The following is a 57671-nucleotide window of genomic DNA, read 5'->3' as shown; positions in this document are numbered from 1 at the left end:
GCGCGCTCGCCCAGCAGTCGGGCACGTTGTCGCAGCAACTGCGCATGCTGAACGACGAAGGCTGGCGCGTGAAGGTTGGCCGCGAAGGCCGCGGCAGCCGGATCGACACGAAGAAAAAACGCGTGACGCTCGACGGTGGCCTGCGTGAGCCGGGCAGCATGACCTATGCGCTCGCGCACGAAGCAAAACATGCGGTCGAGGCGATCGATGGCAGTGGCGGCCTCGACTACAGCGGCCGCAGCCGCTTTACGCGCAAAGCACTCGAAGCTGAAGCGCGCGCGCAGATCAATGCATTCGAAGCGCGCTACGAAATCGACATGGCGGGCGGCGGCGATATCGCCGCGCACGTGCGTCTGCCCGAGGCGATCCAGCGCGAAGCGGATGCATGGACCCCAACGGACGACTACGCGGGCACGGTCGAGCGTTTGACGCAAGCGTTCGCCGAAGCGCCCGTCTCAGGCACGTCCGGCAAGACGTATGCGCAGTTCTACAACGAAGCGTATGACCGCGCGCGTCCAGACCCAGCAGCCTTCCCGACGCGCGCCGCGCGGCATATGCCCGCGCCGCAGTCTCACGAACCCGGCGAAGGCCCCGCCGTGCCTGAGCCCTTGCCGACGACGCGCGAAGGCTTGCAAGCATACGGCCCTGCGCTTGACGCGGGTCTTGACCGGGCGCTCGCGCGCTCGCCGTTCGAGAGCGTCACGCGCCTGAGTTTCGCCGAGGAATTGCTGAACACCGAACCGCACCGGCTTGTGCTCGACGACCGCTTCTTCTCCAGCCGCCTCGAGAGCGGCGGCGACCCCATCGCGTTGCCGTTCTCGCGCCCGAGCGACGTGACGCGCGCGCGTGCCCAGCAGATCGCCGATATCACCGGCGTGCACGTGTTCACGCCGCGCACCGATGCGCCGACCGAGTGGGAAATGTTGACGCCCGGGCCGATCCGTTCGGGCCTCGACGGGCCTGTCGAGTTCGATGCGCAAAGCGGCACGTTTCATGTGACCGGTACGGATGGCACGCGTAGTCAGATCGACCCCGAAGCGCATCTCGGGCAGTTGCGCGGCATCGGCGCGTACAAGACCGCGCTGCAGCTCGGCGACAAGACGGTGGTCGTGTATCGCGAGCTCAACCCGATCGAGCGGCTCGAAGACGATATCGACGAGCCCGAGGTGGTCGACGATCCGCGCGACATGGTCGCGAAGACACAGCAGCTCCAGGCGCTGGGCGCGCCCTACGTGGCACGGGTCGACGGCGTCGCGCGCATCCATGGGCACGATGCGCTGGTGATGGATTCGTATCGTGCCGCCGACCGGCCGCTGACACGGGAGACCGAGATGCATGGGGAGCGTGCGCCGAGCATACCCGTGTACGACACGAGCCTCTTTAATGCGAAGTCGATCGAAAGCCTGACCGCGACGCGCGACTGGATGGTCGAGCGCAATGTCGCGATCGGCGATTTACAGTTTCTGATCAGCCGCGACGGGACGTTTTATCTGGCGGACTTCGAATCGGTCACTGAGGGCGCGCAGCCTCGTGCGACCAGCCTGCAGATGATCGACGATTACATCGAGCTGGCGAAAGCGCGACTCGCACGCGTCGGCACGCCGGATGCCGCCGGAAGGCCGGCCGCACCTGTTACGCCCGCGGTCACGGCGCAGGCCCGCACCAGCTATCACGCCGACGTCAGCGATACCAGCGATACCAGCGATACCGCCAATGCGCGTGGCACAGCCGACACAAGCGGCCACACCGCCTCGTTCCCCGACCGCGTCGAGTGGACACGTGCCCGTGCCTATCATGCATCGCCGTTCGGCCCGGACGTGCCGGACCTGAGTACGCTGCAGCGGGAGCCATCGGGCCGCGCTTCGAAGAACGAAGAACGCGATCTGGTCGTCGTGCATGCGGACACCGCGCCCGACGGCACATTATTGCTCGACGGCGTACCTGTCGACGCGCGCGGCTTCGCACTCGATCTCGGCCGCACGTTTGCCGGCGACGACGTGCGTGTGATCCTCGCTGCCCGCCACGCGAGTCCGCAGCACGCGGCGGAACTCGCGAATCTGTGGCAACAGCCGATCTACGTGCCACCGGCCGAAGCGATCGCGGCCGACGGCACGCTGCTCGACGCCAGCGCGCTGACCCGCTATGACCCGGCGCCGTTCGGCGCGCCCAACCTGGGCGAGCTCGCCGCCGACGGGCGCGGTGTCTACCGTGACGGTGATCCGGCACAGCGGCTCGATGCCGAACAGCACGCCGGTGCCGTGCTCGGCTACGGCGCCGAAAAGATGGTGTTCGAGCTTGGTCACGATGCGGCACTCGGCGTCCTGGAACGCGGGCCGCGCTACGATGCCGACTTCCATCGGCAGGCGGCCGAGGCCGAGTTGAACGCGCTCGCGGTGCTGCGCCGTTTCGGCTTGCGCACGCTGTCGATGAGCGGTCCGTTTTCCGCGTTCAATCGCGTCGCCGTGCTGTACCGGCCGCTCGGCATCATGCATACCCATGCAATCGAGGACGGCGAATTGCCGGCGCGTATCTCGCGCCAGGGGCTTGCCCATCTGCAGCAGATTCGCGACGTGGTCGAGCGGCACGAGATCGATATCGACTTTCAGGCGATGATCACGCGCGACGGCGACGTGCTGGTCAGTGACCCGGGCGAGGTCGGTTTTAACGACCGGCTGCGCAATCTGAGCACGCTCGACGATATCGACGCGGTGCGCCAGAGTGTGCAGGACGGCGTCGATAGCGGCGAGATCGAACTCGCGCACCCCGACGCCGAGGAGATCGCGCAGCCCGGTGCGTTTTCGCAAAAGCCATCGCTCATCACGCGCATCCGCATGCGCTTCGGCGGTGCGCCGCTGCCGCGCGCGGCGCTCGATCTGATCGGCCATTCGGAACTGCTCACGCAACAGATGCGGCTCTGGAAACAGGAAGGCTGGAAGGTCGTGCGCGGACGCGCAGGCGAGGGCAGCAAGGTCGATGCGCATAACCGGCGCATCGTCATCGACGGCAAATTCCAGCAGGCCGGCGCGATGGTTTATGTGCTCGCGCACGAGGCGGGCCACGCGGTCGAGGCCATTGAAGGCAAGCTCGCACTTGACTACAGCAGCGCACCGGCCTTCGCTCAGAGCGCGCTGCGCGCGGAAGCGCGCGCACAGATGAACGCTTTTTCCGTGCGCGACGAGATCAAGACCGCGACCGATGGGCGTGTCGATATCGGTGCGCAGATCAGCCTGCCCGACGCGATCGAACGCGAATACGGCCGCGCCCGCGCGGACGACCCCGCGTCGGTGGAACGGCTTGCGAATGTGTTCGGCGACGCGCGCACATCCTTGCCTGGCCATCCGAGCTATCGGGTCTTCTATGAGCAGCAGGCTGGCGAAATCGCCAATGGCGCCGCGCCCCGCGCGATGCCGGCACCCGATCCGAATGCCGGCACGCCGAATGCGCCGGCGACCACTGCCGCAGCCCAGCCGCCCGCACTGACGCCCGAAGCGCGCGCGGCGGCATGGCTCGACGAACACGGCCTGCGGACGCTGAGCCGGATCGACGGCGCGCATGTGCCGAAACTCGAGGACCTTGCCCGGCAAGCGGGGCGCGGTGCACACATTCTGGTCGCGAAGCACGGCGCATGGCCGGCTGTGGACGCGGCGCATCCGCAGCCGCGGTTCGTGGCCGAGCTTGCAACCGACGAGCATGGCAAGCTCACCAGGCCGCAGCCATTGGCGCACAAAAACGTGCCACGCGCACTGACCAGAGCGTTGAACCAGTCCGCCGCCGACACTGTTGCCGAGCGCGCGAAGTACGACTTTTACGTATCGCCGGTCGCCGCGGACGAACTCGCGCGCTTTGGCGGCGCGGCAAAGATCGAGGCGTCGAACGACAAGCAGGCCTGGGAGGTGGCCGCATCCGGCAAGCCGATCGATTCGCAGCTGACGCAGGACGTTGCCGCGCTGGCCGACGCGCCCCGTTTCAAGCGTCCAAAGCTCGCCGCACAGGCGGTCGACGCGCAACAGAAGATCTACGCGGTCGAGGATAAAACCGGCAAGGTGCTCGGCTATGCCGAGCGCAATACGCTCCACCAGTGGATCTATCACGAGACAACGCCGGTTGCTGACACGGTGATCCCCGAACACGAACTGAGCTCGGCGTTCCGGCGCCGGGCGGGCCGCATGCCGGTGGGACGTGCGGGCCGGCGCGGCGTGAGCTTTATCGTCAGCGACCGCGAGCCGGCGGCGGTCGCGCGGGTCGGCGGCTTCGAGCCGACCGAGAAGAAGGATTCCGCCGAGCCGGAAAAGAAGCCGCGCCGCAAGGCGGGCGACGTCGGGCAGTTGAGGCTTGCGCAAGGCAGCGAAGGGGCGCGCAACGGCGCGTCGCGGGTCTCCACGGCGGCCCGCAAGGCCGTGACCCTGCTGCGTCGCCAGCAGGCGCTCGCGCGGCCCACGCAACAGGCTGGCGAAAGCAATCCGCTGGTCGACCTGAATCTGCTGCCGTCGCCGGACAAGCCGGTGAGCGTAGTCGACTTCAGCGGCCAGAACGCGCTGCATTTGCTGCGCGCGATCGAGCAGAAAAGCATCGGCGCCGGGCACTATATTTATGTGTACGACGTCGAAGGCCCGATCGCCGAAACGCTCGAGGCGCCGCATGGAATCATCGCCACACGCAACAGCGAACTGCGCTGGTTCGACAACAAGGAACGAGCCAGCAATGTCAACGAGCCGGGTGTCAGTCTCGACGAAATGCCGTTGGGCCGGGGTCCGTATGGCGCAAACGTGCACTTTCTGTTGACGCGTCTGAAGCCCGACGAGTTTCTGGCGCGTACGGCGCCGACGCGTCTTGCCACATTGGACAAGCGGGTAGCCGTGCTGAAGCAGCAATGGAAGCAGGCGGACACGCTCGGCAAGCAGTCGCCGGAATTCAAGGCGCTGTCCACTCGCATCTTTGACACCTATGAGGGTGTCAAGCGTGAAATCAATGCGCTCACCCAGGAATTGCAGGCGGGGAGTAAGGGCGGCAAGGCGGGCAACGGCGCCAGGAAGCGCACGGTGCGTGCCGCCGCGGCGGCGTCACTGCAGATCGAGCCGTATCAGCCAGGTCTGTCGACCACCACGGTGGTGGAGTCGAACCTGCGCTATGGCGCGGCGAAACTGGAACGCTGGTTCCCTGAACTCGGCCGCATCAAGGCGTTCAACGAGCGCAGCCACGGGCCGGCCGACCAGCGGCTCCAGCTGAACGCTGCCGGGCGGCAGACCGTGATGGCCGATCCTAAGATGTGGAAGTCGCTCGGCAACAGGCATTACGTCGCGCGCGACGTCCCGACCACGCCGTCGCGTTTTGCGCCCATACCGGTCAAGACGTGGGCGCGCCGCTTCGGCGTCGCCAACGTGGCGGACCTGCGCATGATCCAGATGTTCGTGCGTTCGGACCCGGCCATTCAGGACCGCATCGCGCCGATGTCGCGCGCTTTTGCGCTGCGTGACGATCCCGCATTGATGACGGCGCAGATCAGGCGTTATGGCGGGGCGATGCCGATGGTCTCGCTCGTGGTCGATCCGCATTCGCTCGCGGCCGCGCTTGGCCAGCAGCATGACCCGGCATTCCTGCGAGAGGTGCGAGCGCTCGGCGATCAGGCAAGCGCGAGCTTCGATGGTGAAAATGGCGTGATCGAACCGGCTGCGGGGTCCGGCGGCGAGGCGCTCGCGCTCGACGATCTGCATCATCTGCATCGCTGGCTCGACGCGGCGTCGGAAGCGGGCTTTGCGATCCGTCTCGAAACCGCGCCGTCGCGCGCGCTCGTGTCGGGCAGAGACCAGCGCTTCCAGGCGGGCACCAACGACACGTACCACGACTTCGTGCGGACCTTCAGCGCGCTCGACAAGTGGGCGAAAGACAATCCGAACAGCCGCGCGCCGACGGTGATGGTCACGTTCCACGGCTGGGACTCGGTGCCCGAATCGGTGCCGGGCGCGGGTCATGTGGCGTTGCTAAGGGCCGTGCTCGACCGGCCGAGCCTGCAATGGGTTCACATGGGCCTGTCGTACGGCACGCACGGCGCCGACTTTATCTCCAATCAGGACCTCACCACGGCGCTCGCGCAGACGATCGTCGACTACCACGGCGAACCCGGCAAACTCGCGCGGGTGCATGGCGCCGATGCGCTCACGCGCGTATTCGAGCGCGTCAGTCCGCAGACGCTTGCGGACCAGCATCAGTTGCTGTTCGCCGAAGTCGAACGGCTCGGCCGTGCTCAGGGCATGACGCCGGAGCAACTGGATACGCTGCATCGGCAGCTTTACGAGGGCAACACAACCGCGTTGTTGAACCGTGCTCGCCTCGCGACGATCGACTATGCCGAGAAGGGCTGGACGGCCAGCGACAATCCTCCGCGCGGCCGCACCGAAAAACTCGCACGCGCGTTCTCGACGCGCTGGAAGAATGAAATCGGCGCGCATGTGAGCGCACCGAAGGTGAAGACGTTGTCCGCGAAAAAAGCGGGCACGGCGGACCCGACCGAGCATTGGCGTGCGGTGGTCGCCGACCCGGCACTACGCAATGACGGCACCAAGCCGATCAGCGCAAGCCACAAAGCGGTGGCGCAACTCAGCTCGCAGCCCATTGCGCCGGGACAGCGCGCCGAGGCTGAACTGCATGCGCTGCGCGTGCACTCGCGCGCGCGCGGCTGGCGCAACCGGCTGCGCTCCGGCGGTCTGATTGCAGTGGGTACGCCATCCGCGCTGCTGCTCGGTGGCAATTCGCTCAATCTGCTGCATACGTTCGGTAGCGAAGGGCTGCACCATACCGCGACTTCGCTGTTCGTCGGCACGCGGGCAGGCCGGGTGTTTCAGGCGCTGCATCAGGGTGCGGTCGCCAGTTTGAAAAACGGTGACCCGCGCGTGTTCGACGCAGTGGTCGGCCGGCTCGAACGCGGTTTGCGCTCGCAGCTGGGCGCGAATCGCCTCGACGAGGCGCGCGTCGATCAGTTGTCGCTAATCGCGAAGGAAGGCCGGCTGAAAGCCGGGCAACTGCGGGCGATGAACGACGCCGGCCAGCTTTCGTTCGACGACACGGTCACGCACACGAAAGCCGTCGCGGCGGACATGCTCGCGCAGATGCAGGGCGTGGTGGGCGGCACGTCGTTAAAGCGTTTGCATCACGGCAGCCCGCGTCATGCGGTCGGCCTGATTGGACGGGGCGCTGCGATCGTCGGCTACTCGGCGACGATTGCGACCAACATCGCGACCATCACCGCGCATCACGGCGTGCTCGCCCCCGTGCTGACGACGCTCGGGGCGTCGCTCGGCATGACCTACACGAGTCTCGTTTATCTCAGCAACGCGCATGAGATCAACGCCGACAAACGCAGCCGCGTGACCCGTTTTGTCGATGCGGCCGGCGACTACGTGACCTCGGCGGCGGGCTTTGCGAGCGCCATCGTGCAGATCGGCGAGGGGCATCCGGTGCTGGGCGGCCTCGCGATCACCTCCGCGACGATTCTCGGCGCGGGGCGGTTGCATACCCAGTTCCCCAACGCGACGCCGGGCATGGAGCGTTTTCCGACTGTACTGGCGCTCGCGCCGGTGGGCATTTTCGCGGGCACGCTGATTCAGAGCTTCTTGTCCGGTGGCTCGAGTCAGAACACGAAGAATCCGGGCAATGCGCAGCATCTGCAGCAGCCGGGGGCGTCGGCCAGTCCGGCGCCGGGTTCGCTGCCGTCGGGCGTGCCCACGGCGCCGTCGGTCAGTCCGACTCCGGGAGCTGGCGTGACGTCGACATCGCCGTCGACGCCGTCGACCAGGTCTTCGCCCGCGCCCGGTTCGACGTCCTCAACGCAACCAGCGCCGACCGGCAGCCCGTCCACGACTCCGCCATCAAACCAGCCGAAGCAGTACTTCGTCGTCGAAGGTGATTCGCTGTGGGTGATTGCCGATCGCAACCGGCGTTCGCTGCTGGATGCCGCGCATGTTTCGGCGGCCGAGCAGCAGACAATGTCGCGTAACCGGCAGGATGCAATGGCATTCGCCGAGGTGCTGCAGCTCAATCCGTCAGTGGCGAAACAGCCGTCGTCGATCGATCCGGGGCAGGCGATTATTGTAGGTTAGGAGCCAGGAGCCAGGAGCCAGGAGAGAGTGGCGAGCAGCGGACAGCGGACAGCGGACAGAGCAGTCTCCGTCTGTTTGCCGGCCGGGTCTAGCCTGAGCCTTTCGCCCACTTCAGCAAGCGCGCCACTTCCTCGAAGTGGTGCGCCTCGATCGTGCCGTTCTCACGCGTGGTTTCGTACAGCGCTTCAGCGAGCCCGACGTTCGCGAGTGTCGGCCGCAACTCGGTCTGCGCGAGCTTGACGATCCGCTCGGCAACTTCGCCTTCGCCGCGCGCGAGCACCCACGGCAGCGTGCCGAGTCCGCCGTAATAGAGGGCCACCGCCACGCGCGACGAATACACCACCACCGACGCGTAGCCGATCTTGTCGTTCAGCGACGCGAGCTGCATTTCCATCGCGATCATGCGGCGTCGCGACTGGATATGCGGGTCGCCTTCGTCTTCCTTGCGCTCGCGCCGCACGTCCTCGATCGACATCTTCATCTTCTGACTGAACTCGAAACGCTGATGCACGATATCGATCAACGCCATCACGATGAAGATGAGCGCGGCCCAGCCGAACAGCATGACCAGCAGATGCGCGAGCAGCGCGAGAATCGACAGCGGCTGCGTGAAGCCGGACTGCACCGACGGATCAAGCGACGCGTAGATCAGCGAGCCGAGCACGGCGATCAGCAGTGTGGTCTTCAGCAGCATCTTCGCGAGATTGACGAGGTTGCGCACTGACCATAGGTTCTTCAACCCTTCAGCGGGATTGATGCGCCCGAGCGACGGCACGAGCCGGCTCCACGCCATCACACCGCCTACCTGCACGAAACCCGCGAGCACACCGGCCGCAAAACCGACGCCGACAAAGACGAGCGACGCCTGCAGCCACGCGTGCGCGGCGCCGTCGAGCAGCACCGCGATCCGCGCACCGGGATCGGGCGCGCCGCTTGCCTCGAACACGAGTCGGAACAGTGCTTGCACGTACGCAAGAATTTGCGCACCGCCGGTCGTCACCGCAATACAGACGCCGACAAACACCGCGGTCGAAATCGTCTCCGCGCTTTTCGGAACGTCACCTTTCTCGCGGGCTTCGCGCAGCCGTTTGGCGGTGGGTTGCTGACTCTTTTCGGCCATGGTGTGTGCGTCTTTTGTGTCTGTCCTGACGGAAGTGGCTTCAGGGCGCGCTTCGCAGCAGGTTCCGCAGCAGCGCGATCATGCCGCTGTCGGGGCTCAACTGCGCGTGCAGGGACGCATAGACGAGCGGCATGAACATCACCATCATCAGCATCGCCAGCGCGCTCTTGACCGGCTGCGAGAACGTGAAGATATTCAGTTGCGGCACCGCTCGGCCCACCAGCCCGATGCCCGCTTCGACCAGCACGAGCACGATCACGACGGGTGCGGCGAGCTTGACCATCCACACGAACACCGCATCGGTCTGGCGCAGGATGAAAGTGGAGAGCACCGCGGACAGGTTCGGCGTCAGCGCGCCGATCGGCCACCACGTGTAGGACTGCGCGAACAGTTGCACGATCATCTGCAGGCCACCCGCTGTGACGAACAGGGTAATCGCGACGTAGTTCAGGAAGCCCGAGGTCGGCCCGCCGTCGTGGCCGCCCATCGGATCGAAGAAGGCCGCATTGCCGCTGCCGGTCTGGAAGTCGATCAGATAGCCCACACCCTGGATCGCGAATAGCACCGCGCTCATCGCGCCGGCCAGCAGGATGCCGATCAACGCCTCTTTCGCGGCGAGCAGGCACCAGATCAGAAATGGCAGATCGGCGATCTGCGCGGGGTCGATGGCCGGCGCGACGAACGCGGCGATCACCACCGCGAGACCGTTGCGCACGAGGCCCGTCACGATCTGCTCGTTGAAGACCGGCACGATCAGCATGATCGGCAGGAGGCGCGGCATCACGAAGAGGATCGGCCTCGCGCCCGCGGCGATGTCGCTGAAATTCAGCGCCTGGTCTAGCATCGGCTGTCGGGGTGGGGGAAGGGCGGAGCGTCGGACTGTGACGGAACTTCTTCTTCGGCGGCGGGCCCGGCTGCCTGCGCAGCCGTCGCATGATCCGCGCCGATCGGGAATGGCGCCGCGGATGAAAAACCGCGGATCGCGTGACTGTCCGCGACCTCTTCGGCGGCGCGTTCGATGCGCGCGGCGACCGTGCGTTGCGCTTTTTCGCCGGCTTTCTCGAGCTTGTCTTCCGCCGCTTTTGCGCGCCTTGCGGCACGTTGCAGTTGCGCGAGTTCGGCTTCGTGGCCGTCGTGGGTCGCGTTGGCCTGCTCGACTGATTGCGTCGCCGTGCCGATCTGCAGATTCGCGGTGCGCGTGTCGGCGGCCGCTTCCTGCAGCGCGCGCGCCGAGCCGGCAGGGACATGTCCGTCCGCGCCGTCCACGAGGCGTTGCTGGATCGCCGCCTTGAGCGCCATCTGTCGGGTCAGTCGTTGTTGCGCGTCGTTGAGCGCGCGCCGGCTTTGCGCGGCGATGCCTTGCTGACGCGCGGCCGCGACGCGCGCCAGTTGCGAGCGCATCTCGCGTACCCGGCGCAGACGGGCGAGGGTGGCCAGCACGGCCGCGTCGTCGGCTTCAGACATGGTCGTTGGCGAGGCGGGTGAGACGCGCGAGCAGGGCATCGAACGGGGCGTTCTCGGTGGCGGGTTGCGCGCAGAAGGCGCTCAACGCATCGCGGGCGCGCAACGCGAGGTCGCCGAGCCGGTCGCTGCCCTCGCGGTATTCGCCGATCTGCACCAGCAGTTCGATCTCCTGATACTTCGCGAGCAGTTCGCGTAACCGACCCGCCGCACGCTGATGCGCCGCGGTGGTCACGAGCGGCATCACGCGCGACAGGCTCGCGAGCACGTCGATCGCCGGATAGCGATTGGCGAGCGCGATCTTGCGCGACAGCACGATATGGCCGTCGAGAATCGAGCGCACTTCTTCGGCGATCGGGTCCGACTCTTCGTCGCCTTCCACCAGCACCGTGTAAAGCGCGGTGATGGAGCCGTTAGCGCCTTGTCCCGCGCGTTCGAGCAGACGCGGCAACACCGCGAAGGTCGACGGCGGAAAGCTGCGCCGCGTCGGCGGCTCACCGCTCGCGAGGCCGACCTCGCGCTGCGCGCGCGCAAAACGCGTCAGCGAATCCACGAGCAGCAGCACGCGCTTGCCGGCATCGCGAAAGTGCTCGGCGATCGCGGTCGCGACGAGCGCGGACTTGACGCGTTCCATCGCCGGCCGGTCCGAGGTCGAGACGACGAGGATCGAACGTGCGCGCACCTCGGGCGACAACGCGTGTTCGATGAACTCGCGCACCTCGCGGCCGCGTTCGCCGACGAGTGCAATCACGTTGACGTCGGCCTTCGCGCCGCGCGCGATCATGCCGAGCAACGTGCTCTTGCCGACGCCCGACGGCGCGAAGATGCCCACACGCTGTCCTTCGCCGAGCGTCATCAGGCCGTCGATCACCCGTACGCCGGTCGCGAACGGCGTGTCGATCATCCGGCGCGCCAGCGGATTGGGCGGCGACTGCTGGGTCGATACCCATGCGGCGCCGGTCACCGGACCGCGGTCGTCGAGCGGCTGGCCGAGGCCGTCGAGCACGCGGCCGAAGAGAGCCGCACCGACCGGAAACATATGCTCGCGCCCGGACGGCACGACGATCGTTTCCGGCGACAGACCGGCGACCTCGCCCAGCGGCGTGAGCAGCGTGGTCTGCCGCGAAAAGCCGACCACCTCGGCGAGCAGCGTCGGTTGATTGGGCGTGCGCAATTCGCAGATTTCGCCGAGCCGCGCGCGGATGCCGGTGGCGTTCAGAATCTGGCCGACTGCATGATTCACGCGTCCCTGCACCGACACCGGCGAGAAGAACGCGAGTCCCGCATCCAGATCGCCGACCAGTCTTCCGCTGTCGAGCGATAGCGCGTCGTCGTCCTCGGGGTGCGCGGCGGCGTCGCTGTAGGCGTTCATCGCACGGCACCTTTGAGCGGTTCGCGGCGGATCGCCTGACGCAGCGCGTCGATTTGCAAATCGAGGCTCGCGTCGATGCGCCCGGATGGTGTTTCGACCATGCAGGCGCGACTCGCGAGTTGCGCGTCTTCGACGACGCGAATCTTCTGCGACAGTCCCTGTCCGGCGAATGCACCGGCGAGCGCCTCTTTCATCTCGTCGCTGCGGCCCGGCGCGACATGCACGATCAGAAAGGGTTCGTCGCGCACGAGCGGCATGATGCGGGTGAGCGCCGCTTCGTAAAGCTGCTGCGGTTTCATTTCGCCGACGATCGCGCGCACGGCCTTGACGACGATTTCCGCCATCGAATCTTTCATCGACTCCATCGTTTTCGCCGCGGACAACGCCTGGCTGTAGGTCTGCGCCGCGTATTCCTTTTGCGCGCGGCGCAATCCTTCTTCATAGCCGGCTGCCTGACGTGCTTCGAACTCGCGCTGCGCGGCGGCGACGATCCGCTCGGCTTCCTCGCGCGCCGTTGCGATTACCGCCGACGCATCGAGCAGTGCCGCATATTCGCGTTCCTTGAGCACCTTGCGTTCGGACAGCAATTGCAGGTTGTCGCTGGTAATCAGAAAAGCCAATCCCATGTCGCTAACCTCTCGGGAATCAGAAACAGGAACAGCAGCTCGCCGAACTGGTCGCGCTGTGCGTGATTGAGCAGATAGGGCGCTTCGTCGTCGATCGCGCGATTGAATTTCAGGCGCACGCGGCGCTCGACCGGCACGCCCGCCGCGGCAATGAAATCGGCGACCAGACGCCCGCCGCGCGCGCGAATCAATGCCGGCAGGACGGCGGGATCGGCGGCCCATGGTTCGAGCGTGTCGCCCAGCGTGGCGAATTCGGGCGCGCGTTCGAGTGTTAGCGCCAAGGCATCCGCGCCGACTTTCGCGACGATTTCGGCACGCACGCGGCGCACCTGCAACGCGTCGCGCAGCCAGTGCCGGTGCAACAGCAAACCTGCGTACGTCGCGAGTTGTTCGAGCGCGGCGCCCGGCAAGAGTGCAAGCCGTGCGAGCGGGGTGGCGGCGTCGAAGTCGGTGAGCCGCGCGACGGCCTGCGCGTCGAGCAGATGACGTGCGATCAGGCGCCGGCCCGCGTCGCCGAAGCGCGACAGTTGCCGGTAGGCGGCGGGCCACTCCGGCGGCACGCGGGTGACGTGCAGATACAGGTCAGGGCGCAGATTGAACTCGCACACCATCCGGTAGAACGGCACGCGCCGCGGCGGTGCGGGCGTGTCGAGTGCGTGCAGCCACGGTGTGCTCATCGCGCGCTCCGCGGCGTTGTCGGCCGCACGGGCGGGGGGCGACACGCGGCACGCATACGGCGGTGGCGGGGACTAGGCACTGTCCCGCGCGCCGCTCGCGCGCACGCTGCGCGTGCCCGCTTCGCCGCCGCGGCCGCTGCTGCTGCTGCCGAGCAGCCCGGCGAGACGGCCACCGAACATCCCGCGGCGCGCGGCCGACAGAGCAATCACCGCGAGCGTCAGCAGGATCAGCGCGCCGACCAGCCAGCCGAGCGGCGAGCGCAGGCGCACGACGTCGTTCACGGCATTGCTAATGCCGTTGGGAGGCGGTGCCTTTTCCGCCGCGGGCTGCAGAAACAGCGAGACGTTGTCGTACTGCAATCCTTCGATGCTGTGCGCGACGAGATCCTTCACCATCGGCGCCATCGCGCGCAGATCGACACCTGGCTTGTAGCGGATATACACCGCTGCTGAAGACGGCTTGATCTTGTCGGCGAGCGGATCGTTTTCCGGAATCACCACCTGCACGCGTGCAACAACGACACCCTGAATGTCCTGCAACGTGCGCGACAGATCCTGCGATACGCCATAGAGATAGCGCATGCGCTCTTCGGCGGGCGTCGAGACCAGCCCCTGCTTCTGGAACAGTTCACCGATGCTCGCGAAATGCGGCTTCGGCAAGCCGTTGGTGCGCAGCACGGACAATGCGGAATGGATGTCGTTCTCGGATACTTCGACCTGCCATGCCTGCTGGTCGGATCCGTCGCGCGCGTCGTTGTCTTTCGATGCCGAAATGCCGGCGTCGCCCAGTACGTCGATCATCTGGTTGGCTTCGGATTCGGACAGACCCGAGTACAACTCCTTCTGGCAGCCCGCCAGCAGCACGAGCGCGCTGGCGAGCGCGACGCGCGCCACGCAACGACGGAATGACGCACGCGAGGTGTGCTCGCGCGCGGAACGCGCCGACCGTCGGGAACCTTGAGTGAAACGGTGAGCCGTCATTCCTGGTTCTTCAGAATCGAGTGAGTCAAACCATTGGTCGCTTGCGCGACCGCGAGGCTCAACTGATATTCGGAGATCGTGGTGGTCGCGCTCCACTGGAAGTCCATCGCCTGGGCCATCGCCATCATCGGATCGTTGGCGTTCTGCGTCATCGACGTGAGCATCTGAACCTGATGTTTTTGCAGGCTGGAATAGCGTGTGTCGAGGTCGGTCGTGAAATCGCGCAAACGCTCGACGAGCGACGAGGGCGCCGTCTGCGGCGTCATCTGTACCGCCGTGGTGGGCGCCTGGAGGGCCATGGCCTGCGCAGCCTGAGCAGGGGCTTGGGGTGCGCCCGGCGCGGCGGCCTGCCCGGCTGCCGCCGCCGTATTGGCTGCATGTGCATCGGACGGCTGCATCAAACCGTCGAACTGCCGGACCTGCGCTCCGTCCTGGGCCTTGTTCTGCGCGCCGGCCTGAGCCGTCTGCGCAGCGTTTGCGAGCGCTGCCGTGGCGGGCGGCGCGACACCTGAAACATTCATGATCTGCTCTCCTCGTGGATAGCATGGAACAGCGCGGGCAACCGGCCGCTCTGCACGTGCGCGACCCCGCCGCCGATGACGGTCATCGGCGAGTGCGGTCCCGCGACGCGCGGGCGGCCAGCGCCCGGGCTCAGGAGCGGCCTGCCGAACCGATATGCTCCGCTGCCTGCGACGCGGCCGTCCCGGCTGCCGACGTCACCGCGCCGGTGGTCTGGAAGGTGCTCGTCGAGCTTTGTACCTGGAACTGGATTTCGGTCAGCTTCGTCTGTGCCTCGATCAACTGGTTGGCCTGGTCCTGCACGGCGCCGGTATCGGTGACGGGGCCGGTGGGTTGAGTTGTGCTCATGTGTAGCTCCTTGGTGCGTGAACAACGACTTCGGCAGCACGGCCTTATGCCGTACGCCGCTTTCGCCTGCCGCCGCGCTGCGGGTGCGCGCGCCGGCCTGCGTCGGGTGACGTGGGCGCCGCTTGTGGCGCGCCGCACGCGAATAAGTGATCCCTGTGTTGCTGCTCCTACGGGGCTTCAGCCGCGCGCGAGGGCGCGGCTGAAGCGGGTGTGCCTGAGGCATTCGGCGCCAGCGGGGCGGCTGCTGCCGCGCTGGCCTGAAGCGCGCCCGAGCCGGGCGCCGGCAACGCCACGCCGGCCGCCGCGCCGCCCGTCACGAGCGCGGTCGAGGCGCCGTCCGGTGTCGCCGTCGGCGTGCCGGCGCGACTGCCGCCGAGCGGCATCGTGATCTGGCGGCCTTCGCTTTCGAACACCACGTCGTCCGGGCCGATCGATACGACGGTCGGCCCCTGTTTCATCTTTGCGCCCTCGAAATAGCGGCTGCCGTCGGCGGTCTCGATGTAGCGCTGATCGCCGTCGCCCGCAAAAACGGTGACGATCTCCGGGATGCCGCCGGCGCCGCCCAGCATGCCGGTGTGCGTCGGCGCAGCCGGGTCGTCGTAATGCACGTGATCGACGACCTCGAGCGCGGGGCGCGCGTCCTTCATGTAGTTCTGGATGCGCTGTGCGACCTGCGTGCGCGGCGCGTCGCCGCTGAGTTCGATCTTGCCGCGGCCGAGATACGACACCGTCAGCGGCGTATCGCTGAAATAGGTTTGCGCGGTCGCGAGCAGGTCGCTCACCACATACAGATTGCCGAGCGCGGCGTTATCGACACCGGCGACGATCTGTGCGACCTTGTCGCGCTCGGCACCGTCTTTCACGTAGCCGGTGACGAGCGCCCCGTCGTCACGCGGCGCCACGCTCAATTCCGGATAGACACGCAGCGCCTGCTGCAGCCGGTGCACGCGTGCGAGCGCCGATTCCTGCTGCCAGGGCAGACTGCCTGACCACGCGACCAGGCCGTAGCCGAGCGCACCCAGCGCCACGCCGAGCCACAGTGCGGCCAGCACCAGCACGAAGCGGCGGCTGCCGACGCGACGCATTGCGCCGGCAAGCCAGCCGGGCCACACCGTGTCGTGTTCAGCAGACGGTTTCTCGCTTTCGGCGGGCAGCGCGGCGGCAGCCTGCGCATTGCGGGCAATACCGAGTCGAATCGAGCCGACCGTCACGACGTCGCCGGGCGTCAGCGAACGGCGGCCCGCGGCGAGCGCTTCGTCGTTGAAGAGCACCGGCGCGCTATTTTCCGTGCCGATGTTTTGCACGGTCACGGCCAGCGCGCCGACCTGCAGGCACACCTGCTTCGCGCCGATCTCGCGATCGGGCAGGATGACTTCGCAGTCGGCCGAGGTGCCGATCCAGTTCGCGCCGCGCGCGAGCGACATCGTGCGGCCGTACATCGGTCCGCTCAGAAAGCACAGGTTCCACGGCGACGCCGCGGCATCCTGCGTCGGCGCGGGTGGCGCGTTCAACGCGGTGCGGTGCGGATCAAGGATGGTTGAAGACATGATCCTGCGATCCTGTTGGCGTGCTGGTTGGCGCACCGGCTTGCGTCACGGCCGGCGCGCTGCTTTGCGTCGCCGCCGGCTGTGACGCCGGGTCTTGCGGCGGCGGGGGCAGGGGCGGTCCGAAACGCGAGCCGGGCAGCGGTTTGGGCGTGAGCGGCACGGCGATATCGTTGTCGGGCGGCCGGTACATCGACATCCCGTTCGCGTCCGGCACATTGCCGGCGCCCGGGTTGATGGGCGCGCCGTCCGGCGCATACATCGACGCGTTGCTGACCACGCGCGGCGTGAGCAGATAGAAACGCTCCATGTGGTCGCCAGTCTTGTCGGTGTACTTGAACAGGTTGCCGATCCACGGAATATTCGACAGCCACGGCACGCCGCTCTTGTTGATCTGTACCTGGTCGTTGTTGAAGCCGGCGATCAGGAGACTCTTGCCTTCATCGATCATCGTCTTGGTGACGATGTTGCGTTGCTGGATGACCGGGATGTTCGATACCGACTGGCCGGGTACGACGTTGCCGTCCTGAATGTCGATCGACATCATCACGCTTTGCGGGCTTGCGCCCGGCGCTGCACTCGCGTTCGCGGGCGGCGCCGCGCCGTCGTCGACGATCATCGGCGTGACCTTGATGCTCGTGCCGGTCGTCACGCTATATAGCGACGAATCCTGGTAGCCCTGCACCTGCACGTAGAACTGCGTGAGGTTTTCGAGAATGGCCTCGGTGTTGTCGAGTGCGAGCACCTTCGGCTTCGAATGCAGCTCCGCGTTGCCGTTCTGCGCGAGTGCGTTGACGCGGGTCAGCAGATAGTCGCGCAACGAGCCGCCGATCGATGCGGTGAGCGCGATGCCGGTCGGCAGGAAGGTGCCCGTCTGGCCCTGTTCGCTCGTGCCGACGCCGAACGTGAGCGGTGGGTTGCCGCCGCCGTTGTATTGCGTGTTGCCGTTCAGCGGGCTCGAACCGTTGCCGATCTGCACGTCGCCGTGCGAGGTATGCAGGCGCCAGTCGATGCCCAGGCTGTCGAGCGAGTTCTCGTCGATATCGATGATCGTCACGTTGATCTCGACAATCCGCGGCCGTACGTCGAGGTCGTTGATGAGCGACTGGTAGCGGTACATGTTCTCCGGCAGGTCGCGCACGAGTACCGCGTTGATCGCCGGATCGGCTTCGATCTGCGGCAGCGTATCGGCGTTGTTCGCGAACGGGCTCACGCCGTCCGCCGACAGCCCCGAGGCGCCATAGCCGCTGTTGGCGGACGGGCCGCCCGCGATATCGGGAAACTCGATACGCGGCACCGCGATCGTCACGCCGGAGCCGAGCTTCATTTGCCGTGCGGCCGCGCCGAGCGTCGCATTCACCGGTGTCGTGTTGCTGTGGTTGCCGCCTTTGCCGTACAGGCGCTTCAACATCGTCGCGACGCCGGGGATCACGACTTCCTTGCCCGAGCGGTTCACGGTGAAGTCGGAGGCCCAGCCGTAGTGCAGCCGGAATGCGCGCACGTCCGCGAGCTGGCCGTTCGACGACGGATTGCCGACCGAGCCGACCGCCTGCCGCACCAGTTCGATATAGCGGCGCGGACCGGATACATAGATGCTGTTCGCACGGTCGTTGATGACGAGCGCGAAGCGCTTGTCGGTGATCTGCATGGTCTCGAGCGCACGGCCGATTTCGCCGGCCGAATTCGGCGGGATCGGAATCACCTGGCTCTGTGACTGATCCGCCGGATCGATGTACAGGAACGAGCCGTCGTAATACCACGTGAGGCCGTAGGTCGAGCAGATCGTGTCGAGCGTCTGCTGCGGCGTGCCTGAAAAGCGGCCGCTGATCACGCCGTCCACCTTCGGATCGACAACCGCGGTCACGCCTTGCGACGACGCGAGCTCGCGGATGAAGTCGGCGATCTTGCGGCCGTTCGCGACGATCGTAAAGGGCCGGTTGCGCCAGCGCAGTTCGGCCGCGCGAGCGGGCTGCGACAGCGCCGTGAGCAGCGACACGGAGAGGAGGGCCGTTGCGAACAGCAGCATCGCGGCGGCTTGTGCACGCCGCCTGTCGAAGGAGAACGGAACTGCACGTTGGCGCATCAGAAAACACCTGTTGTGGAAACAAACAATCGCGTCAGCGCTTGCTGCGCAAAGCGCAGCACCTCGCCCCCCAGCCATCCCGACAGCACCACCAGCGCAACCATCACGGCGACCAGCCTGACGGCGATGCCGAGATTTGCGTCCTGCACCTGCGTGACGGCTTGCAGCACCGCGACCGCGAGACCCGTGACGGTGGCGACCAGCACGATCGGCAGCGACAGCAGCAGCACCAGCATCAGCGCCTGCTGCGTCAGGTCGAGGATCGTCGAGCTCGTCATGGCGTCGCGCCCGTTGCCGTCCGCACGTCGGCGCCCGCGCCTGGCGTGCCGTCGTCGGCTGGATTTTTCACCCAGCCCACCGTATGCAACTGCACGTCCTCTTCGATCTCCTGATACGACAGCACCGGCAGATCGGGCAGTACGGGCTGCAGAATCGACTTCGCGTAGCGGCGCGCGCCGAGCGCGATCATCACCGCGAGCCGTGCATTGCCGTGCGCGCCCGGCGCCGCGCTCGACGCATTGACGATCGCGCGGACCTGCTCGCAGATGTCCTGCTTGACGCCGCTCGGCAGCGCCAGAAAATTGCCCTGCCGGGTACGCATCACCGCTTTCTCGATGCGTTCCTGCAGGTTCTGTTCGAACAGCACGACGCGCAGCTGGCGCGCCGCGCCCGCGTGCCGGTCGGTGATCATCCGGCGTAGGTCGATGCGGACCAGCTCGACTAGCGCGATCACGTCGTCGGGTTCATTCGGCGCCCACGTGATCAGGCTTTCGAAGATCACACGCAGATTGCGGATCGGTACCTGTTCGGCGAGCAGGCGGCGCAGCACTTCGGTGACGCGCTGCAGCGGCACGAGCCGGGTCAGTTCGCCGACCAGCTCCGGATGGTCGCGCCGCGCCAGATGCACGAGCGCCTGGGTTTCCTGGATGCCGAGCAATTCGTCGGCATGCTGCCGCACGATCTGTTCGACATGCGCGCCGAGCGCCGCTTCGCTCGAGAGCGGTTTGCCTTCGGCTTGCGCCGCGTCGCCCTTGATCCACAACGCTGTCGCATACGGCCCGAATGCCTCGGCGGGCTGCCGCTCGGCCTGTTCCGGTAGCGGCGACACGCCGTCCCACAGAAACCAGCCGGGTTTGAGCGCACCGTGCGCGGCAAGCACGTCTTGCAGATAGATCCGGTAGGTGCCGTCTGGCGCCGTTTCGTCGTCGTTCAGCGAGATACGTGGAAACACTGTGCCGATGTCCGCGTCGACCCGCGCCTTCGCGCTCGACAGCGAGGCCTGCAACTGCGCGAGGTTCAGCGCGCCGCGCAGGTCCGCTGCGAGCGTCACCGCGATCAGCGACGTGACGCCGGCTGCATGGGTCACGCGCGCGGATTGTCCTTCGCCTTGCGCATCGCCGACGCGGCCCGTGATACTGATCAGGTTGAAGGTCGGCGCCGTTGTGCGCCGCTTCATCTGAACGACCGCGAAGGTGCCGAGCGCCCCCGAGATCAGCGCGAACGACCACTTCGGAAAACCCGGCACGATCAGGAAACCGGCGAGCACCAGCGCGGCGATCAGCAGCGCACGCGGATGCGCGCCGAGTTGTTCGCCAAGCTGCTCGCCCAACTGACGCTGACGGGCGTCGCGCGTCGCGACGCGGGTCGTCACGATGCCGGCGGCGATCGATACCAGCAACGACGGAATCTGCGACGCCATGCCGTCGCCCACCGTCAGGATCGCGTAACGCTGCAGCGCCTCGCCGATGCTCATGTCGTGCATCAGCGTGCCGACCGCGATGCCCGCGACGATATTGATGAACGCGATGACGAGCCCGGCGATGGCGTCGCCCTTGACGAACTTCATCGCGCCGTCCATCGCGCCGTGCAATTGCGATTCCTGCTCGAGCTTTTCGCGCCGCTCGCGTGCCTCGTCGGCACTGATGATGCCGGCGCGCAGATCGGCGTCGATGCTCATCTGCTTGCCCGGCATGGCATCGAGCGAAAAACGCGCGCCGACTTCCGCGACGCGCTCCGAACCTTTGGCGATGACGATGAACTGCACGACCGCGATCACCAGAAAGACCACGCCACCCACGACAACGTTGTTGCCGACGACGAGCCGGCCGAACGCGTCGATCACATGGCCCGCGTTCGCGTGCAGCAGGATGAGCTTGCATGACGCGATGTTCAGCGCGAGACGAAACAGCGTTGTAAACAGCAGCAGTGCCGGGAATGACGAAAAGCTCACTGCCGAAGGCACATAGGTCGACACCGTCAGCAACACGACGCTGATCGCGAGGTTCAGCGAAATCATCCCGTCGAGCGCGGCTTGCGGCAGCGGCAGGATGAACAACGCGATCACGGCGACGATGAACGCCGCGAGGAACAGATCGGCGCGTGGCGACCCGGCGCGGCGAATGCCGGATGCATTTGCGCCAGCCGGAAATAGCCGCAGCCAGTCGCGCGGAAGCGCCTTCAGATCTGCCATCGTCGAGTATCGACTCCCTTGTTTATAGCCCGACCGTGTATCCGGTTCGGCACCACCTAGCGCTTTGTGTCGGCGTTGCGTTGGCGTTGCGCGGATGCGAGTGCATCGCCCGGCACGCAGCGGGACGGCTTGCGTGGAGCACGCGCAAGCCGACGCCCTCAGGTATCCGGTTGCGATCGAGTTTAGCGGGGACAGTCAGGAGAGAATCGGGGGCGCCTCGTAGCGTTCGGGACACTTTGGCAGCTGGCGGCGCGCCCGACTACGAAACGCCCAAACGGCGCAGCGGCGCCGTCACAAAGGGGCCTACACCACGACGCGCCGCGCGGCCAGATAGGCGAGTTGCGCGCGGTTCTGCACGTTGAAGATGCGTTCGAGCATCTGGATGTGATAGCTGACCTTGTGCAGCGAAGTCCGCAGCGCGTCGGCGATCTCCTGATCGGACAGGCCTTGCACGAGCCGTCGGAGTACCGCTTCCTGTTCGGGCTCGAGCGCGATGACGCGCGTGGCACGTACCCGGTCCTCGAGAAACGGCTGCGCGAAGCGATGCACGGCGAGGCTGACAGCGAGCGCCGTGCCGATCACGCGATCGTTGATCCAGTCGGAGTCGTGCAGTTCGGACGTGAGTCCAACACTGACGCTCAGACCGAGTTGCGGGGCCGACAGGCTGAAGATCACGCCGCTATTCATCGCATGCGCGCGCAGTGCCGCGACGAGCGCGAGCTTGCGCCGGTCGCCGCTGCGTTGCGCGTCTTCTTCGATGCGGGCGAGCCGCCACGCGACGGGGAAACCGCTTTGCTGCACTTCGGCGAAGCGTGGATCGACTTCGTACCACATGCCCTCGAAGTAAGGCTGCGCGAACGAGACCGGCGCGAGGTCGCGCAACAGATGCGCATGCAACACACGGCGGCCGATCATTTCGAAGGCGCCGTAGCTCAAGGTGCTGAAGCCTGCATCGCGCAACTGTGTGCGGTATTCGCTGAAGTCGGCGAGAGATGGGTCGAATTTTCCGGGTGGTGCGGAGAGGTCGGTAAAAACGAAATGATCAGGCGTGCGATTTTTCGTAGTGTCCTGGATAACGCCTGCATGGTGATGCGGCTGGAGGTAGGCAAGCACATCGGCTTGCGAGAACCATTCGACCACGGGAGAGCCGTCTGACGGTGTCATTGGGGTGGGATTCCTCTTTTTCTAGTGGACTACGAATCAAACCCCGGCACATCTGTGGTCTTTTTTATTGCTTCTTCCACAGGCGCTTTGCTTGCGCTATCGTTCGGCATTGATATTACGATATGTTTCGAGAACGATCAGCGGCAATTTAAAAACCCTGCGCGCCGCAACGTTTTTCTTCCATTCATCTCGTCGCTATTTTTCGCGCCGTAGTTCGTACTGAGCGAAATCTGCGTCGCTGCGTTGAGGAACCGATGTCCGGCATTGCGCTAAGCGAAGATCATCCTGTAGACATGCTGCCGGCGGAGAACGTTGTGGGCGCAGGGAGCGTTGCGGGCGACGCGATGCAGCGCGCGCATTCGATTCCGGTGGTCTGGTACAACGACTCGAAACCGGCGGCGGTCGAACAGAAAGACGCGCCGCGCCTTGGCGTGGCCGACATGCTGGCCAGTGCGCAGAGCGAGGCGGAGCGCACGCGCATCGTCACGAGTCTGCTGCATCTGACGGGGTTCTCGACCTTCGCTTATTTCGCGCTCGAATATTCCCGCGAAGGCGTGCAGCGACTCTTTTTGCATGAGGCGTTCACGCCCGCGACCTATCGTGGCGAGTATGTGGATCGCCACCACGTGGATGTCGATCCACGCACCTTCGGCGCGCGCCGCTGCAACATGGCGATTGTGTGGGATCTACGCAACTTGCGCCGGCATGGCGGTCACGATGTGCCGGCGCCGCCCGAGGCACTCGACGACTTCCTGCACACCATGCGTGACGACGGCATGTGCAGTGGGATCATGTATTCGATGGCGATGCCGGGCACGCGGCTGCATGCTTTCATGAGCTTTACGGCGCCGCGCCGCAGTCGCGAATGGATTACCCGGGCCACGGTGGAGCAGGCGTTGTCGATCGGCTTGTCGGTGCACAAGTTCGGCTCGCCGAAGTTGATCTCGGCAGCGCGCGAACACTCGGCGCACGGGCTCACCGTGTTCGAGCAGAAGCTGCTGACCGGAATCGCCGAAGGCGCATCCGATAAGGAAATCGGCAGAAGACTCGATACAAGCGCGCATAACGTCGATTACCACCTGCGCAAACTGCGCAAGCGCTTTGGGGTGGCGAACCGGATCGAGCTGACTTATCTGACGTCGAAGATGGAGTTGATTTGAGAGTTTGCCGGGCGAGGTGATGCGCGACGCCTGTCGCTGCCCCATTCAGTTGCTACAGCGCGAACCACAGATACCACGCCGCGATCGCGCAACCGCCTTTCACTTCGAATGGCGCGTCAACATAATCCATGGACTGACCTTCTCACTCGACAACAGCGTGTTGAGCGTCGTGGTGCCCGAGGCGTTCCGACCGTCGCGACTGTACCGTCTGCAAATCCCACGTTGCCGACACTACTGTATGAATGTACAGTAGTGGACGTGTGCGTGTGCGTGTGCGCATGCGTGCAACGTTTTGGGCGTGGACGGACGTGGGTGAACCTCGCGCCGTCAAACGGTGAAAGTTTTCCGATGCGCGGGCAAGCCGGCATCGATGAGAGGAGATTCTTCCAAATGTCTGTGTCACCCATTCAGGCGCGCCATGCCTGAGCAACTCTGGCTGCCCGGACTCGAGGCGCCGCCTGTGCCGACAGACGGCCTGTTCTTCGCCGTCTTTCCAGATACGCATACGGCGGCGAGCATCTCGAAGCTGGCGCAACAGCTCTGCGGGGAGACACGGTCGAAGAGCAAGCCGCTTGCTGCCAACCGTTTGCACGTCACGTTGCTGCATCTCGGGAATTTCGCGGGCGGATTGCCGCCGGCGCGGGTGGACGCGGCCATGAGCGCGGCCGCGTCGATCAGGATGGAGCCTTTTAGCGTCGAGTTCGACAGTGCCCTCAGCTTCGCGCTGAAGCCGCGGCCGGGGCCGCTGGTGTTGGGGGGCGGCGAGGGTGTCGTCGGGTTCCACGCGCTCCACGAGGCACTTCAAGTGGCGTTGCAAGACGCTGGATTTGGCGACCGCGCGGTCTCGTCAAATACGTCGTATACCCCGCACGTGACGCTTGCTTATGGCATGCCCTGGATCGCGACACGTCCGGTCGAGGCCGTCAGTTGGAACGTGCGTGAGTTTGCGCTGGTGCACAGCCTGCTCGGGCGTACCCGGCATGTCGTTCTGGCGCGCTGGCGGTTGGCGGCCGGATGACTGTAATAGTGGCTCGCGGCGGCCGTCGTGAAGCCAATGCGTTGTGGCGCGCCGGACTAGAACCGCACGCCGGTCGCGCAACCGCCGGCGAAGGCGCCGCCGCTTCCGCCTGCCCCTCCGCAGAACACGCCGCAGCCTGATAACGCCGCTGACATCGCAATGGCCGCCAATGTCGCGCGTAGGGTTCGCCTGAAAGCGGGCTTTTGAAGTTGTGTACCCAATACCGTGAGGCACGGATCGACGCGTGCGACGTAAGCGGGAAGTGCAGTGTAGAAGGGGTGGTCGGTGGTTCGGGATTGCATGGCGTAAGTGGAATTCAATGAGTAGGGCAGGTGCGGCGGCCGTTTTTGCGTCGCTCGGTGAAAGATGGTTGTAAGTTTTTGCGGGCACGAAGCGGCGGCGCCGGCAACCCTCCACCCTAATCCACGTCAGGTGTCCCTCAAATACGCAAAATCTGAAAACCAGGGGGATTCGTCGGTCAGACAGTCAGAACCGTCGCGCGCTCCCTGATAGAATGCTTGGGCCGCAACGTAGTGGACTGCAGATGAAATTGCTTGATGCGTTAGTCGAACAGCGTATTGCCGCCGCAGCCGCGCGCGGTGAGTTCGACGATTTGCCGGGCGCGGGCGCGGGCGCGCCGCTGCCCCTTGAGGACGATGCACTGGTCCCTGAGGAAGTGCGCGTCGCCAACCGGATTTTGAAGAATGCGGGTTTCGTGCCGCCGGCTGTCGAGCAGCTGCGTGCCTTGTGCGACCTGCAAGCGGATCTGAATGCCGTGAGCGACCAGGCCACCCGTTGCCGTCTCCAGGCGCGCATGCTGGCGCTCGATATGGCGCTTGAATCGCTGCGCGGCGGCCCGCTGGTCCTGCCGCGCGAATACTGCCGTCGCATTGCCGAGCGACTGTCGGAACGCGTCGGCAACCTCAATATGGCCGATGCGGGTTCGCAGTGAGCGAGCCGCTTGCCCGTTCCGCCGTGCCGGGTCCGGAGTCGGCCGACTCGGGTGAATCGGCCGAGGTGGTCGTATTCCCGGCTGCCCAGACCGGATCTATCGGTTCCAACGCTTCAGCACCCGTGGCGAGTGACCTGCCGCCAACGGCTGCCGTCACTACGTTGATCGACACATCCATACCAGATGCATCGCCCGCACCGCCTGTCTCGGAGCGCGATCGTCGTTTCATGGCGCTCGCCCAGGCTGCCGCCGAAGAGGCCCGCGCCGCAGGCGAAGTGCCGGTTGGCGCGGTGCTCGTGCGGGGTGACGAAGTCATCGCTAAAGGGTTCAACCATCCGATCGGTGCGCACGACCCGTCGGCGCATGCGGAAATGATCGCATTGCGCGCAGCTGCGCAAGCCGTCGAAAACTACCGTCTGCCGGGCTGCGAGCTCTACGTGACGCTGGAACCTTGCCTGATGTGCGCCGGTGCGATCATGCACGCACGGATCGCCCGCGTCGTGTTCGGGGCGCGCGATTCGAAAACCGGCGCGTGCGGCAGTGTCGTCGACGCATTCGCGAATCCGCAGTTGAATCACCACACCACGGTGACTGGCGGTGTGCTCGAAACTGAATGCGGCGATGCCCTCAAATCGTTCTTTGCCGAGCGGCGGCGCGCAAGCCGTGAGGCGCGCGCGGCGGCACGGGGCGAAGCACAACCCGAAGCGCATGTCGAAGTGCGTGGTGAAGGACGCCCTGACGACGTCGAAGCACGCACCGCAGCACGCAGCGAACCGGGGTCGGCTGAGTCGCTCTAAAACAACAACGTCCAACAGGTCTTGCCAATGACCGTCCATCGCACCATTGAGTTGATCGCGCCGTCCGGATATCCGCATGATGCCGAAGTGCTGCATCGCGCGTTGCATCGACTGCATGCGCAGGGGCATCGCGTTGAGGGTGTAGAAGCGACAAGGCGTCGCTACCAGCGCTTCGCCGGCACGGACGGCGAGCGTGCAGCCGACCTGAACCGGCTGGCCGACCCCTCGCGTGAGTTGCCCGACGTCGTGCTAGCCGTGCGCGGTGGCTACGGCGCGGTGCGTATCCTGCACGGGCTCGACTACGAAGGGCTGCAACGCCGGCTGACCGATCAACCCGTGGCGCTAGTGGGCCATAGCGATTTCACTGCGGTACAGCTTGCTTTGCTGGCACGTGCCGGGGTGAAAACTTTTGGCGGCCCGATGTTGATGAGCGACTTCGGCGCGGAAGAGCTGAGCGAATTCACCATGCAGCACTTCTGGTCCGCGCTGACCAGGCCGACCATGACGGTGACGAGCAATGCGCCGCAAACGCAGACTGCCGACGTGACGGGCATGTTGTGGGGCGGCAATCTGGCCGTGCTGACTTCGCTGATCGGCACGCCGTACATGCCGCCGGTGCAGGGCGGCATTCTGTTCCTCGAAGATGTCAACGAGCAACCGTTCCGGCTCGAGCGGATGCTTTATCAGTTGCACCTGTCGGGCATCCTCGCGCAGCAGCAGGCGCTTGTGCTTGGGGATTTCTCAGGTGGCAAACCGTACGAGTACGACAATGGCTACGACCTGCACACGATGATTGAGCAGGTGAGGTCGGTGATTGGGATTCCGGTCATCACCGGTCTGCAATTCGGCCACATTCCCAACATGCTGACGCTGCCGGTCGGCGCGGACGCGCACCTCGTCGCCAACGCACACGGGTTCAAACTGACGTTATCGGGCTATCCGACTCTTGCCTGAACCGGCGCGGGCAGCGAAGCGGGCGTTTGCCCGCTTTCTTTTTGAGTCAATAACGCAACTAACGGTCACTCTGTTAAGGTAACCCCAAACAGATCTGTCCCGTGAAGGCCTCTCACTTTGTTGACAAAAACCGTCTTCAATAGACGGCCATCCTATAGATTAATTAAACTGGTGGTGAAGCTGAGCAAGGCCTGTATAGCGTGTTCACGGACTCGCAGCTCAGGCCGGTCATGTGGATTGTCGAAATTTAAAGCAAAAATTGTTGACAATCTTTATGTCCATCCTATGATGACCAACATACCGAGACGAACATCATGTCCGACACAGATTCCGCCAGCACGAATGGTTCGAAACCCGAAGCGATCGCCGAGCGTATCCGCGCCGCGATCCTCGAGCATCGGCTGGCGCCTGGCGCCAAACTGACAGAAGCACAGTTGTGCGAAGTATTCGGTGTGAAACGTGGCCCGATCCGGCAGGCGCTCGCACAACTGGCGACCGACCACCTCGTCGATCTCGAACCGAATCGTGGCGCGTTCGTCGCCAGTCCGTCGCTGCAGGAAGTGCATGAAGTGTTCGAAATGCGTCGGATCATTGAACTGGCTGTGGTTGAAAAGATTTGCGGCGGTCATGGCCTGCGCCGTTTGAAGAGCATCGGCAGCATGATCGGTCGCGAACGCAAAGCGTTCGAAACACGTGATTTCCCGGCGTGGATTCGCCTGTCGGGTGAGTTCCATACCGAGTTGGCCGGGCTCACCGGCAACACCGTGCTGTGCGATTGCCTGAATGGACTGGTGGCGCGCTCCACGCTGATTTCGGCACTGTACGAGTCACTCGGACGCAGCCCTTGCTCGTTCGAAGACCACGAAGCGATTCTCGCCGCGCTCGACGCCGGCGATGCAAAAGAGGCGGCGGCACTCATGTCGCGCCATTTGCAAAGCGTCGAGTTGAAGATGCTGGACCGCCCCGCACGTGGCGCGGCCGATCTGCATGAAGTGTTTGGCGCCCTTGGCGGCGCGTCGAAGGAAGCAGCTAGACCCAAGTCCGCGCCAGGCTGAGGCAAGCGGCCGGTGCGCGCCGCACTGAATTGAACTGAACCGAATCAGGCGTTGCAAGGCGGCTCTGCGCGAGCGCTGCCGGCTTGCGCACGCGTGGCCGTCACGGGATGACGGCCCTGGAGTAGTAATGCATCGCCGGGAATTCGCGGCTACGGGCGGTGCGATAACCACAAGTACATCAAGTACGGAGACATCCGCGGCACGGTCAATCGGCCGGTTCGACCCTCCTGTTTCCAGATCGCGGAGAGGAGCGGCAACTGGCATGGCCGATGCAACGTCCTTCGATTTGCTATCGAGGGTCCCTATCCCAAGGAGGAAACATGGCTCAGTTCAGTGCAGCGCCCGGCAATCCCGCAATTCCCACATACGGAGACGGCGGCGTGCCCAGCGATCCGTCGATGCCCGCAGGCTACAGCGAGAGGTTGTACAACGAAGATCTGGCGCCGCTGCGCCATCAAACCTGGGGCGCCTACAACATCTTCGCGTTCTGGATGTCGGACGTGCACAGCGTCGGCGGTTATGTATTCGCGGGCAGTCTGTTCGCGCTTGGGCTGACGAGCTGGCAGGTGCTGATCGCGCTGCTGGTCGGCATTGCAATCGTCAACGTGCTCTGCAATCTGATTGCCAAGCCGAGCCAGGCAAACGGCGTGCCTTATCCGGTAGCCTGCCGCGCGACGTTCGGTGTGCTCGGCGCGAATATCCCTGCCGTGATTCGCGGTTTGATTGCGGTAGCATGGTATGGAATCCAAACTTATCTGGCTTCTAGCGCGCTGGTGATCGTAGTGCTGAAGTTCGTCCCGCAACTGTTGCCGTACGCGGATGTGCATCACCATGGTTTCATGGGTCTCTCCACCTTGGGCTGGGGCGGTTTCATGTTGCTGTGGGTCTTGCAGGCACTCGTGTTCTGGCACGGCATGGAGACCATCAAGAAGTTCATCGACTTCGCCGGTCCGGCTGTCTATGTGGTGATGTTCATTCTCGCGGGCTACATGGTGTATCGCGCAGGATGGCGAAACATCGGCATCAACCTGGGCGGCGTCAAATACCACGGTATGCAAGTGGTGCCGGTAATGATCACAGCAATCTCACTGGTGGTCTCGTACTTCTCCGGACCGATGCTGAATTTTGGCGACTTTTCCCGCTACGGCAAGAGCTTTCGCAGTGTGCAGCGCGGTAACTTCTGGGGGCTGCCGGTCAACTTTCTCGCCTTTTCGCTGGTGACGGTGATCACGACCGCGGCGACGCTGCCGGTATTCGGCGAACTGATCACGGACCCGGTCGAAACGGTGGGCCATATCGACTACCCGACTGCGGTAATTCTCGGCGCATTGACTTTTACGATCGCCACCATCGGTATCAATATCGTCGCCAACTTCGTCTCGCCGGCATTCGACTTCTCGAACGTCGCGCCGCGTCTGATCAGCTGGCGCGCGGGCGGCATGCTCGCGGCGGTGGCGTCGATTTTCATCACGCCGTGGAACCTGTTCAATAACCCGGCGGTGATTCACTACACACTCGACGTGCTCGGCAGCTTCATCGGACCTTTGTACGGGGTACTGATCGTCGATTACTACCTCGTGAAGCGTCAGAAGATCGTGCTGAATGATCTGTACACGGTTTCCCCAACGGGTTCCTACTGGTATCGCAATGGCGTCAATTACCGGGCTGTGGGCGCGTTGCTGCCGGCTGCAGTTATCGCCGTGATCTGCGTGATGGTGCCGACGCTCGATGGACTTGCGAACTTCTCGTGGTTCATCGGTGCGGCGTTGGGTGCGTTGTTCTACCGCGTTCTTGCGCGTTGAGTTTTAGAGTTGCAACAGGAGTCGATATGCGCATCAAACTGATCAATCCGAATACGACGCAACGCATGACGGACGCGATGGGCCGCTGCGCGCGCGAAGTCGCAGCACCCGGCACGGAGGTGATCGCGGTGAATCCCACAATGGGGCCACCGTCGATTGAAGGCTATTACGACGAAGCGCTCGCCACGCCCGGCTTACTGGCCGAGGTCATCGCCGGCGAGCGCGAGGGTTGCGATGGCTACGTGATCGCCTGTTTTGGCGACCCCGGTTTGTACGCGGCACGGGAGTTGGCGCGTGGTCCGGTGATCGGCATCGCCGAAGCGGCAATGCATGCAGCAAGCGTGCTGGCGCCGGGATTTTCCGTGGTGACCACGCTGGCGCGCACGTGCGGCATGGCGTGGCATCTCGCGGAGCGCTACGGCATGAAACGTTTCTGCCGTAACGTGCGCGCCACCGACGTCGCCGTGCTCGATCTGGACAAGCCCGGCTCGGCGGCGCGCCGCATCATCCTTGATGAATGCCGGCGCGCGCTGGAGGAGGACGGGTCGGACGCGATCGTGCTCGGTTGCGCGGGTATGGCCGAGTTGTGCGCGGAAATCGAAGATGCCTTGGGCGCGCCGGTGATCGAGGGCGTGACGGCGGCGGTCAAATGGACCGAGGCGCTGGTCGCGCTACGGCTGTCGACGGCCAAGCGGGGCGACTATGCCCGGCCACTGGCCAAGCGCTACGACGGCGCGCTGGAAGCCTTCGGTCCGACCGATGCGGACCCAAATCCCCAGCCGCCTCGCGATTCGGCCGCAAGCGCCGTGGAAAGTGCAAATCCGACCGGTTTACTGCGGGTAAACACCACGGAACGCCCGGTGGGGCCGGCTCCGCACATACATCCGGTCTGACACGCACTATCTGCCCGGGTGTATGGGCGCACCCGGGTGTTTTCGCTACACTGGTCCCACTCGGCGCTGGTACCCGAACGCTATTTTCTGCCGCTTCTGGTGCCGCTGTTCTGGGCTGCTTTCGGGCTGGTTTTGCCCGCGCCGGCATGCGTAATATGCAAACGCACGCAAACGCCACGCAAACCCCACGTGCATGTCACGTGAGTTCCACGCGAATTTTACGTACCGTCATCACGCTTTCGTCAAACCATGCCACTCGACTCGAACTATCCACGCGATCTGATCGGCTACGGCCGCCACCCGGTGCAGGCGAACTGGCCGGGTCGAGCGCGTGTCGCGGTGCAATTCGTCCTGAACTACGAAGAAGGCGGTGAAAACTGCGTGCTGCACGGCGATCCGGGCTCGGAGCAGTTTCTGTCGGAAATCGTTGGCGCGGCGTCTTATCCGGCCCGTCACATGAGCATGGAGTCGATCTACGAATACGGCTCGCGCGCGGGCGTGTGGCGTATTCTGCGCGAATTCGAAAAGCGCGACCTGCCCCTCACGGTGTTCGGCGTCGGCATGGCGATCGAACGGCATCCTGATCTGGGGCGCGCCTTCGTCGAGCTCGGTCATGAGATCGCTTGCCACGGCCATCGCTGGATTCACTACCAGGACGTGTCACCGGAGAAAGAGGCGGAGCACATGCGCCTTGGCATGGAAGCGATCGAGCGCATCACGGGCGAGCGGCCGCTCGGCTGGTATACCGGCCGCGACAGTCCCAATACACATCGTCTGGTCGCCGAACACGGCGGCTTCCTGTACGACTCGGATTACTACGGCGACGATCTGCCGTTCTGGATGGATGTCGAAGTGACGGGCGGTACAAAGAGCCCGCAACTGATCGTGCCGTACACGCTAGACACCAACGATATGCGCTTTGCGAGCCCGCAAGGCTTCAACACCGCGGACCATTTCTTCACGTACCTGCGCGACGCATTCGACGTGCTCTACGAAGAAGGCGACGAAGCACCGAAGATGCTGTCGATCGGCATGCACTGCCGTCTGCTCGGCCGCCCTGGGCGCTTCCGCGCGCTGCAACGTTTTCTCGACCATATCGAACAGCACGATCGCGTGTGGGTGACGCGGCGCGTCGATATCGCGCGGCACTGGCGCGAACATCACCCTTACCAACAAAACAACCGCGGGGCAGCGGCATGAAGGCGATGCAATACACTCTGGACCAACTCAACAGCACCTCGATCGACGCGTTCGTCGCAGCGCTGTCAGGCATTTTCGAGCACTCGCCGTGGGTCGCGGAAATCGCCGCGCAGCAACGGCCGTTTGCCAGCATCGACGAATTGCATCGCAAGATGTCGAGCATCGTCGAGACCGCCGGCGAAGAGAAGCAGCTTGTGTTGATCAACGCCCACCCGGAGCTCGCCGGCAAGGCTGCGGTGCGCGGCGAATTGACGGCCGAGTCGACGCGTGAGCAAAGCGGCGCGGGCCTCGCCCAGTGCACGCAGGAAGAATTCGACAGACTGGTGGCGTTGAACAGCGCCTATCGCGAGAAGTTCGGCTTTCCGTTTATCCTCGCGGTGCGCGGTTACGACCGCCACGGCATCATCGCGAATTTCGAGGCGCGCGTGAACAATGGCCGCGCGGATGAATTGCGCGCCAGTCTCGATCAGATCTACCGCATCGCACGTTTCCGGCTCGACGACCTGATCGACGCGTAAGGCATTAACTACGCGTCGCGGACCTCGCACCGAAACGTTTTTTCAGCACTAGCAAACATAAAGGAAGATAAAGATGGCACTCCCGATTCTCGATCCCAACGCACCGGAATTCACGCGCCGCTATGTGAATCTGGCGGACCCGCGTCTGGGCGCACAGGCGCTCGAGGCCAGCGACGATTTCTTCGCACCGAAGGATCGCATGCTGAATCCGGAGCCGGCCGTCTTCATTCCGGGTAAGTACGACGACAATGGCAAGTGGATGGACGGCTGGGAAACGCGCCGCAAGCGCGCGAACGGCTACGACTGGTGCGTCGTGAAGCTCGCGCGTCCGGGCGTGATCAAGGGTCTTGACCTCGACACCAGTCACTTCACCGGCAACTTCCCGCCGGCGGCTTCGGTTGAGGGTGCGCGAGTTGTGGACGGCGTACCGAACCAGTCGACGCAATGGACCGAAATCGTTCCGTCGACCACGCTGCAAGGCAACAGTCATCACTATCACGAAGTCAGCGACGCGAACGCTTACACGCACCTGCGCGTGAACATCTACCCGGACGGCGGTATCGCGCGTCTGCGTGTGTATGGCCAGCCGCAAGTCGACTGGGCAGGCGCAAGCCGCACCGAGCAGTTCGATCTGGCCGCGATGGAAAACGGCGCGTATCTGGTCGCGGCGAACAACCAGCACTTCGGCGCAGCGTCGACGATTCTGATGCCGGGCCGCGGCGTGAACATGGGTGACGGCTGGGAAACGCGTCGTCGCCGTGAGCCGGGCAATGACTGGGCGATCGTCGCGCTGGCACAGCCGGGCGTGATCAAGAAGATCGAAGTCGATACGGCTCACTTCAAGGGCAACTATCCGGACCGTTGCTCGATTCAGGCCGCGTATGTAACGGGCGGCACGGATAGCTCGCTGATCACGCAAGCCATGTTCTGGCCGGTGCTGCTGGGTGAACAGAAACTGAAGATGGACAACCAGCACTATTTCGAAAGCGAAATCGCTGCACTGGGTCCGGTCACGCACGTGCGTTTCAACATCATTCCAGACGGCGGCGTGTCGCGTCTGCGTCTGTGGGGCACGCTCGCATAATGAAAACGCTGGCTATCGAACCGCTGACGAAGGAAACGTTCGCCCCGTTCGGCGACGTGGTCGAACTCGAAGGCGCGAAGCAGATTCCGATCAATCTCGGCACCACGATCCGTTATCACGATCTCGCGAAAGTGGACGTGACCGACGAGAACGGCCGCACGCTCGTGAACCTGTTTCGCGGTCAGCCGCGCACATTGCCGTTCGAAGTGAAGATGCTTGAACGGCATCCGCTGGGTAGCCAGGCCTTTGTGCCGCTGAACGACAAGCCGTATCTGGTGGTCGTGGCGCCGGCGGGCGAACTGGACCCGACTCAGATCCGTGCGTTTGTGACGAGCGGCTGGCAAGGTGTGAACTATGCGAAGGGTGTCTGGCACCATCCGCTGATTGCATTGGGCGACGTGAGCGACTTTATCGTCGTCGATCGTGGCGGCGATGGCTTGAACCTGAACGAGCAGGATCTGGCCGAGTCGCTTTGGCTGACAGAAGATGCGTTGAGCGCGGTGAGCGTTTGAGGTCGTTGCCGCAGGTTGCCTTTAGCGTAGTACGTTGAGCCGGTTGGTTGTAAAAAAGCCCACAGTGCATGCTGTGGGCTTTTTTCATTTGCGGACTATCGCACTGCGGGGCGCAATCTCGTACGTCGAGCCTCATGAGTCCGTGTCCGGCATGCGTTGTTCAGCCAGGATGTCTTCGAGCGTGCGCCCGTGACCGTGCGCGACAAACTTGAGGTCGTAGCCGGCAGCTTCGAGCAGACGCACGAGCACGGACACACTCATATCGTTTTTGGCTAGCGTTTCCATACGTGCGACGGTAGTGCGAGCCGCGCCCGCGCGGTGGGCCAATTCCTCTTGCGACAGGCGGCTTTCGCGCCGAACGGCCCTCAGCATGTCCGATACGTCAGCGAGATTAGTCATTTGTAGCCCCAGAGCATCAAATTTTCAAATGTAAGCCCTTGTTGTAGCCCATGAGGCACAAATTGTTTTTTCGTTTTGTATCTCATGGGCTACATTTTTCTCAAATTTACTTAACCCCGACTGACAAACAAAAAAGCGGGCTTCCCGCTTACGCGACAAGCCCGCTTCATGCTGCTTTGCCAAGCCGGGCAACACACCCGGCCAGCGCATTACTTCACTGCACCGCCTTGGAACCACGCGGCGATCTTCATCCGCTCGTCGTCGGTCATGTGCGTGACGTTGCCCAGCGGCATCGCCTTCAACGTCACCGCTTGCTGATAGATCCGCTGCGCATTCTGCGAGATCTCGTCCGGCGTATCCAGCAACACGCCGGCCGGAGCACTGCCCATCAGCGTCGGATGGGCGGAGTGACATGCCGCACAGCGCTGTTGCAGCACGGGCGCGATATCGGCCACCTTGATGCTCGGCGCATTCGCAGCCTGTGCTTGCGGCACGACCGGCTTCGGCATCGTCGAGAAGAGGGCGGCGAACATCAGCACAATACCCACCAGCGGCAAGTACCACAGCACCTGGCCACGGTGACGCATCACGAAGAACTGGCGAATCAGCGCGCCGGCCAGCATGATCATCAGGAGCACGACCCAGTTGTACTGATTCGTGTACGTCATCGCGTAGTGGTTCGACAGCATCGCGAACACCACCGGCAGCGTGAAATACGTGTTGTGCACCGAGCGTTGCTTACCGCGCTTGCCGTAGATCGGGTTCGGCGTTTCGCCCTTGAGCATCGCGGCAACCATTTTGCGCTGGCCCGGGATGATCACGAAGAACACGTTCGCCGACATGATCGTTGCCAGCATCGCGCCCATGATCAGGTAAGCCGCGCGGCCGGCGAAGATATGGCACGCGAGGTACGCCGCGATCACCACATAAATGCCGACGCAGATGCCGAGTACCTTGTCTTTGTTGCCGAGCAGACGGCACAGCGAGTCGTAGACGATCCAGCCTGCCGCGAGGAAGCCGAGCGCCGAAGCAACCGCGACCACCGGACCCATGTCGAGCACGTTCTTGTCGATCAGGTATGTGGACGGCGCGAGCAGATACAGCACCGTGAAGAGGCTCGCGCCCGACAGCCACGTGGTGTACGACGGCCACTTGGACCAGTGCAGATCGTCCGGCATTTCCGGCGGCGCGACGGTGTACTTCTGCATATTGTAGAAGCCGCCGCCGTGCACGTGCCACAACTCGCCGAACACGCCACGCTTGCGCTGGTTCGGGTCCGTAGGCGGCTTCAGGCTGTTGTCGAGTGCGACGAAATAGAACGATTCGCCGATCCAGGCGATGGCGACGATGACGTGAAACCAGCGCAATGCCAGGTTCAGCCAGTCAGTGATAAAGCCTTCCATGAAACTCCTCCACTTCTGATTCGTTGTACGCGCAACGACGCTGGTGCCTTGATCGCGCCTTCGGGGACCCGCCTGACGGGTCGTCGGCATGCATGGCGTCGCTGCACAGACTGCGGGGTGAAAGACGCGGTGCGTTCAGTTCGCACGCGTCGTTTTTTCTTGGAACGTCAGGTCGAGTCGCTCGCGTTCGATTGCGCTTCGCGGGTGTCTCCAAGGATCCGCACAGTGCAATCGGGCGCGCTCGGAACTACAACGCGACTTCAACCTCGTCTTCCTCCAACGCCTATCGATAAACGCTCCGTGCGCTCAGTTGCCCACTTAACTGCCCCGATAGGTGCTGTACGACCACGGCGATACCAGCAGCGGCACGTGATAGTGCGCACTGGCGTCGGCCACGCCGAAGCGCAACACGACTCGATCGACAAAACGCGGCTCCGGCACTTTCGTACCGATCGATGCAAAGTAATCGCCGGCGCCGAACACGAGTTCGTATTCGCCGGCGACCAATGCGTCGCCTTCGAGCAGCGGCTGGTCGCAGCGGCCGTCGTCATTGGTGGTGGTGGTTTTGAGCGCGCGGCGGGTGTCGCCGGAGAGCGCAAAGAGTTCGACTTTGATGCCCGCGCCGGGACGGCCGTTCGCGGTGTCGAGCACGTGGGTAGTGAGCTTTCCCATTCGCAATTTTCCTTATGTGAATGCGAGGTTTCGGCGGCGGCCCGATCCAGAATACGTTGCGGCGGATCGAGGCTCCACGTCAGTGGCTACATACCCGTCGGCGAATTGAAGCGAGCGCCGTGGCAGCCATTGTAAAAAGGATGTTCATGTCAGCGCGCGCGAGATAGGAAAGATAATACCTGGCGCATGACAGACAGCCTGCTGAAAGCCGTAATGAGTCGATTCGTTCGACTATTGCCGTGCAATTCGATCGTACCGGCGCCAAAAAAGGCCCACTATATCGGCAGCGTGAGGTTGGGTATCGCATTGGCGCGAGTTGTCAGCATTATTTTGGCCATCGAAGGTTACACCTGTGCGCTGCAGCAAACATGAGTGAAGCGCGGCACACCCCGAAGACGGCGGAAACACGCTGGGTAACCGGGCCAACGGCGTTCGACGGGACGCGGCGGCACGGTTGGCGTGCCGTCACATCGCGTTCGAACGGCTTTGCACGGAAGCAATGAAGCGGAGAAACGAATGACGATGGAGCAGGCGGCTATCAAGCCGAAGAAAACGATGTTGGTGAAGCACGCTGACGTGCTGGTCACGATGGACGGCGCCCGGCGCGAACTGCGCGACGGCGGTCTGTATATCGAGGACAACCGCATTGTCGCGGTCGGACCGACCGCCGAATTGCCGCAAACGGCCGACGAAGTGCTGGACATGCGCGGCCATCTGGTGATTCCAGGGCTGGTGAACACGCACCACCACATGTATCAGAGCCTGACGCGCGCGATTCCGGCTGCGCAGAACGCCGAACTGTTCGGCTGGCTGACCAGCCTCTACAAGGTGTGGGCGAACCTCACACCGGAGATGATCGAAGTCTCTACCTTGACGGCGATGGCCGAGCTGTTGCTGTCCGGTTGCACGACTTCGAGCGACCATTTGTATATCTACCCGAACGGCAGCCGCCTCGACGACAGCATCGTCGCCGCGCAGCGGATCGGCTTGCGGTTTCACGCAGCGCGCGGCAGCATGAGCGTGGGGCAGAAAGATGGCGGTTTGCCGCCGGATTCAGTGGTCGAGCGTGAATCGGACATCCTGAAGGACACGCAGCGCCTGATCGAGACGTACAACGACGAAGCGCGTTACGCCATGTTGCGCGTGGTGGTGGCGCCGTGCTCGCCGTTCTCGGTGAGCCGTGACCTGATGCGTGAATCGGCGGTGATGGCGCGGCATTACGGCGTGTCGATGCACACGCACCTCGCGGAGAACGTCAACGACATCGCATACAGCCGCGAGAAGTTCGGCATGACGCCGGCCGAGTATGCGGAAGACCTCGGCTGGGTCGGTCACGATGTATGGCACGCGCACTGTGTGCAACTCGACGACGCGGGCATCGAGCTGTTCGCCCGCACCGGCACCGGCGTCGCGCATTGCCCGTGTTCGAACATGCGGCTCGCCTCGGGGATTGCGCCGGTCAAGCGGATGCGACTGGCCGGCGTGCCGGTGGGCCTGGGCGTCGACGGTTCGGCGTCGAACGACGGCGCGCAGATGGTCGCGGAGGTGCGCCAGGCGCTGTTGTTGCAGCGGGTCGGCTTCGGGCCGGACGCGATGACCGCGCGCGAAGCGCTGGAGATTGCGACGCTGGGTGGCGCGAAGGTGCTCAATCGCGACGACATCGGCGCATTGGCGCCGGGCATGGCGGCGGACTTCGTATCGTTCGATCTGCGTCAGCCGCTGTTTGCGGGCGCATTGCACGATCCGGTCGCGGCATTGGTGTTCTGCGCGCCGTCGCAGGTGAGCCATAGCGTGATCGGCGGCAAGGTGGTGGTGAAGAATGGTCAGTTGACGACGCTGGAACTCGGACCGGTCATTGAGCAGCACAATCGCCTCGCCAGGACGCTTTACGAAGCGGCGGCGTAGCGTTGCCGTAACGACGGAATAGGGACGGAATAAGGACAGAGCAGAAGAAGCCGGTCTGCCGGCATCCACAAAGACTGGATGCCGGCAGACCGCAGCACAAAGATCAAGGCTTTTCGATCAACGTCTTGGTTGCTTCGGCAACCAGACTGCGCAGCCAGCGCACTTCGTCAGAGTAATGCACGCGTTCGTGCCACAGCTGGTAGTACTGCATCGGCGGGAAGTCGAGCGGTGCGGGCACCACGGTCAGCGGCAGGAACTTGGCGTAGTAGTCGGCAAACAGGCGCGTGGTCGTGAAGATCAGATCGGACTTGATCAGGACGTAGGGCGCCAGATTGAAGTACGGCAACGTAACGACCACATGACGTTTTAACCGCTCGCGCGCGAGATGCACGTCGATCGCGCCGCGTTGGCCCACCGAGTAAGGAGTAGGCGCAAGATGCGGGGCATTCAGATATTGGTCGAGCGTCAACCCGCCGCGTTTGGCGAACGGATGCGCGTTACTCATCAGGCAGACGATCTGATCGACGAACAGATTCGACAGGTGCAACTGCTCCGGCGGCTCGGGCCAGTTGCCGACCACGGTGTCGAGCTTACCGTCCTCGAGCGCGAGTTCGTAGTCGAACGCCGGCCCGAGCGAGTGAAATTCGAGTGTCGCGTTCGGCGCGGCCTGACGAAAGCGTTCGACAACCGTTGGCACGAACAGCACGTTCAGGTAGTCCGGGCAGCCGATCCGATAGCAGCGGATCGAGGTCGCCGGGTCGAAGTTGTGCTGCTGGAACTTGATGCGTTCGATCTCGCGCAGCGCGTTTTGTACCGGTTCGAGCAGGCGCAGGCCGTACTCGGTCGGCACCATGCCGGATTTGCCACGCACCAGCAGCGGGTCGCCGGTGATGTCGCGCAAACGGCGCAGGGCCGCGCTAATGGCGGGTTGCGATTGATTCAGTTTGACGGCCGCGCGCGTCACGCTGCGTTCCATCAATAGGGTGTGCAAGACGCGTAATAGGTACGTATCGATCGCCTCGCGTTGCTGGCTCATGACTTCTCCGAAATATATGTTCTGGCTGATCGAACGGGCGTGGGTATATATGACTTTTAATATGAACACAAAGCCACGTCAAGAGTGGGATACCCGCAGAGCACGCTGCGGCGGGGGTTTGCGGGAATTTTGACGGCTCGACTGAGCGAGTCGAATTAGGTATTGTCATCCGGTTGTGGTGACGGATCGTCGGCTGACAGGGCGGACGAACGCGCTGTAACCGGCAGTCTCTGACGTACTACGGAATCACATGAGCGACTCTTCTTATAGCGACGGCGCCGCCGCGCAGCCGGCAAACAGGCCGGAACAGGCGGCGCCCCGGTTGATGCTTCAGGGCATCACCAAACAATATCCGGCCGTGCGTGCCAACGACGACGTCACGTTGATCGTCGCGCCGGGTGAAATCCATGCCGTGCTCGGCGAAAACGGCGCCGGCAAAAGCACGCTGATGAAAATCATCTACGGTGCGGTACGGCCGGACGCCGGTGAGATTCGCTGGGAAGGCCAACCCGTGGAGATTGGTAGCCCGGCGGCCGCGCGCAAGCTTGGCATCGGCATGGTGTTCCAGCATTTTTCGCTGTTCGAGACGCTCACGGTCGGCGAAAACATCGCGCTCGCGCTCGACGAACCGTTCGATCTGAAGACGCTTGCGAAGCGTATCCGCGAGGTTTCCGCCGACTACGGCCTCGACATCGACCCGCAACGTCACGTGCATAGCCTGACGGTGGGCGAGCGGCAACGCGTCGAAATCGTACGCTGCCTGCTGCAGAACCCGCGTCTGCTAATCATGGACGAACCGACTTCGGTGCTCACGCCGCAAGCGGTCCGCAAGCTCTTCGCGACGCTGCGGCGTCTCGCGGCAGAAGGTTGCAGCATCCTCTACATTAGCCACAAGCTCGACGAAATCCAGGAGCTGTGCGACACCGCCACGGTGATGCGCGGTGGCCGCGTGACCGGTCACGTGACGCCGAAAGAAGAAACGCATGCGTCGCTCGCGCAGTTGATGGTCGGCCATTCGCTGCCGGATTACACCCGCCGTGAACACAAGCCGGGGGACGTGCTGCTCGACGTGAAGCAGTTGTCGGTGGAGAGCGACGACCCGTTCGGCACCTCGCTCGACAATGTGTCGTTCGGCGTGCATGCCGGTGAGATCTTTGGCATCGCGGGCGTGTCGGGCAACGGGCAGGCCGAATTGCTCTCTGCACTCTCGGGCGAAAAGCGCGGCACGCGCGCCGACGCCGTCGCGATCTGCGGCAAGGCGGCGGGCCGTCTCGGTGCTGGCGGCCGGCGCGCGCTCGGTTTCGGTTTTGTGCCGGAAGAGCGCCTGGGCCGCGGCGCGGTGCCCGCAATGACGCTGTCGGAAAACGCGCTGCTCACGGCACATCGTCAGCAGATGGTGAATTCCGGCTGGATCAAGGCGGGCGTGATGCGTGCCTTCGCCAAGCGGTGTATCGAAGCCTTCGACGTCCGTTGCGGTGGCGCTGAAGCATTGGCGCAAAGTCTCTCCGGCGGCAATCTGCAGAAATACATCATGGGTCGCGAGATTTTGCAGGCACCCAAGGTGCTGGTGGTCGCGCAGCCGACCTGGGGCGTCGACGTCGGCGCGGCGGCTTTCATTCGTCAGCAGTTGCTCGACCTGTCCGCAAGCGGCGTGGCGATTCTGGTGATCTCAGAAGAGCTGGAAGAATTGTTCGACATCTGCGATCGCATCGCGGTGCTCGCAGGTGGCAGACTCTCGCCGGTGCGCGCCACGGGGGCGACCAACGCCGAGGAAATCGGCCGCTGGATGGCGGGCCTGTTCGGCGACCGCGAGGGTGCGGCGCCGTCGGCGGAACAGCCGGCGCATGCCTGATCAGATCGAGGCGCGATCGGTTAGCTGATCGACGCTAAAGCACCATAAACACCAGAACCAGACATAAGCACCCACATAAGCACACGCTCCCATGATTCTTCCGTATCGACTCGAAGCACGCACGACGCCCTCGCGCACGATGCAGCTTGCCGTGCCGCTGATCGCCGCGTTGCTCACGCTCGCGATCGGCTTCCTGATCTTCAGCCTGGTCGGCCGTGATCCGCTCGAAGCCATGCACGCGTTTTTTATCGAACCGCTTGCCAGCGTGAACGGCTGGTCCGAACTGCTGCTGAAGGCTTCGCCGTTGTGCCTGATCGGCCTTGGCCTCGCGATCGGCTATCGCGCCAACGTCTGGAACATCGGCGCTGAAGGGCAGATGCTGCTCGGCGGCATCGCCGCCAGCGGTGTCGCGATCTACTTCGATCAGGCGACCGGCTGGTGGATTCTGCCGACCATGATGATCGCCGGCGTGCTCGGCGGCATGGCGTGGGCTGCGATTCCCGCGCTGCTGAAAAGCCGCTTCAACACCAACGAGATTCTCGTCAGCCTGATGCTCACGTATGTGGCCACGCAGTTGCTGATCTATCTGGTGAGCGGCCCGTGGCGCGATCCGCAGGGCATGAACTTTCCGCTCTCGGAGATGTTCAGCGGCGACGCGCTGTACCCGACATTTTCCGGCGACTGGCACTGGAAATGGCTGCGCGGTACACGGCTGAACGCATCGGTATTCGTGACCTTGATCGCGATTCCGTGCGTGTGGCTCTTCATGCGCAAGAGCTTCGCGGGCTACCGGATGAACGTCGGCGGTCTCGCGCCGCTCGCCGCGCGCTACGCCGGTTTCTCCGACAAGAAAACCATCTGGACGTCGCTCCTGATCAGCGGCGGCCTTGCGGGCCTCGCCGGCATGGGCGAGATCGCCGGTCCGGTCGGCCAGTTGCAGGCGACATGGTCGCCGGGCTACGGCTTCACCGCGATCATCGTCGTGTTCGTGGGACGGCTGCATCCGGTCGGTATCGTGCTCGCGAGCCTGCTGATGGCGCTGCTGTACCTCGGCGGCGAAGCGGTGCAGACCTCGATGCAATTGCCACAGGCGCTCTCCGGCGTGTTCCAGGGGCTGTTGCTGTTCTGCCTGCTGGGTGCCGACCTCTTCGTGAACTATCGCGTGCGCCGGCGCTCAGTCGCCGCGCAAGCCCACTGATTTTCCCGCCGGATCTCCATGGATATTCAACAAGCCAGCGCGCTCACCTCGAGCGCCGTCTCCGCCGCGATCCCGCTGATGTTCGCGGGCGCGGGCGAACTCGTCACCGAGAAGTCGGGGGTGCTCAACCTCGGCGTCGAAGGCATGATGCTGATGGGCGCCGTGACCGGCTATGCGGTCACCGCCATTACCGGCAACCCGTGGCTCGGCGTGGTCGCCGCGATCGGCGCGGGCCTCGCGATGTCGATGCTGTTCGCGTTCCTCACGCTGACCATGCTCGCCAACCAGGTCGCCACCGGTCTCTCGCTGACGATCTTCGGCATCGGCTTGTCGGCCTATGTCGGCAAGCCGTACACGTCGGCGGCAGTGCGCGCCACGATCGACACGTGGACCATTCCGGGGCTCTCGAAGATTCCGGTGCTCGGCCCCGCGTTTTTCAGCCTCACGCCGCTCGATTACCTCGCGTTCCTGATGTTCGCGGTGATCTGGTGGTTCCTGTACCGCACGCGTGCGGGCCTCGTGCTGCGCTCGGTCGGTGAATCGCCGCAAGTGGCGCACTCGGTCGGCTTTCCAGTGGTCGGCGTGCGTTACGGCGCGGTGGCCTTCGGCGGCGGCATGGCGGGGCTCGCCGGCGGTTATTACTCGATCGTCAACCTGCACTTGTGGCAGGAGCAACTCACTTCGGGCCGCGGCTGGATCGCGCTCGCGCTGGTGGTGTTCGCGACATGGCGCCCGGGCCGTCTCCTGATCGGCGCGCTGCTGTTCGGCGCCGTGACCGGCCTGCAGTTTTACGCGCAGGCCATCGGCGTGCCGGTGCCGACGCAATTTCTCGCGATGCTGCCGTATGTCGCGACCATCGTCGTGCTCGTACTGATTTCGCGCAACCCGAACACAATTCGTCTGAATGCACCCGCATCGCTTGGCAAGCCGTTTTTCTCGGCGGGCTGACGCGGTTGTATCGAGCAGAGTATTCGCACGTGACCGACCACACGTTTCAAATCTTTCGATAAACACGACAGGAGAAAACATGAAGAGAAGAAATCTGCTGACCGCTTTCGCTTGGGGCGCCGCCTCACTGGCGCTTGCCGCGCCGCTCGCGCAAACCGCGCAGGCGGCCGACGCACCGGGCGTTGCGTTTGTCTACCTCGGCAATCCTGGCGATGCCGGCTGGACCTTCGCGCACGATCAGGGCTCGAAGGAAGCCGAAGCGAAGTTCGGCAACAAGATCAAGATCACCCGCATCGAGAACGTGCCGGAATCGGCCGACTCGGAACGTGTGTTCCGCGATCTGGCGAACAAGGGCAACAAGATCATCATCGGTTCGAGCTTCGGCTATCAGGACTTCGAGCTGAAGGTCGCGAAAGACTTCCCCGATACGGTGTTCCTGCATGCAACCGGCTACAAGAAGGCGCCGAACTTCGGCACCTATGACGTGCGCATGTACCAGGGCGCGTATCTGGCCGGCGTCGCCGCGGGCTATGTGACGAAGACCAACACGCTCGGCTTTGTCGCGTCGGTGCCGATTCCTGAAGTGATCCGCAACATCAACGCGTACACGCTCGGCGCGCGTTCGGTGAACCCGAAGATTCACACCAAAGTCATCTGGATCAACAGCTGGTTCGATCCGGGCAAGGAAAAGCAGGCTGCTGAAACGCTGATCGGGCAGGGCGCTGACGTGCTGCTGCAAAACACCGATTCGAGCGCGACGCTCGCGACCGCGTCGGAAAAGCACGTGCATGCGTTCGGCTGGGACTCGGACATGAAGAAGTTTGGTCCTGAGGCGCATCTCGGGTCGGTGGTCGCGCACTGGGGTGTGTATTACAACGCGGCTATCCAGCAGGTGCTGGACGGCAAGTGGAAAAACGATCCGGTGTGGTGGGGCATTCCGCAGAAGGCCGTCAATCTTGAAGACCTGAACACGTCGGCGATTTCGGCCGATGCGCAAAAGCAGGTGGCGGCGAAGCGCGACGAGCTGGCAGGCGGCAAGTGGGACGTGTTCACCGGTCCGATCAAGGATCAGTCCGGCGCGGTGAAGGTGCCGGCAGGCAAGACGCTGACCGATCCGGAACTGCAACGCCTGAACTGGTATGTGGAAGGCGTGGACGGTTCGCTGCCGAAGTAATCCGGCTTTTCGCGGTTATCGCGAGCGAGTCGTGTAGCGATTGGCGCGGTTACGAATGACCGGGTCGCGAATGACCGGGTCACGAATGATCGGGTCGCGAATGACCGGTCGCGAATGACCGGGTCACGAATGACCGGGTCACGAATGATCGAGTAATGATCGGCGGGGTTGCCGTCGACCAGACGGCGATCCCAGCAACCGCTGCATAAAAAAGCTGCGTCCGTACTGGACGCGGCTTTTTTTGCTTCAGATGATGTGTTGAATATGTTTCGGGCGAAGCCTTAGTCGATGCGCAGGCCGACCTTGATGGTCACCTGCCAGTAGGCGACCTTGTCGTTTTCGATCTGGCCCCGTGTTTCAGTCACTTCGAACCAGTGCAAATTGCGCAGCGTCTTCGACGCTTTTTTAATCGCGGTGCTGATTGCATCGTCGATCGATTTGGTCGATGAGCCGGTCAGTTCGATCTGCTTATAGACGTGTTCTGACATGGACTTCCTCCTTTGATCTTCGTTGGTGTGCGAAAAGTATAGGCAATGGAATGCGGCCGGCATCGCCGGATGAGTGAGCCATCCCGCACATCGCGTGCCCGATATGCCGCGGTGAGGCGAGGCCGTTATGATGTCCGCGCAACTCAATCTGAAACCTGACGAGGCTTGAAAGTGGAAATTGGTTTTTGCGGTCCCGGTCTGATGGGCGCGCCGATGATCCGGCATCTGCTGCGCGCGGGGCATACCGTGCATGTCTGGAATCGCACACGGGCCAAGGCAGAAGCGTTGTTGGCGGACGGGGCCAAGGTGGTCGACACACCGGGCGAACTGGCTTCGCGATGCGAGGCGGTGCTGCTGTGCGTCGCGGATGCTGCGGCGGTTGAAGAAACGGTGTTCGGTGCAGAGGGACTGCTGAGTGTGGATGCCGCTACATCGGGACGCGTACGCTGGATCGTCGATCACTCGAGCATTCCGCCGGCTGCGACGCGCGCGTTCGCGCGGCGTGCGGCGGCAGTGGCTACCGTTGCGGCGGACGGTACGATTGCGGCGACGGGCGAGGGTGGGCGAGAGCGGCGGCCTGAGGGCACAGGCACAGGCACAGGCACAGGCACAGGCACAGGCACAGGCACAGGCACAGGCACAGGCACAGGCACAGGCACAGGCACAGGCACAGGCACAGGCACCACAAACGTCGGCTGGATCGACGCCCCCGTATCCGGTGGCGTAGCGGGCGCGACCGCAGGGACGCTCGCGATCATGGCAGGCGGCGCGGCAGCGGACGTCGAGGCAGTCGCGCCGCTCCTCGGCGCGTATTCAGCGCGCGTCACGCATATGGGCGAGGTCGGTGCGGGGCAGACCACCAAGCTCTGCAATCAGACCATCGTCACTGCGACCGTGGCGGCGATCGCCGAGGCAGTGAGTCTTGCGCAACGCAGCGGCATCGACGCCTCCAAACTGACAGAAGGCCTTGCCGGCGGCTGGGCGGATTCCGTCCTGCTGCAGATTTTCGTGCCACGCATGACGCAAAGCGGCCTCGCGCCGATCGGCGCATTCCGCACATTTCAGAAGGACGTCGATACGATCGCCGCGACGGCGTACGAAACCGGCACGCCGATGCCGGTTTCATCCACAGTCCAGCAGTTGCTGCGACTTGGTGCGGCGATGGGGCTGGCCGAGGCCGATCTGTCGGCCTTTATCGACGTTTTGCAGACGCCGCGCGACGGCTGGAAGGCGCCCGGAGCATGTTAGCCACAGATGGGAACGGCGTGTGACCCAGCATGAAGGCGGCGTCAAAACGCCGGAGCACGGCGCGTGCGTGGGTTGAATTCACGATAACCTGCTAAAATATTAGGTTGTTCGCCGATATCACATTCAAAGGACGTGTCGTGCTGTCTACCGCCAATATCACCATGCAATTCGGGCCAAAGCCCCTCTTCGAGAATATCTCGGTCAAATTCGGGGGAGGGAACCGCTATGGCCTGATTGGTGCGAACGGCTGCGGCAAGTCCACCTTCATGAAGATCCTGGGTAGCGATCTGGAACCGAGCTCCGGCAACGTGATGCTCGAACCGAATGTCCGCCTCGGCAAGCTGCGCCAGGATCAGTTCGCGTACGAAGACGTGCGCGTGCTTGACGTCGTGATGATGGGCCACGCCGAAATGTGGGCCGCGATGACCGAGCGCGACGCGATCTACGCGAACCCCGACGCGACTGACGACGACTACATGCACGCCGCCGAACTCGAAGCGAAGTTCGCCGAGTACGACGGCTACACCGCCGAAGCGCGCGCGGGCGAGCTGCTGCTCGGCATCGGCATCGCGATCGAAGACCACAATGGCCCGATGAGCAACGTTGCACCGGGCTGGAAACTGCGCGTGCTGCTCGCGCAGGCGCTGTTCTCGAAGCCGGACGTGCTGCTGCTGGACGAGCCGACCAACAATCTGGACATCAACTCGATCCGTTGGCTGGAAGACGTGCTCAACCAGTACAACTCGACGATGATCATCATCTCGCACGATCGTCACTTTTTGAACCAGGTCTGCACGCACATGGCCGACATGGACTTCGGCACGCTGAAGGTCTATCCGGGCAATTACGACGACTATATGCTGGCCAGCACGCAGGCGCGCGAGCGTCAGCAGAACGCCAACGCCAAGGCGAAGGAACGCGTCGCCGACCTGCAGGACTTCGTGCGCCGCTTCTCGGCGAACAAGTCGAAGGCGCGTCAAGCTACCAGCCGTATGAAGATGATCGACAAGATCAAGATCGAGGAATTCAAGCCGTCGTCGCGGCAGAATCCGTTCATCCGCTTCGAATACGAGAAGAAGCTGCATAACATCGCCGTGGTGGCGGACAAGATCTCGAAGAAGTACGAGCGCTCGATCTTCAACGATTTCAGCATCAGCGTGCAGCCAGGCGAGCGTATCGCGATCATCGGCGAGAACGGCGCGGGCAAGACCACGCTGCTGCGCTCGCTGCTCGGCAAGCTTGCGCTCGATCACGGCACGGTGAAGTGGGCCGAAAACGCGAACATCGGTTACATGCCTCAGGATACGTACGAAGAGTTTCCGGACGACCTCACGCTGATGGAGTGGATTGACGGCTACCGCCAGGAAGGCGACGACGAACAGATGGTGCGCGGCACCCTCGGCCGTCTGCTGTTCAATGCCGACGACATCCGCAAGTCGGTCAAGGTGCTCTCCGGTGGCGAGAAAGGTCGCATGATCTGGGGCAAGCTGATGCTGGGCCGCCACAACGTGCTGCTGATGGACGAGCCGACCAACCACATGGACATGGAGTCGATCGAATCGCTGCAGATCGCGCTCGACAAGTTCGAAGGCACGCTGATCTTTGTGTCGCACGACCGCGAGTTTGTGAGTGGTCTCGCGAACCGGGTCATCGAAGTGAAGACCAACGGTACGCTGAACGACTTCGGCGGCAACTATGAAGACTTCTTGCTGAGCCAGGGCGTGCAGTAAGCGTTCCTCGCTTCACGGTGTCGCGTCAAGCAAAGCCCGCTTCTTCGAAGCGGGCTTTTTTCATGGGCCGCGACTTAAGCACCTGCTCTGGTTTGTCCGTTTGCCACCGTGATTGAGCTGCTCCTGACCGGCGCGACGCGACCCGCTGTCGCAGGGCGATGGGTGTTCTCGCCTGGTTGATGCGGGTCAACGTGAAGCCTGGCGAGACCTTCGACAATCCCCGCACGCAAACAAACACTCGGGGAAGCACATGAAGCAATCGTTCAGGAACAGGATCAGGACCGCCGCCATCGCCGCGTGCCTGCTAGGCGCGGGCACGCTGGCTCCGCAGGCGCAGGCTGCCGGCGACGACTCAATGAGCGGCATACACGCCGGCGACGTACTGGTGCGTCTGCGCGCAATCAGCATCATGCCGAACGTGGGGACCAACCAGTCGTTGTCGGCGCTCAACGTAGGCGTCAACAACGCCATCGTGCCGGAACTGGATCTGACCTACATGATCCGCGACTACCTCGGCGTCGAGCTGATTCTCGGCACGTCGCGCCATCAATTGACGTCGAGCCTCGGCAGTCTTGGTGGCGTGAATGTGTTACCGCCCACGCTGCTGCTGCAATACCACTTCAACCACGCGGGGCGTATCCGTCCGTACGTCGGGGCGGGTTTGAACTACACGTTGTTCTACAACAACGGCCTGAACGCGGGTGGTCAGCCGATCTCGATCACCAACCACAGCTTTGGCCCCGCGTTGCAGGCCGGCGTGGACGTGCAGGTGACCAAGTCGCTGTTCGTCAACGCGGACATCAAGAAGATCTGGATGCACACCGACGCAACGCTCGGTGGTCAGTCGCTCGGTCGGCTGAATATCGATCCGGTGGTGGTCGGTTTGGGTGTCGGTATGCGGTTCTGATTTCCGTGCTCGAGAAATAGCGTTCGCAACGAAAAACGCCGGAATGTCCGGCGTTTTTTATTGCAATTCCGATCGGGAAAGCGGGAAAGGGTTCTCCGGCAGCAGGGGCGATACGGGCGGCCGCGCAGCCGTGAGACTACAGCTTGGCGTTCTTGAAACGCATGGCGGTGCCATCCTGCTCGATGCGTACCCACACGGCACGCTTTTCCTCGTCGCTCAGGAACACCCAGTTGGACACTTCGGTGGCGGTGCGGCCGCAGCCTTTGCAGACCTCGTCGAAAAGCGTGGAACAGACGCCGATACACGGGCTGTCGGGAAGATCGTGGAGATTCGAAGCCATCGGAAACCTTGGGGCAGAGAGGCGAAGTTTCGCTATGTTAACCGATGCGACGATCGCGCCTCGGCGTCGCGCTCGTCGTGGCATGGATGCATGGTCGGTTGGCAGTATCCGTCGGCGCCTTCGCCCCGATCCGAATCCGTTCCCTCAGCGCGCAATGCTGTACCCGATTCGCGCCATCCAGTGTTGCCGGTTGTTGTAGTCGAGCAGGTCCTCGCCATAACCGTTGAAGTACCCCACCCAGATATAGCCGCCCCATTTGCTGCCGAGCAGTCTGGCGAGCGGATAGGTGAATTGCGAATCGATGCTGCCGTACCAGTGCTTGGTGCCTTTGCGCAGTGTGGTCGCGAGTTGCCAGCCGTCCGGGCTGCCATATTTGACCAGCAGATCGACATAGCCCCGATAGTCGGCGATATCGGGATTGTTGCTCGTGCCGAGGTAGTAATAGATTTTTGGCGAGACGGTCAGATGATTGCCCGTCAGATCGCCGAATTCCCATGTCGGGCGGATAAAGGGCATGTTGATGCTGCGTGAGTCCGTGCCCGCCTTGCCATTCGATTCATGCGCGATGCCCGCCGCAAAACCCATACGCGTGAAAAACGGGCTGTGCCATCCCGTGTCGGGCACGTAGTAGAACAACTGCGGCGAATAGGTTGTATCGCGGAACGGCCGCGAATCGGCGGACAGATCCCAGATCGAGGTCTGCGTATAAGCGAAATACAGGTTGTCGAGGAAAGCCTTCGAGCGCAGGTCGTCCGGCATCAGGATGCGATATTTGAAGCTCAATTGCAGCCGCGCGTTCGTGTCGCCATTGTGGCCGACAGCGAAGTACATCGGCTCGTAGTAGGAGACGTGCGAGAGCACACCGCGCCCGGTCGTGGAGAGTGAGTCACCGGGAGGCGACATCGCGTCGCCCGTCGGGCCGTCGACTGCCGCGGCCGTTTCAGCGGCCTGTGCCGGTGTGCCTGCCTGGCTTTCCGCCTGTTCTGCCTGGGCGACGGCGTCCTGCTGCGGCCCGCGATTGATCGCGATGAGCGCCGGCGACGCGTCGAAGCCCACCGGATCGATGCGCACTTCACCGCGTGCCGACCGCGGCCAGGGCGCCGAGAAACGCACTTTGCGGAACTGACCCGGCCGCAGATGCAGTGTTTCGGGGACGCCCGGTTCGCGCTGCAGGTCGAGCGGCTGCGGCGACTGTTCGGCGCCGTTCACGGTTACGCGAATGGTCGGCGGGACGGTGATGGTGAGGGCCCTGGCGTCGTCGGCGGAATAGAGCAGCGTGATTTGCAGCGGCTCGTTGGCCGCGGCGACGCGCGCGGGTTGCAGCATCGCGACCGTCGCACGGGCCTCGCCGGGAAAGGTGGCGAGGGCTGCAATGGCGACGAGCGTGGACAGGAGCGTGGCGCATGAAATGCGCGGGAGGGTGTGGTGACTTTGAGGTGACGTGCGGGGGGCGGGGCGGGCAAGCGAAGCGTGAAAGCGCATGGGCTGTCGTCCAGAGAGCAGAAGCGCGAACGAGACGGCGCGGCAGGGGCGTCGAGTGACGACCTACACCGGCACGCGGGCTCGGACGCAGAAAGCAGCGCAAAAATGGCGCAAAACCGGCTCAAAGAGCCGCCAGAAAAACGGCAGAAAAAATCGCCTCAAAACGGCGCTCGTACTAAAACGGAAGCCACCGCGAACGAGGCGTCAAAAGCGGCACGGCGCCGCGAGCGGCGTCGCTTGTCGTCGGGAATGACTAAGAGAATACTTACAAACTGGCTTGATCCGCAAACTGAATGCAAGGAGCCGCCGGAAAATCGCGTCATCCGCCGAACGCCAATTGCCACAGCAGCGCGCCGTTGAGCATGACGATGAACGCAGCCGAGAGCCACGCCAGCACGAGCGGTACGCCGCGCACATGCCAGCCGCGCATCAGGCCGGCGTCCGACGTGTAGCGGATCAGCGGCACGACCGCGAGCGGCAATTGCAGGCTCAGCACCACCTGGCTTGCCACCAGCAGTTGATTGGAGCCGTGTTGGCCGAACAGTGCGACAGCAAGGAGCGCCGGCCCGATCGCCAGCGCCCGGGTGAGCAGCGCGCGCTTCCAGCGCGGCAGGCGCAGGCGCAGAAAGCCTTCCATCACCGCCTGGCCGGCCAGTGTGCCCGTGACGGTCGCGCTCAGGCCGCATGCGAGCAGCGCCGCCGCAAACAGGATGCCGGCCCAATGCGTGCCTACGAGTGGCGCGATCAGACGATGAGCGTCGGCAAGATCGGTGACGTCGCGATGGCCGCTCGCGTAGAAGACCGCCGCCGCTACGATCAGCAGCGCCGCGTTGATGACGAAGGCAAATGACAGCGAGCCGAAGGTGTCCAGATTCACGACGTGCAACGCGGTCTTGATCTGGGCGTCGCTGCCTTCCGGCGCATGGTGCTTGACGAGGGCGGAGTGCAGATACAGGTTGTGCGGCATCACCGTCGCACCGACGATACCCGCCGCCAGCCACACCATGCCGACGTTGCGCAGCAGGTCGAGGCTCGGCGCGGTGCCGGCCAGCGCGGCATGCCAGTCGGGCCGCGCCAGAGCCAGCTCGATCACGAAGCACAGCCCGACAAAGCCGATCAGCGTCGCGATCACCGCCTCGAGCTTGCGGCCGCCTTTCTGCTGGAGCGCCAGCAGCGCGAAGGTGCAGATGGCTGACATCAGCACGCCGACCGTCAGCGACACACCGAGCAGCAATTGCAATGCGACGGCGCTGCCGACCACCTCGGCGACGTCGCAGGCAATGATTGCGACCTCGCTGGTCAGCCACAGGAAGAGTGTGACGCGGTGGCTCGAGCGTTCGCGGCAGACCTGCGCCAGGTCACGGCCGGTCACGACGCCCAGCCGCGACGACAGCCACTGCAGCAGCATCGCCATCAGGCTCGCCAGCAGCACCATGCTCAACAACTGGTAACCGTAGCCCGCGCCGGCGCCGAGCGCTGTTGCCCAGTTGCCCGGATCGATATAGCCGACCGCGATCAACGCCCCGGCGCCGACGAATGAAAACCAGTGTGCCGGGCGTGCCGGCCCGCCTCCTGGCAGACGCCGGCGGCGGTTCGGTCGCAACGCGGACGGATTCGTGTTCATTGATGCCTGGAGGTTAAGACTGCGCACGCTCGCAAACGACGTGCCCGTAGCGAACCCGGCACGCGACGCAGTGAGGTCAAAGCACGCCTGCGTGATGCGCGCCACGCCGTCTTCGAGTCTTCAGAGCTATTGTGCACCGTGCCGCGACGGGTGGCCTACCCTCGGATCGAAGCTTAGCCGTACGGCATAAAATTCGCAGAAAACGGTCTCCCGCTCGCCTCTCGATGCGAACTGACTGTGGCAAGACCGGTGCAACTTGACAATGGGATAACAGCGACGCCGCCACTAGTGTTTTTTTTGGGTAGACACGCGCCGATAACCCGCTAAAATTGCGCCCATTTTGTAGCGGCACGGCTTACGCTGTACCGTTGGCGCGACAGCCCGGCATTTTTTTGGGTGCGCGCAATAATTAATGGTAGTTTTCGGGTTTTTCAGGGGAGCCGCGTGCGGTGTGCCGCGGCATGAGTGAAGGCGATCGGCTCGGACCGGTCTGGATCGGAGAACGGGATGAAAAGACGGGTAGTGGGGCAGGTGGCGGCGCTGGTCTTGTGCGCGACGCCGTGGTTGACGGCCGCTGCAAAAGACACGCAGCTGAACGTATATAACTGGTCCGATTACATCGCCAAGGACACCATTCCGAACTTCGCCAAGCAGACGGGTGTCCAGGTCAAATACGACAACTACGACAGCGACGACACGCTGCAAGCCAAGCTCCTCACCGGCAATTCCGGCTACGACATCGTCGTGCCGACCAGCAACTACGCCGGTAAGCAGATCGCCGCCGGCATCTTCGCGCCGCTCGACAAATCGAAGCTGCCGAACCTGAAGTACCTCGATCCCTCGCTGATGGCCCTCGTGGCGGGCGCCGATCCGGGCAACAAGTACACGGTACCCTGGGCATACGGCACGACTGGCCTCGGCTACAACGTCACCAAGGCGCAGCAGCTCCTCGGTAAGAACGTGCCGCTCGACAGTTGGGACGTCCTCTTCAAGCCGGAAAACATTTCGAAGCTGAAAGCCTGCGGCGTGTCCGTGCTCGACGCGCCAGACCAGATGTTCGCTGCCGCGCTGCATTACATCGGCAAGGATCCGATGAGCACGAACCCGGCCGACTACCGCGCCGCGCTCGAGATGATGAAGAAGATTCGTCCGTACATCACGCAGTTCAATTCGTCGGGCTACATCAACGATCTGGTCGGCGGCGACGTGTGCTTCGCGTACGGCTGGTCGGGTGACGTCGTGATCGCCAAGCATCGCACGGTGGAAGCGAAGAAGCCGTATAAGGTCGAGTACTACATTCCGAAGGGCGGTGCGCCGGTGTGGTTCGACGTGATGGCGATTCCGAAGGACGCGAAGAACAAGGAAGCCGCGCTCGAGTGGATCAACTACATCGAAACCCCGCAGGTTCACGCCGCGATTACCAACGCTGTTTACTACCCGAGCGCCAACCTCGAAGCGCGTAAGTATGTGGACAAGGACGTGGCGAACGATCCGGCCGTGTACCCGTCGCCTGAAGTCATCAAGACCCTGTTCCTGCTGAAGCCGCTGCCGCCGGAAATCCAGCGGCTGCAAACGCGGCTGTGGACTGAATTCAAGTCCGGCCGCTGATCCGCGGCCAGAGTGAACAGGTATGGTTCAACATGAAGCCCTCGGTGTCCACCGGGGGCTTTGTTCGTCAAACGCCGGAGTAAAGCATTGTGATGAGTAGTGACCAGTCGGGCGCGCTGGCAGGGGACGCGGTGCCGTCCCCGGGCCTGAACGTCGACGCGGACGACGCAGCAGAGAATTTCGTCCAGATCGTCGACATCGTGAAGAAGTTCGGCGAGACCGCAGCGGTCAAAGGGGTCAATCTGTCGGTGAAAAAGGGCGAGCTGTTCGCGCTGCTCGGCAGTTCCGGCTGCGGTAAATCGACCTTGTTGCGCATGCTGGCCGGCCTCGAATCGATCACGTCGGGCAAGATCCTGATCGACGGCGAAGACCTCGCGCAATTGCCGCCGTATCGCCGCCCGGTCAACATGATGTTCCAGTCGTACGCATTGTTTCCGCACATGACGGTCGAGGCCAACGTTGCCTTCGGCCTGAAGCAGGAGGGCGTGCCGAAGTCCGAACTGAAAGACCGCGTGCAGAACGCGCTCGATCTCGTGCAGATGGGCCGTTTTGCCAAGCGCAAGCCGCATCAGCTCTCCGGCGGTCAGCAGCAGCGTGTGGCGCTCGCGCGCTCGCTCGTCAAGCGGCCCAAGCTGTTGTTGCTCGACGAGCCGATGTCCGCGCTCGACAAGCAGATCCGTCAGCGCACGCAGATCGAACTGGTCAACATTCTCGACAGGGTCGGCGTGACCTGCATGATGGTGACGCACGACCAGGAAGAGGCCATGACCATGGCGGACCGCCTCGCGGTGATGAGTGAAGGCGAGATCATCCAGCTGGGCACGCCGCACGAAGTGTACGAATATCCGAACAGCCGCTTTTCGGCCGAATTCATCGGCTCGACCAATCTGTTCGACGGCAACGTCGTCGAAGACGAGCCCGATCACGTGTTCATCGAAACCCCCGACCTGCCGGTCCGTCTGTACGTGAGCCACGGCATTACCGGGCCGCTCGGCATGCCAGTGACGATCTCGGTGCGGCCCGAGCGCATCGCGCTCACGCGCAAGCCGCCTGAAGGCGCGTACAACTGGGGCAAGGGCGTCGTCACGAATATCGCTTACATGGGGGGCTATTCGCTGTATCACGTGAAGCTCGACGCGGGCAAAACGGTGATCGCCAACGTAACTAGCCTGGCGTTGACGGAGATCGATCCGCCCACCTGGGGCGACGAAGTGTATGTGCGCTGGAGCGCATCGGCCGGCGTGGTGCTGACGTCATGAAGCGCTCGATCAGTTCGCTCGCGTCGTGGCCGGTGCGCCGTTTCAACCTGACTGGCCGCACCGCGGTGGTGGCCGGCCCATTCATCTGGCTGCTGCTGTTTTTCCTGGTGCCGTTCCTGCTGGTCGTGAAGATCAGCTTCGCGGATTTGCAGCTTGGCATTCCGCCCTATACGGAACTCACCACGTTTACGGACGGTGTGATTCACGTTGCGTTGGACCTGTCGCATTACGCGTTTCTGTTGACGGACAGCCTGTACTTCGCGACTTATGTGAATTCGGTGGTGGTCGCGGGCATCTCCACGTTGCTGTGTTTGCTGATCGGTTATCCGATGGCGTACTACATTGCGCGATCGAATCCGGCGAGCCGTAATCTGCTGATGATGGCTGTGATGCTGCCGTTCTGGACGTCGTTTCTGATTCGCGTGTATGCATGGATCGGCATCCTGAAGAACAATGGCTTGCTGAACAACTTCCTGATGTCGATCGGGCTGATCCGTACGCCGATCGAGCTGTATCACACGAACACTGCGGTTTATATCGGCATGGTGTATTCGTATTTGCCGTTCCTCGTGATGCCGCTGTATGCGCATCTGGTGAAGATGGACATGACCTTGCTGGAAGCCGCCTACGACCTTGGCGCGAAGCCGTGGCGGGCGTTCTGGCAAATCACTTTACCGTTGTCGAAGAACGGCATCATTGCCGGTTGTTTGCTGGTGTTCATTCCGGCGGTAGGCGAGTACGTGATTCCGGAATTGCTGGGTGGCGCGAACACGCTGATGATTGGCCGCGTGATGTGGAATGAGTTCTTCGACAATGCCGATTGGCCGATGGCGTCTGCCGTGACGTGCGCGATGGTGTTGTTGTTATTGGTGCCGATGGCGTTTTTCCAGTACGCGCAGGCGAAGGCGATGGAGGAAAGGCGCTGATGAAACCGAACCGGATTTTGCAGTTCATTGCTTTGGGGATCGGTTTTCTGTTTCTCTACATTCCGATCGTGAGTCTGATTGTGTATTCGTTCAACGAATCGCAGCTGGTCACGGTTTGGACGCGGTTTTCCACGCGCTGGTATGCCGCGTTGTTGCAGGACGATGAGTTGATTGCGGCTGCGTGGCTGTCTTTGCGCGTGGCGTTGCTGACGGCGTTTGCGTCGGTGATTATCGGCACGTGGGCCGGGTTCGTTTTGGCCCGCATGGGGCGGTTTCGTGGCTTTACCCTCTACACCGGGATGATCAATGCGCCGCTGGTGATTCCCGAGGTGATTCAGGGGATCTCGTTGCTGCTGTTGTTCATCGAAATGGCCAAGTGGTTGGGATGGCCCGCCGGGCGTGGCATTTTCACGATCTGGATCGGGCACGTGATGCTGTGTATTTCTTATGTGGCGATCATCGTGCAGTCGCGTGTGAAGGAGTTGCATCCTTCGCTTGAAGAGGCTGCGCTTGATCTTGGGGCTACGCCGCTGAGGGTGTTTTTCTTCATCACGTTACCGTTGATTTCGCAGGCGCTGGTTTCTGGATGGTTGTTGTCGTTTACCTTGTCTATCGACGATCTGGTTTTGTCGGCGTTTTTGTCCGGGCCAGGGTCGACTACGCTGCCGCTGGTTGTTTTCTCTCGCGTTCGGCTTGGGTTGAATCCTGAGATGAATGCGCTGGCTACGTTGTTTATTGCTGTGGTTACTGTTGGTGTTGTGGCTGCTAATTATTTTATGCAGCGGGCTGAGAGGAAGAGGGCTGTTATGGCGGTTTAGGTTTTTTTGCTTGTGCGGCGATTTGGTTGCTTGCCTGCGGCGTTGGGCTTTACCTGAGCTGTTTGTCTCCTCGGCGCTTGTTCGTCTGATTGCCTGTGGTGTTGGCCTTTCCTTGAATTGTTATTGGTTTATTAGCGTCGCCCCTGTGCGGGGCAGGCACTTACTTTTCTTTGCCTGCTGCAAAGAAAAGTAAGCAAAAGAAAGCAGCGGCGGATTCAACCGGTCGTTGCAACACCCAGCGTTTCTGCCAG

Annotated in this window: 47 protein-coding genes (1 of these 47 running past the window's edge); 25 read left to right on the top strand and 22 right to left on the bottom strand. The window is 63.4% G+C overall.

Annotated elements, in window-relative coordinates; translation table 11 throughout:
- A protein-coding gene (locus tag PQQ52_RS09635) for an LWXIA domain-containing protein (RefSeq protein WP_408209720.1) crosses the window boundary here: on the top strand, window positions 1-8093 show its 3' portion. The gene continues 4561 nt to the left of window position 1, outside the view; only the last 8093 of its 12654 coding nucleotides appear in the window; its start codon lies beyond the left edge, outside the window; its stop codon occupies window positions 8091-8093.
- 88 nt (window positions 8094-8181) lie between these two features.
- On the opposite strand, the gene PQQ52_RS09630 is transcribed toward PQQ52_RS09635, so the two are convergent.
- The 14 genes from PQQ52_RS09630 to PQQ52_RS09565 all read right to left on the bottom strand — a co-directional run bounded on the left by PQQ52_RS09630 (window position 8182) and on the right by PQQ52_RS09565 (window position 22458).
- The gene (locus PQQ52_RS09630; RefSeq protein ID WP_408209717.1) at window positions 8182-9213 is read right to left on the bottom strand and encodes an EscU/YscU/HrcU family type III secretion system export apparatus switch protein; all 1032 of its coding nucleotides are present in this window, start codon (window positions 9211-9213) and stop codon (window positions 8182-8184) included.
- A gap of 40 nt (window positions 9214-9253) precedes the next feature.
- A complete protein-coding gene (gene sctT, locus PQQ52_RS09625) occupies window positions 9254-10057 on the bottom strand; it encodes a type III secretion system export apparatus subunit SctT (RefSeq protein ID WP_408209715.1) in 804 nt (267 codons plus the stop codon).
- Window positions 10051-10677 carry a hypothetical protein gene (locus PQQ52_RS09620; RefSeq protein ID WP_408209713.1) on the bottom strand — a complete coding sequence of 209 codons (627 nt, stop codon included), beginning with the start codon at window positions 10675-10677 and terminating at the stop codon, window positions 10051-10053. The genes sctT and PQQ52_RS09620 overlap by 7 nt, the downstream gene beginning before the upstream one ends.
- Window positions 10670-12046: a type III secretion system ATPase SctN gene (gene sctN, locus PQQ52_RS09615; RefSeq protein ID WP_408209710.1), complete on the bottom strand. Its 1377-nt coding sequence runs from the start codon at window positions 12044-12046 to the stop codon at window positions 10670-10672. Before sctN ends, PQQ52_RS09620 begins: the two co-directional genes overlap by 8 nt.
- The gene (gene sctL / locus PQQ52_RS09610; protein ID WP_408209708.1) at window positions 12043-12672 is read right to left on the bottom strand and encodes a type III secretion system stator protein SctL; all 630 of its coding nucleotides are present in this window, start codon (window positions 12670-12672) and stop codon (window positions 12043-12045) included. Before sctL ends, sctN begins: the two co-directional genes overlap by 4 nt.
- A complete protein-coding gene (locus PQQ52_RS09605; RefSeq protein ID WP_408209705.1) occupies window positions 12654-13349 on the bottom strand; it encodes a SctK family type III secretion system sorting platform protein in 696 nt (231 codons plus the stop codon). The genes sctL and PQQ52_RS09605 overlap by 19 nt, the downstream gene beginning before the upstream one ends.
- 72 nt (window positions 13350-13421) lie before the next feature.
- Window positions 13422-14330 (bottom strand): type III secretion system inner membrane ring lipoprotein SctJ, encoded by a 909-nt coding sequence (gene sctJ, locus PQQ52_RS09600; RefSeq protein ID WP_408209702.1) that lies wholly within the window; start codon window positions 14328-14330, stop codon window positions 13422-13424.
- A complete protein-coding gene (locus PQQ52_RS09595) occupies window positions 14327-14851 on the bottom strand; it encodes a hypothetical protein (RefSeq protein WP_408209699.1) in 525 nt (174 codons plus the stop codon). The genes sctJ and PQQ52_RS09595 overlap by 4 nt, the downstream gene beginning before the upstream one ends.
- A gap of 130 nt (window positions 14852-14981) precedes the next feature.
- Complete coding sequence (locus PQQ52_RS09590; RefSeq protein WP_408209696.1) at window positions 14982-15197, bottom strand: hypothetical protein; 216 nt, start codon at window positions 15195-15197, stop codon at window positions 14982-14984.
- 167 nt (window positions 15198-15364) lie between these two features.
- Window positions 15365-16744, bottom strand: coding sequence for a type III secretion system inner membrane ring subunit SctD (sctD, locus tag PQQ52_RS09585; protein WP_408209693.1), 1380 nt, complete (start codon window positions 16742-16744; stop codon window positions 15365-15367).
- A complete protein-coding gene (gene sctC / locus PQQ52_RS09580) occupies window positions 16725-18824 on the bottom strand; it encodes a type III secretion system outer membrane ring subunit SctC (RefSeq protein WP_408209691.1) in 2100 nt (699 codons plus the stop codon). The genes sctD and sctC overlap by 20 nt, the downstream gene beginning before the upstream one ends.
- Complete coding sequence (gene sctS / locus PQQ52_RS09575) at window positions 18824-19102, bottom strand: type III secretion system export apparatus subunit SctS (protein ID WP_325043860.1); 279 nt, start codon at window positions 19100-19102, stop codon at window positions 18824-18826. The genes sctC and sctS overlap by 1 nt, the downstream gene beginning before the upstream one ends.
- Window positions 19099-21294 carry a type III secretion system export apparatus subunit SctV gene (gene sctV, locus PQQ52_RS09570; RefSeq protein ID WP_408209689.1) on the bottom strand — a complete coding sequence of 732 codons (2196 nt, stop codon included), beginning with the start codon at window positions 21292-21294 and terminating at the stop codon, window positions 19099-19101. Before sctV ends, sctS begins: the two co-directional genes overlap by 4 nt.
- Before the next feature lie 303 nt (window positions 21295-21597).
- On the bottom strand, window positions 21598-22458 hold the full coding sequence (locus PQQ52_RS09565) for a helix-turn-helix transcriptional regulator (RefSeq protein WP_408209687.1): 861 nt from the start codon (window positions 22456-22458) through the stop codon (window positions 21598-21600).
- 344 nt (window positions 22459-22802) lie between these two features.
- Here PQQ52_RS09565 and PQQ52_RS09560 point away from each other — a divergent pair, with 344 nt between their 5' ends.
- The 12 genes from PQQ52_RS09560 to PQQ52_RS09505 all read left to right on the top strand — a co-directional run bounded on the left by PQQ52_RS09560 (window position 22803) and on the right by PQQ52_RS09505 (window position 34403).
- Window positions 22803-23618 carry a helix-turn-helix transcriptional regulator gene (locus PQQ52_RS09560; protein WP_408210320.1) on the top strand — a complete coding sequence of 272 codons (816 nt, stop codon included), beginning with the start codon at window positions 22803-22805 and terminating at the stop codon, window positions 23616-23618.
- Window positions 23619-24036: 418 nt separating this feature from the next.
- Window positions 24037-24636: a 2'-5' RNA ligase family protein gene (locus PQQ52_RS09555; RefSeq protein ID WP_408209684.1), complete on the top strand. Its 600-nt coding sequence runs from the start codon at window positions 24037-24039 to the stop codon at window positions 24634-24636.
- A 544-nt stretch (window positions 24637-25180) separates the two neighbouring features.
- A complete protein-coding gene (locus tag PQQ52_RS09550; protein ID WP_408209681.1) occupies window positions 25181-25588 on the top strand; it encodes a DnaJ family domain-containing protein in 408 nt (135 codons plus the stop codon).
- Window positions 25589-25749: 161 nt separating this feature from the next.
- Window positions 25750-26385: a tRNA adenosine(34) deaminase TadA gene (gene tadA, locus PQQ52_RS09545; RefSeq protein ID WP_408210318.1), complete on the top strand. Its 636-nt coding sequence runs from the start codon at window positions 25750-25752 to the stop codon at window positions 26383-26385.
- Window positions 26386-26412: 27 nt separating this feature from the next.
- A complete protein-coding gene (gene ldcA / locus PQQ52_RS09540) occupies window positions 26413-27339 on the top strand; it encodes a muramoyltetrapeptide carboxypeptidase (RefSeq protein ID WP_408209678.1) in 927 nt (308 codons plus the stop codon).
- Between the two features lie 314 nt (window positions 27340-27653).
- Window positions 27654-28394 (top strand): GntR family transcriptional regulator, encoded by a 741-nt coding sequence (locus PQQ52_RS09535; RefSeq protein WP_408209675.1) that lies wholly within the window; start codon window positions 27654-27656, stop codon window positions 28392-28394.
- 320 nt (window positions 28395-28714) lie between these two features.
- On the top strand, window positions 28715-30196 hold the full coding sequence (locus PQQ52_RS09530) for an NCS1 family nucleobase:cation symporter-1 (protein ID WP_408209672.1): 1482 nt from the start codon (window positions 28715-28717) through the stop codon (window positions 30194-30196).
- A gap of 26 nt (window positions 30197-30222) precedes the next feature.
- Window positions 30223-31089: an aspartate/glutamate racemase family protein gene (locus PQQ52_RS09525; protein ID WP_408209669.1), complete on the top strand. Its 867-nt coding sequence runs from the start codon at window positions 30223-30225 to the stop codon at window positions 31087-31089.
- 249 nt (window positions 31090-31338) lie between these two features.
- On the top strand, window positions 31339-32289 hold the full coding sequence (puuE, locus tag PQQ52_RS09520; protein WP_408209666.1) for an allantoinase PuuE: 951 nt from the start codon (window positions 31339-31341) through the stop codon (window positions 32287-32289).
- On the top strand, window positions 32286-32807 hold the full coding sequence (gene uraD / locus PQQ52_RS09515; protein ID WP_408209663.1) for a 2-oxo-4-hydroxy-4-carboxy-5-ureidoimidazoline decarboxylase: 522 nt from the start codon (window positions 32286-32288) through the stop codon (window positions 32805-32807). Before puuE ends, uraD begins: the two co-directional genes overlap by 4 nt.
- A gap of 73 nt (window positions 32808-32880) precedes the next feature.
- A complete protein-coding gene (gene alc / locus PQQ52_RS09510) occupies window positions 32881-33891 on the top strand; it encodes an allantoicase (protein ID WP_408209660.1) in 1011 nt (336 codons plus the stop codon).
- Window positions 33891-34403, top strand: a complete 513-nt coding sequence (locus PQQ52_RS09505) for an ureidoglycolate lyase (RefSeq protein WP_408209657.1) — start codon at window positions 33891-33893, stop codon at window positions 34401-34403. The genes alc and PQQ52_RS09505 overlap by 1 nt, the downstream gene beginning before the upstream one ends.
- 132 nt (window positions 34404-34535) lie before the next feature.
- On the opposite strand, the gene PQQ52_RS09500 is transcribed toward PQQ52_RS09505, so the two are convergent.
- The 3 genes from PQQ52_RS09500 to uraH form a co-directional block, all read right to left on the bottom strand.
- Entirely contained in the window at window positions 34536-34802 is a 267-nt protein-coding gene (locus PQQ52_RS09500; RefSeq protein ID WP_408209655.1) for a helix-turn-helix domain-containing protein, read from the bottom strand.
- A 209-nt stretch (window positions 34803-35011) separates the two neighbouring features.
- Window positions 35012-36205, bottom strand: a complete 1194-nt coding sequence (locus tag PQQ52_RS09495) for a urate hydroxylase PuuD (RefSeq protein WP_408209652.1) — start codon at window positions 36203-36205, stop codon at window positions 35012-35014.
- A gap of 318 nt (window positions 36206-36523) precedes the next feature.
- The gene (gene uraH / locus PQQ52_RS09490; RefSeq protein WP_408209649.1) at window positions 36524-36877 is read right to left on the bottom strand and encodes a hydroxyisourate hydrolase; all 354 of its coding nucleotides are present in this window, start codon (window positions 36875-36877) and stop codon (window positions 36524-36526) included.
- Between the two features lie 516 nt (window positions 36878-37393).
- Between uraH and PQQ52_RS09485 the strand changes: the two genes are divergently transcribed.
- On the top strand, window positions 37394-38782 hold the full coding sequence (locus PQQ52_RS09485) for an 8-oxoguanine deaminase (protein WP_408209646.1): 1389 nt from the start codon (window positions 37394-37396) through the stop codon (window positions 38780-38782).
- A 103-nt stretch (window positions 38783-38885) separates the two neighbouring features.
- Here the strand turns inward: PQQ52_RS09485 and PQQ52_RS09480 are convergent, their stop codons facing one another.
- Window positions 38886-39818: a LysR substrate-binding domain-containing protein gene (locus tag PQQ52_RS09480; protein ID WP_408209643.1), complete on the bottom strand. Its 933-nt coding sequence runs from the start codon at window positions 39816-39818 to the stop codon at window positions 38886-38888.
- A gap of 250 nt (window positions 39819-40068) precedes the next feature.
- Between PQQ52_RS09480 and PQQ52_RS09475 the strand changes: the two genes are divergently transcribed.
- The 4 genes from PQQ52_RS09475 (at window position 40069) to PQQ52_RS09460 (ending at window position 44990) form a co-directional block, all read left to right on the top strand.
- The gene (locus PQQ52_RS09475) at window positions 40069-41670 is read left to right on the top strand and encodes an ABC transporter ATP-binding protein (protein ID WP_408209641.1); all 1602 of its coding nucleotides are present in this window, start codon (window positions 40069-40071) and stop codon (window positions 41668-41670) included.
- 91 nt (window positions 41671-41761) lie between these two features.
- A complete protein-coding gene (locus tag PQQ52_RS09470; RefSeq protein WP_408209639.1) occupies window positions 41762-42868 on the top strand; it encodes an ABC transporter permease in 1107 nt (368 codons plus the stop codon).
- An 18-nt stretch (window positions 42869-42886) separates the two neighbouring features.
- On the top strand, window positions 42887-43816 hold the full coding sequence (locus PQQ52_RS09465) for an ABC transporter permease (RefSeq protein WP_408209637.1): 930 nt from the start codon (window positions 42887-42889) through the stop codon (window positions 43814-43816).
- Between the two features lie 79 nt (window positions 43817-43895).
- The gene (locus PQQ52_RS09460; RefSeq protein WP_408209634.1) at window positions 43896-44990 is read left to right on the top strand and encodes a BMP family ABC transporter substrate-binding protein; all 1095 of its coding nucleotides are present in this window, start codon (window positions 43896-43898) and stop codon (window positions 44988-44990) included.
- 281 nt (window positions 44991-45271) lie between these two features.
- On the opposite strand, the gene PQQ52_RS09455 is transcribed toward PQQ52_RS09460, so the two are convergent.
- Entirely contained in the window at window positions 45272-45478 is a 207-nt protein-coding gene (locus PQQ52_RS09455) for a dodecin (protein ID WP_054035325.1), read from the bottom strand.
- 201 nt (window positions 45479-45679) lie between these two features.
- Between PQQ52_RS09455 and PQQ52_RS09450 the strand changes: the two genes are divergently transcribed.
- The 3 genes from PQQ52_RS09450 to PQQ52_RS09440 all read left to right on the top strand — a co-directional run bounded on the left by PQQ52_RS09450 (window position 45680) and on the right by PQQ52_RS09440 (window position 49363).
- The gene (locus tag PQQ52_RS09450; protein ID WP_408210315.1) at window positions 45680-46726 is read left to right on the top strand and encodes an NAD(P)-dependent oxidoreductase; all 1047 of its coding nucleotides are present in this window, start codon (window positions 45680-45682) and stop codon (window positions 46724-46726) included.
- Window positions 46727-46863: 137 nt separating this feature from the next.
- Window positions 46864-48456, top strand: a complete 1593-nt coding sequence (locus PQQ52_RS09445) for an ABC-F family ATPase (RefSeq protein ID WP_408209631.1) — start codon at window positions 46864-46866, stop codon at window positions 48454-48456.
- 250 nt (window positions 48457-48706) lie between these two features.
- Complete coding sequence (locus tag PQQ52_RS09440; protein WP_408209628.1) at window positions 48707-49363, top strand: OmpW/AlkL family protein; 657 nt, start codon at window positions 48707-48709, stop codon at window positions 49361-49363.
- A 136-nt stretch (window positions 49364-49499) separates the two neighbouring features.
- Here PQQ52_RS09440 and PQQ52_RS09435 read toward each other — a convergent pair whose 3' ends face one another.
- The 3 genes from PQQ52_RS09435 to PQQ52_RS09425 all read right to left on the bottom strand — a co-directional run bounded on the left by PQQ52_RS09435 (window position 49500) and on the right by PQQ52_RS09425 (window position 52809).
- Window positions 49500-49703: a DUF1289 domain-containing protein gene (locus tag PQQ52_RS09435; protein ID WP_408209625.1), complete on the bottom strand. Its 204-nt coding sequence runs from the start codon at window positions 49701-49703 to the stop codon at window positions 49500-49502.
- A 144-nt stretch (window positions 49704-49847) separates the two neighbouring features.
- Window positions 49848-51185 carry a phospholipase A gene (locus PQQ52_RS09430; protein WP_408209622.1) on the bottom strand — a complete coding sequence of 446 codons (1338 nt, stop codon included), beginning with the start codon at window positions 51183-51185 and terminating at the stop codon, window positions 49848-49850.
- A 319-nt stretch (window positions 51186-51504) separates the two neighbouring features.
- On the bottom strand, window positions 51505-52809 hold the full coding sequence (locus tag PQQ52_RS09425; RefSeq protein WP_408209619.1) for an Nramp family divalent metal transporter: 1305 nt from the start codon (window positions 52807-52809) through the stop codon (window positions 51505-51507).
- Between the two features lie 507 nt (window positions 52810-53316).
- On the opposite strand from PQQ52_RS09425, the gene PQQ52_RS09420 reads away from it, so the two are divergent.
- From PQQ52_RS09420 to PQQ52_RS09405, 4 genes are all read left to right on the top strand, one after another.
- Window positions 53317-54417, top strand: a complete 1101-nt coding sequence (locus PQQ52_RS09420; protein WP_408209617.1) for a polyamine ABC transporter substrate-binding protein — start codon at window positions 53317-53319, stop codon at window positions 54415-54417.
- Window positions 54418-54509: 92 nt separating this feature from the next.
- Entirely contained in the window at window positions 54510-55676 is a 1167-nt protein-coding gene (locus PQQ52_RS09415; protein WP_408209614.1) for an ABC transporter ATP-binding protein, read from the top strand.
- Window positions 55673-56602, top strand: a complete 930-nt coding sequence (locus PQQ52_RS09410; RefSeq protein ID WP_408209611.1) for an ABC transporter permease subunit — start codon at window positions 55673-55675, stop codon at window positions 56600-56602. Before PQQ52_RS09415 ends, PQQ52_RS09410 begins: the two co-directional genes overlap by 4 nt.
- Window positions 56602-57420 carry an ABC transporter permease subunit gene (locus PQQ52_RS09405; RefSeq protein ID WP_201081981.1) on the top strand — a complete coding sequence of 273 codons (819 nt, stop codon included), beginning with the start codon at window positions 56602-56604 and terminating at the stop codon, window positions 57418-57420. The genes PQQ52_RS09410 and PQQ52_RS09405 overlap by 1 nt, the downstream gene beginning before the upstream one ends.
- The last annotated feature ends 251 nt before the right edge of the window (window positions 57421-57671 follow it).

The organism is Paraburkholderia sediminicola, assembly GCF_046030555.1.
Lineage (GTDB): Bacteria > Pseudomonadota > Gammaproteobacteria > Burkholderiales > Burkholderiaceae > Paraburkholderia > Paraburkholderia sediminicola_E.
Note: the sequence above shows the minus strand (reverse complement) of the source record. Positions and strands in the feature narration are given on the sequence as shown.

Coding starts and splice junctions, on each gene's coding strand:
- PQQ52_RS09595 (WP_408209699.1), bottom strand. CDS start 14,851: ATGAATGTTTCAGGTGTCGCGCCGCCCGCCACGGCAGCGCTCGCAAAC.
- puuE (WP_408209666.1), top strand. CDS start 31,339: ATGCCACTCGACTCGAACTATCCACGCGATCTGATCGGCTACGGCCGC.
- alc (WP_408209660.1), top strand. CDS start 32,881: ATGGCACTCCCGATTCTCGATCCCAACGCACCGGAATTCACGCGCCGC.
- PQQ52_RS09555 (WP_408209684.1), top strand. CDS start 24,037: ATGCCTGAGCAACTCTGGCTGCCCGGACTCGAGGCGCCGCCTGTGCCG.
- PQQ52_RS09500 (WP_408209655.1), bottom strand. CDS start 34,802: ATGACTAATCTCGCTGACGTATCGGACATGCTGAGGGCCGTTCGGCGC.
- PQQ52_RS09435 (WP_408209625.1), bottom strand. CDS start 49,703: ATGGCTTCGAATCTCCACGATCTTCCCGACAGCCCGTGTATCGGCGTC.
- sctC (WP_408209691.1), bottom strand. CDS start 18,824: ATGCGCCAACGTGCAGTTCCGTTCTCCTTCGACAGGCGGCGTGCACAA.
- PQQ52_RS09430 (WP_408209622.1), bottom strand. CDS start 51,185: ATGCGCTTTCACGCTTCGCTTGCCCGCCCCGCCCCCCGCACGTCACCT.
- uraD (WP_408209663.1), top strand. CDS start 32,286: ATGAAGGCGATGCAATACACTCTGGACCAACTCAACAGCACCTCGATC.
- PQQ52_RS09450 (WP_408210315.1), top strand. CDS start 45,680: ATGGGCGCGCCGATGATCCGGCATCTGCTGCGCGCGGGGCATACCGTG.
- PQQ52_RS09630 (WP_408209717.1), bottom strand. CDS start 9,213: ATGGCCGAAAAGAGTCAGCAACCCACCGCCAAACGGCTGCGCGAAGCC.
- PQQ52_RS09440 (WP_408209628.1), top strand. CDS start 48,707: ATGAAGCAATCGTTCAGGAACAGGATCAGGACCGCCGCCATCGCCGCG.
- PQQ52_RS09480 (WP_408209643.1), bottom strand. CDS start 39,818: ATGAGCCAGCAACGCGAGGCGATCGATACGTACCTATTACGCGTCTTG.
- PQQ52_RS09505 (WP_408209657.1), top strand. CDS start 33,891: ATGAAAACGCTGGCTATCGAACCGCTGACGAAGGAAACGTTCGCCCCG.
- PQQ52_RS09495 (WP_408209652.1), bottom strand. CDS start 36,205: ATGGAAGGCTTTATCACTGACTGGCTGAACCTGGCATTGCGCTGGTTT.
- PQQ52_RS09620 (WP_408209713.1), bottom strand. CDS start 10,677: ATGTCTGAAGCCGACGACGCGGCCGTGCTGGCCACCCTCGCCCGTCTG.
- PQQ52_RS09405 (WP_201081981.1), top strand. CDS start 56,602: ATGAAACCGAACCGGATTTTGCAGTTCATTGCTTTGGGGATCGGTTTT.
- sctS (WP_325043860.1), bottom strand. CDS start 19,102: ATGACGAGCTCGACGATCCTCGACCTGACGCAGCAGGCGCTGATGCTG.
- PQQ52_RS09590 (WP_408209696.1), bottom strand. CDS start 15,197: ATGAGCACAACTCAACCCACCGGCCCCGTCACCGATACCGGCGCCGTG.
- PQQ52_RS09425 (WP_408209619.1), bottom strand. CDS start 52,809: ATGAACACGAATCCGTCCGCGTTGCGACCGAACCGCCGCCGGCGTCTG.
- PQQ52_RS09535 (WP_408209675.1), top strand. CDS start 27,654: ATGTCCGACACAGATTCCGCCAGCACGAATGGTTCGAAACCCGAAGCG.
- PQQ52_RS09605 (WP_408209705.1), bottom strand. CDS start 13,349: ATGAGCACACCGTGGCTGCACGCACTCGACACGCCCGCACCGCCGCGG.
- PQQ52_RS09485 (WP_408209646.1), top strand. CDS start 37,394: ATGACGATGGAGCAGGCGGCTATCAAGCCGAAGAAAACGATGTTGGTG.
- sctL (WP_408209708.1), bottom strand. CDS start 12,672: ATGGGATTGGCTTTTCTGATTACCAGCGACAACCTGCAATTGCTGTCC.
- PQQ52_RS09525 (WP_408209669.1), top strand. CDS start 30,223: ATGCGCATCAAACTGATCAATCCGAATACGACGCAACGCATGACGGAC.
- PQQ52_RS09455 (WP_054035325.1), bottom strand. CDS start 45,478: ATGTCAGAACACGTCTATAAGCAGATCGAACTGACCGGCTCATCGACC.
- sctT (WP_408209715.1), bottom strand. CDS start 10,057: ATGCTAGACCAGGCGCTGAATTTCAGCGACATCGCCGCGGGCGCGAGG.
- PQQ52_RS09550 (WP_408209681.1), top strand. CDS start 25,181: ATGAAATTGCTTGATGCGTTAGTCGAACAGCGTATTGCCGCCGCAGCC.
- PQQ52_RS09565 (WP_408209687.1), bottom strand. CDS start 22,458: ATGACACCGTCAGACGGCTCTCCCGTGGTCGAATGGTTCTCGCAAGCC.
- sctV (WP_408209689.1), bottom strand. CDS start 21,294: ATGGCAGATCTGAAGGCGCTTCCGCGCGACTGGCTGCGGCTATTTCCG.
- PQQ52_RS09460 (WP_408209634.1), top strand. CDS start 43,896: ATGAAGAGAAGAAATCTGCTGACCGCTTTCGCTTGGGGCGCCGCCTCA.
- ldcA (WP_408209678.1), top strand. CDS start 26,413: ATGACCGTCCATCGCACCATTGAGTTGATCGCGCCGTCCGGATATCCG.
- PQQ52_RS09410 (WP_408209611.1), top strand. CDS start 55,673: ATGAAGCGCTCGATCAGTTCGCTCGCGTCGTGGCCGGTGCGCCGTTTC.
- PQQ52_RS09415 (WP_408209614.1), top strand. CDS start 54,510: ATGAGTAGTGACCAGTCGGGCGCGCTGGCAGGGGACGCGGTGCCGTCC.
- PQQ52_RS09530 (WP_408209672.1), top strand. CDS start 28,715: ATGGCTCAGTTCAGTGCAGCGCCCGGCAATCCCGCAATTCCCACATAC.
- PQQ52_RS09420 (WP_408209617.1), top strand. CDS start 53,317: ATGAAAAGACGGGTAGTGGGGCAGGTGGCGGCGCTGGTCTTGTGCGCG.
- PQQ52_RS09465 (WP_408209637.1), top strand. CDS start 42,887: ATGGATATTCAACAAGCCAGCGCGCTCACCTCGAGCGCCGTCTCCGCC.
- sctD (WP_408209693.1), bottom strand. CDS start 16,744: ATGTCTTCAACCATCCTTGATCCGCACCGCACCGCGTTGAACGCGCCA.
- sctJ (WP_408209702.1), bottom strand. CDS start 14,330: ATGACGGCTCACCGTTTCACTCAAGGTTCCCGACGGTCGGCGCGTTCC.
- PQQ52_RS09475 (WP_408209641.1), top strand. CDS start 40,069: ATGAGCGACTCTTCTTATAGCGACGGCGCCGCCGCGCAGCCGGCAAAC.
- uraH (WP_408209649.1), bottom strand. CDS start 36,877: ATGGGAAAGCTCACTACCCACGTGCTCGACACCGCGAACGGCCGTCCC.
- sctN (WP_408209710.1), bottom strand. CDS start 12,046: ATGAACGCCTACAGCGACGCCGCCGCGCACCCCGAGGACGACGACGCG.
- PQQ52_RS09470 (WP_408209639.1), top strand. CDS start 41,762: ATGATTCTTCCGTATCGACTCGAAGCACGCACGACGCCCTCGCGCACG.
- PQQ52_RS09560 (WP_408210320.1), top strand. CDS start 22,803: ATGCAGCGCGCGCATTCGATTCCGGTGGTCTGGTACAACGACTCGAAA.